Consider the following 56,113-nt stretch of genomic DNA (forward strand, 5'->3'; position numbering starts at 1 on the left):
ACACGATCAGCCGCGGCGAACTGGAAGCCGCGCGCTCCGTCGGCATGGGGACATGGCTACGGTTTCGCCGCATCATTGCCCCGCAGGTGTTGCGCTACGCCATTCCCGGCCTCGGCAACACGTGGCAGCTCGTCTTGAAGGAATCGGCGCTGATCTCCGTCACCGGCCTCGTCGAATTGCTGCGCCAGTCGCAGATCGCGGCCGGCTCCACCCGTCGCCCCTTTGATTTCTACATCACGGCCGCGCTGCTCTATCTCGTGATCACGGCTGTCTCCTCCTACCTCTTCCGCCAGGCAGAAGCCCGCTCGCTGCGCGGCGTCAGGAGGGCGTGATGGATATCGTCTTCCTTTGGGAAACCTTCCTGCAGCTTCTTGCCGGCATACCGCTGACGCTCAATCTTGCGCTCGTTTCCACGGCGCTGGGCGCGGTGCTGGCGGTATTGCTGACGCTGATGCGCATGTCTTCCCTGCGCCCGGTTGGCTGGGTCGCACAATTCTACGTCTTCGTCTTCCGTGGCACGCCACTGCTCGTTCAGATGTTCGTCATCTACTATGGCCTCGGACAGTTCCGGCCGTCCCTGCAATCCATGGGCCTCTGGGTGTTTTTCCGTGAACCCTACTGGTGCGCGATCTTCGCGCTCAGCCTCAACACGGCGGCCTATGGCAGCGAGATCCTGCGCGGCGGGCTGCAGGCTGTGCCCCACCAGCAGGTCGAGGCGGCGCGCGCCAGCGGCATGTGGGGCTTCCTGCTCTATCGCCGCATCATCTTTCCCATCGCCCTTCGCCAGGCTCTGCCGGCCTATGCCAGCGAGGTCATCCTGATGATCAAGGCGACTTCGCTCGCCTCCGTCATCACCATGCTGGAAGTGACAGGTCTTGCCGCCAAGCTGATCTCCCAGTCCTACCGGGCCTTGGAAGTCTTCCTTGTCGCGGGGTTCATCTATCTCGCGCTGAACTTCGCCATCACCCGTCTCGTGGCGTTCATCGAATGGCGGCTGTCGCCGCACCTGCGCCCCGTCCCGACACCCGCCTCTTCCGGAGCTGCGTTGCAACATGCCTGAAACCGCATCCATCACGCCCGCCGTTTCCGTCCGCAACCTGCGCAAGAGTTTTGGCGCGCTGGAAGTGCTGAAGGGTATTTCCTTCGATGCGCGGGAAGGCGAGGTCGTTTCCGTGCTCGGCTCCTCGGGCTCCGGCAAATCCACGATGCTGCGCTGCATCAACATGCTGGAAGTGCCGACCGAGGGTGAAATCCATATCAAGGGCGAGGCGATCCGCCTGAAGAACGGCCGCCATGGCCGCCAGCCCGCCGACCCCCGGCAGCTGAGCCGCCTGTGCACCAATGTCGCCATGGTGTTCCAGAGCTTCAATCTCTGGTCCCACATGACCATCCTCGAAAACCTCATGGAAGCGCCTGTCCATGTGCAGAAGCGGCCGAAGGCGGAATGCCGCGAGGAGGCTTTGGACCTGCTCGCCAAGGTCGGCATCGCCGACAAGCGCGACTATTACCCGGCGCATCTTTCCGGTGGCCAGCAGCAGCGCGCGGCCATTGCAAGGGCGCTCGCCATGCGGCCGAAGGTCATGCTTTTCGACGAGCCGACCTCGGCACTCGACCCGGAACTGGTGGGAGAGGTGCTGCGCGTCATGCGCGCGCTTGCCGACGAAGGGCGCACCATGCTGGTCGTGACCCACGAGATGGCCTTTGCCCGCGATGTCTCAAACCGCGTCATCTTCCTGCACCAGGGGCAGATCGAAGAGGACGGCGCGCCGTCGGAGGTCTTCACCGCGCCGCGCTCGGAGCGCTTCCGCAAGTTCATCTCCTCGCACGGCTAGGACATGGCGATGACGGCGTTATTTCAGGCTGCGGCTGTAGCCGACAAAGCTTTCGTAGAGGCTGGCGACATCATGCAGCCGCTCTTCGACGGCAGGCCCGCAATGGGAGAAGACACTGTTCAGGAGAAGCTGCAACAGCGTCCACATGCCGGAGGTCGCATCCCAGAAGAGGTTGAGGTCGGTCGGCACGGCAAAAACCTCGTCGCCGTAGCTCCCGGCCCAGTCGCAATAGAGGTCGGTGACGATGGTGATGGGTATGCCGCGCTCGGCCGCCTTGGTGGCGAGCAGTTTGGACTGGTGCGAGTAGCGACGGGCGTCGACCAGCACCAGCGTGCAGCCGGCCGGGTTGGTCAGAAGCACCTCGGCGAAGTTACCGCCGGCGACATCCACCAGCGTCACTTCATCGCGCAGGTAGCGCAGCATATGCGCGAAGGCCTCGGCAAGGCCGCGCTCGGTCTGGAAGCCGGCGACGAAAACCCGGTCGGCCCCGGCGATGCGTCGCGCTGCGCGGTCCCAGGCCTCCGTCTGGGCATAGTCGTAGACGCGCACGACCGAGGCAACGGCAAGCTCCAGGCTGCGCGCCAAGGCGGGCTCGGTGGCGCTCTTCTGTTGCAGGTCCTTCAGCCGGTCGCCGAGCAGCCACGGGCTGTCGCTGATATCGTCCTTCAGCCGGTCCTTGAGGTCCTTGAAACCCTCGTAGCCGATCGACCGGCAGAATCGGCCGACCGTCAACTCGCTGACGCCCACCTTGTCCGCGACGCTGCGCGCGGTCTCGAAGGGCAGGTCGCTGATATGGGCCAGCATGAAATTCGCCAGCGCCTTGCCCGAAGCCGTCGCCTCCTTCGAGGCCTTGTCCAGCCGCTGGCGCACCGAACTCTCTTCCACCCAATTGCCGTTCCGCATGTCGCGCCCGCCGTCTTTCCACTTTCGCTCGCTCGCAAACCCTGCGGGAACGCCTTGTCGTAATGTTATATAATTAACGTAACGCAAAATAAAGTCAGAAAACTGCCATCATGCATCAATCATCCGGATCGTCCCCCCATTCAGAGAGCCAGCGTCCCGACGTGGACGTGCTGGTGCTCGGCGCCGGCATCATCGGCGTCTCGGTGGCGCTGCACCTGCAGAAGCGCGGCAAGTCCGTGCTGTTGGTCGACCGCCGCGCGCCCGGCGAGGAGACGAGCTACGGCAATGCCGGGCTCATCGAGCGGGCGAGCGTCATTCCCTACGGATTTCCCCGCGAGATCGCGACGCTCTTCAAATATGCGACGAACCGCTCCGCCGACGTGCGCTTCCACTGGCGGTTTCTACCAAGAGTCCTCCCGTGGCTTGCCCGTTTCTGGCTGGAGTCCTCCAGCCGGCGCCTTCGCCGTGCTGCACTCGACATGCTGCCACTCATCGAAGGATCGCTCATCGAGCATACCGCGCTGATGGCCGAGGCCGGCATTCAGCACCGGGCGCGGCGTACCGGGTGGATAGAGGCCTATCGCAGCGAAGGGGCGTTTTCGGCGGCGAAGCGTGCGGCGCGCGCTCTGGATGAGTTCGGCATTCGCTACGATTTCCTCGACCCGCAGGAGCTTTCCGTCCGCGAGCCGCATCTGACGGGCCAGTTTGCAGGAGCCGTCCATTGGCTCGATCCCGCCACGACCGCCGATCCCGGAGGGCTGGTGGCGGACTACGCCGCGCTCTTCACCCGCCGCGGCGGTGCAGTGGTCCGGGGCGATGCGACGAGCCTTGCCGCATGCGAGGACGGATGGAGTGTCGTTGCGGGCGGTCGCCGCATCACCGCCCGCGAGGCCGTGGTGGCCCTTGGACCATGGTCGGATACGGTCTACAAGCCGCTCGGCTACCGCGTGCCGCTTGCCGTCAAGCGCGGCTATCACGTGCATATCGAGCCGGCTGGCGATGCCGTGCTCAACCATCCGGTTGTCGACGTGGAACGTGGCTATCTGCTCGCGCCCATGGCGCGGGGTATCCGCCTGACCACAGGCATCGAGTTCGCCCACCGCGACGATCCAGCAACGCCTGTCCAGATCAACCAGACCGAACCCCATGCCCGCACGATCTTCCCGCTCGGCCGGCGCATCGAGCCGGAGCCCTGGATGGGTGCACGACCCTGCCTGCCGGACATGCGCCCGATCATCGGTCCGGCGCCGCGCCACAAGGGCCTGTGGTTCGCCTTCGGCCACAATCACCACGGCCTGACGCTCGGCCCCGTCACCGGCCGGCTGCTGGCGGAAATGATGACCGGCGAAACACCCTTCGCCGATCCCGCACCCTACGCCATGAGCCGTTTCGGCTGAATTGCGGACCTTTGGAGAAGCCACCCATGTCGACTGAATTTGTTCTCATCAATGTGCGGCCGAACGGAGCGGCGGCGAAGGACGTGGTGATCCGCGATGGCCGGATCGCCGAAATCCTTCCGTACGGTTCCCGGCCCTTTGCGGCGGAGATCCGCGTCGTCGACGGTGAAGGCCTGCTCATGCTGCCGGGCCTTGTCGATGCCCATACCCATCTCGACAAGACGCTGCTCGGCATGCCCTGGTATCGCAACGATGTCGGTCTGGAACTGATCGACCTCATCGAGAACGAGCGGCGGATGAAGCGCGAACTCGGCATCGATCCCGCGCGCCAGTCGGCCGCGCAGATCGAGCGTTCCGTGGCCAACGGCACCAGCCATATCCGCACCCATGTCGATATCGACACGGAATATGGCCTTGCCGGGCTCGAAGGCGTGCTCGCCTCGCGCTACCGCTACCGCGACATTGTCGATATCGAGATCGTGGCCTTCCCGCAGAGCGGCATGCTGATCCGCCCCGGCACGGTCGACCTGATGGAACAGGCGACGCGTGCGGGCGCCGACGTGGTGGGCGGCCTCGACCCGTCGGGCGTCGACCGCGACCCCAAGGGCCATCTCGACACGATCTTCGCAATGGCCGAGCGCCATGGGAAACCCGTCGATATCCACCTGCACGAACCGGACGCCCTCGGCGTCTTCGCCATCGAACTCATCGTGGAGCGCACGAAGGCGCTCGGCATGGCGGACCGGGTGACGGTCAGCCATGGCTTCTGCCTCGGCATGCTGGCCGACAGGCCGCTGGCGCGGCTCGGCGGCATGATGGCGGAGGCCGGCGTGCACCTGATGACCAAGGGCGGCGCGGCAAGCCCCCGCCCGCCGGTGCTCGACCTCAGCGACATGGGCGTCAAAATCTGCTCGGGCAGTGATGGCGTGCGCGACACCTGGCAGCCCTTCGGCAATGCCGACATGCTCGATCGCGCGGCCATCGTCTCGCAGCGCAACGACTTCATCAACGACGTCCATATCGAACTGGCGCTTAGCCTGTGCACCTATGGCGGCGCGCGCACCATGGCCCTTCAAGGCTACGGCCTGGAGCCCGGCTGCGACGCCACCTTCCTTCTGGTGCGGGCCGAAACGCCGGCCGACGCCGTCGCATCCCGCCCCGCCCGCCGGTCTGTCTACCGCAAGGGTATCCCAGTTGCGAAAGACGGCGCACTCGTCGCCGCCTGAGCGAACACACAACTTCAAACATTGGCAAAGAGGAGTAGCTAATATGTTGAACAGGTTTGGTAAAATAGTCATCACCGCTCTCGGCATCGCGCTTGCGGCATCCGCGGCCGGCGCCGAGGAGCCGACGCGCACGATCACGGTCGCGACGGAAGGTGCCTATGCGCCCTGGAACTTCACGGAAGCCGGCGGCAAGCTGGCCGGCTACGAGATCGACATGCTCGCAGACATCTGCCCGCGCATGAAGGTCAAGTGCGAGGTCATCGTGCAGGACTGGGACGGCCTGATCCCGTCGCTGAACGCCGGTAAGTTCGACGCCATCGTTGCCGGCATGCTGCAGACCGAGGAGCGGGAAAAGGTCATCACCTTCTCGCGCAACTACGGCACCGGCTCGGCCGCCTTCCTCGTACGCAAGGATTCGACGCTCGCCAACATGCCGGTCGGCAAGCAGATCGACATGGGCAAGGACAAGGAAGCGGCGAAGGCCGCCGCCGCCGAGATGCTGCCCTTCATGGACGGCATGGTGATCGGTGCCCAGGGCTCGACGACCGCGGGCCAGATCATGGCCGAACTCTTCCCGACCATCGAGTTCCGCGAGTACAAGACCACCGAGCAGCACGACCTCGACCTGGAAGCCGGCCGCGTCGATGGCGTCATGGCCTCACCCGTCGCACTCGACAAGGCGCTCGAAAAGATCGGCGCCGACCAGGTAGCCTTCGCGGGCACCGAGTTCACCGGCGGCCCGCTCGGCGGCGGTCAGTCCGTCGGCCTGCGCAAGGACGATACCGAGCTGAAGGCACTGTTCGACGATGCGATCAATGCCGCAATCGCCGATGGCACCCTGTCGCGCCTCGCCATCAAGTGGTTCAAGCGGGATATCTCGCCGAAGACGTAAGCCGCGCGAAAGATCGCATGAAAAAGGGGCCGTGTTCACACACGGCCCCTTTTTTGTCATGGATTCAAGGCCGCGAGAGGCCATGGTCTCGCATCAGATCGTCGGGAAATGGCAGGCGACCTTTCGGCCGGCACCGTGAGAGATCAGTTCGGGCCGCTCGGTGCGGCAGCGATCCTTGGCGATCGGACAGCGGGGATGGAAGCGGCAGCCGGAGGGTGGGTTGAGCGGGCTTGGTACATCGCCTGTCAGAAGAATGCGCTTGCGCGTGCCGCCGGGCGTCTTCTCGACGATCGGGACCGCCGAAATGAGCGCCTGACTGTAGGGATGGGCCGGTGCGGCGAAGACCGCTTCGGCTGGCCCTTCCTCAACAATCGAGCCGAGATACATGACGGCGATGCGGGTCGAGACCTGGCGCACCACCGACAGGTCGTGGGCGATGAAGATATAGGTGAGGTTCAGCTTTTCCTGCAAATCGGCGAGCAGATTGACGATCTGCGCCTGCACCGAGACGTCGAGCGCGGAAACGGGTTCATCCAGCACGACGAGATCGGGATTGAGTGCGATGGCCCGCGCAATGCCGACGCGCTGGCGCTGCCCGCCGGAAAATTCGTGCGGATAGCGCCCGACATGGTCGGGCAGCAGGCCAACGATCTCGAACAGTTCCGCGACGCGCCGGTTGATTTCCGCAGCCGAGAGTTTCGTGTGGATGCGCAGCGGCTCGCCCACGAGATCGCCCACGCGACGGCGTGGATTGAGCGAGGCGGACGGGTCCTGGAAGACCATCTGCAGGCGCCGGCGCAGCGGCCGCAGTTCGCGAAGCGGCTTGGAGGTGATGTCTTCATCTTCAAACAACAGCTTGCCGTCGGAGACGTCGTAGAGCCGCACAAGGCAGCGGGCGAGGGTGGACTTGCCGCACCCCGATTCCCCGACGAGGCCGAGGGTTTCCCCGCGCCGCACGGCAATCGAGACGTTGTCGACCGCATGCACAGTCCGCCGGCCTTCCGCGGAAAACCGTGTGCCGATCGAGAAGCGTTTTCCGAGCGCGCGCGTCTCGAGGATCGGCCGGTCGTTGTCTGTCATCGCGTCGCTCATGCTTGCACCTCCCGGAAGCACGCGGCAGCGTGCGGACCATGGGGGAGGGCCGGTTTTTCGGTGAGGCAGGGGGCGTAGCTCAAAGGACATCGCGGGGCGAAGGCGCAGCCCTGCGGCAGGCGCAGCAGCGAGGGCGGCGAGCCGGGAATGGCCGGCAGGCGATGCGGCTTGTCGCCGGTCAGCGGCGGGATCGAGCCGAGCAGCGCGCGCGTATAGGGATGGCGCGGGTCGGAAAACAGCGTCGCACGGCTGCCGCGCTCCACCACGCGGCCGGCATACATGACCATGACCCGGTCGGCGAGTTCGGACACCACGCCCATGTCATGCGTGATGAAGACGACTGCGGAATTGTGGGTGGTGCGCAGCTTGCGCACGAGATCGAGGATGCCGGCCTGCACGGTGACGTCGAGCGCCGTCGTCGGCTCGTCGGCGACAAGCAGTGCCGGATTGCACGACAGTGCCATGGCGATGACCGCGCGCTGGCGCATGCCGCCGGAAAGCTGGTGCGGATAGCGCGACATGGCCTCGCGCGGATTGGGGAAGTTCACCTCCGCCAACAGTTCTTCCACCCGCGTCAGCGCCTTCGCCTTGCTGATCTTCTCATGGGCACGGATCTGTTCGGCGATCTGCCAGCCGATCGTATAGACGGGCGTCAGGGCCGTCATCGGATCCTGGAAGATCATGGCGATCTCGCGGCCACGCAGGCGCCTGAACTCGCGCGCCGGCATGCCGATCAGTTCCTGGCCCTTGTAGCGGATCGAGCCCTCGATCGTGGCGTTGGGATCCGTGATGAGCCCCATGACCGCCAGAAGCGAAACGGTCTTTCCGGAGCCGGATTCGCCGACGACGCCGAGAATTTCGCCCTGGTCGAGATCGAAGGAGACACCATCGATGGCCCGCACCAGGCCGCCTTCGGTACGAAACGTTACCTTGAGGTCGCGCACGGAGAGCATCATGACGTCCTCACACGGGGATCGAGAAGGATATAGACGAAATCGACCACCGCATTGGCGATCACCACGAACATCGAGGCATACATCACGGTCGTCATGATCATCGGCAGGTCGAGGTTCTGCATCGCGTCATAGGTGAGCTTGCCGATACCGTTGAGGCCGAAGACCACCTCGGTCAGGAGGGCCGAGCCGCCCACCAGCGCGCCAAAATCCAGGCCGAACAGGGTGACGAAGGAGATCAGCGAGGTGCGCAGGCCATGGCGCAGCAGGATCCGGCTCTCCGACAGGCCCTTGGCCCGGGCGGTGCGGATGAAATCCTCCTGCATGGATTCGATGATCGCCGCGCGCAGCACGCGCCCGTAGATGCCGATATAGAGCACGGCCAGCGTGATCCACGGAATGACCAGGGTGAGGAACCAGCCCTTCGGGTCGCTCATCAATGGCTTGTAGCCGAGCGGCGGCACCCAGGAGAACAGCCAGCTGTCATGATAGCGGCTCTGGGTGATAAGGTTCATCACCTCGCCGAGCCAGTAGACCGGCATGGAAATGCCGATGAGACCGAGCGCCATCAGCAGCTTGTCCAGCCAGCTGTCGCGCGTCGCTGCCGCGACGATGCCGATGATCACCGACACGACCACCCACAGGATCGCCGCGCCGAAGACGAGCGACAGGGTAACCGGAATGGCGTCGATCACCGCCGGCACCACTTTCCAGCCGCGGTTGACGAAGGACGTAAGATCGCCGGTGATGAAGATCTTCTGCATCATCAGGCCGTATTGTACGTAGAGCGGCCGATCGAAGCCGAAGGAGTGGCGGACTGCCTCCAGCACCTCGGGCGAGGCGTTACGCCCGGCAATGCGCGCGGCGGGATCGGATCCCGGCGTGGCGAAGAAGATCAGGAAGACGATGACGGAAATGCCGAACATCACGAATAGCATCTGACCGAAGCGGCGCAGGATGGCGTAGATCATCAGGTGCGCCCCAGTCGAACTTTCGAGCGCGGATCGAGCGCATCGCGCAGGCCGTCGCCGAAAACGTTGAGAACCATCACGGAGACGGCGATTGCCAGACCCGGCGCGAGCGCCACGAGTGGACGGGTATAAAGCAGCGCCTGGCCATCCTGGATGATGGTGCCCCAGCTCGCCGCCGGCGGCTGCACGCCGATCGACAGGAAGGAGAGGGCCGATTCCGTCAGCATGTTCAGGGCCATCATCAGCGGCACGAAGACGATGAGCGTCGTGGTGATATTCGGCTGGATGTCGCGCCAGAGGATGCGCCAGCCGGGCACGCCGAGATTGATGGCGGCCAGCACGAACTCGCTGCCGCGCAGCGCGAGGACCTGGCCGCGGATGGGACGCGCCACATAGGGAATGTAGACGATGCCGATGATGATGATCGGCAGCCAGAGACTGCCGGATTCGATGAGGATCGGCCCGATCGAGATGCCGGAGGTGATGGTGACGATGGAAAGCGATATCGCCAGCAGGTAGATCGGGAACGCCCAGAGGATATCGAGCAGGCGCGACAGGATGGTGTCGGTAATTCCACCAAAATAGCCGGCGACGAGGCCGGCCGTCGTGCCGACGGTCAGCGTGAAGATCGTGGCGGCTGCCGCAATCATCAGGGAGTTGAGCCCGCCATAGAGAAGGCGGGCCATGACGTCGCGGCCCTGGCTGTCCGCGCCGAGGAAGTAGTTGCCGAGTTCCCAGGTGGGACCGATCGGCGTGTAGCCGAGCCCGAGCCCCTCGGTCGAGGCTTCCATCACCGGAACCTCTACGCCATCGACCGTGATGACGGCGTCAAGGGTCGAGGTGAACGGGTCCACGCCCGCCCAGTGCGCATAGAGCGGCGCGCTGAGACAGGAAAGGACAATGATGAGAAATACCGTCAGGGACACCATGGCGGCCCCGTTGCGCCTCAATCGCACGAAAGCGAGGGCCCATGGCCCTCGCGTCCCGTGCTGCATGGCAACGACTTCATTCGACACGCAGTTTGCCTCCGCCGGGTCTTACTGTACCCAGGACTGGGTGATCATCCAGTCGAACTGGCGGTTGAACTTGAAATTGCCGAGGCGCTTGCTGACGAAGTCGAGCCGCTTCGGCGTGAAGAGGCCAATGGCCGGCGCCTGGTCGGTGACCTGCTTGTCGATCTCGCTCCACAGCACGTCGGCCGCCTTCTGGTCGGTGACACCGAGATCCAGCGCCTTCTGCATCTTGGCATCAATGTCCTTGTCGCAGAAGCCGGCGATGTTGATCGAGGCGTCCGAGCCCTCGCGGAAGGAAGCGCAGCCGAACAGGATGTTCAGGAAGTTCGAAGCCGCCGGGTAATCCTTGTACCACTGGGTCACCGACATCTGCACCTTGTTATTGGTGTTCTGGATATAGGTGAACTGGATGTTGGCCGAGATCGGCTTGACGTCGGCGACGTAGCCGATGCTGGTCAGGACGCTCTGCAGGTAGACGCCGATGGAGCGCGAGACGGCGGTATCCTCGACGATGAGCGTCACCTTCTGGCCCTTGGTGCCCGATTCATCGACCAGTTGCTTGGCCTTCTCGAGATCGGGTGCCGACCACTTGGCGCCGGGATCCTTCGTGTAGGGGCAATAGTCTACATGGCCGGGGAAGTCCGGCGGCAGAATCTGGCAGACCGGGGAGGCGAGCACCTTGCCGCCGAAGAGCTTGACCAGCGCATTGCGATCGATGGCGAAGGCGACGGCCTGGCGTGCCTTCACGTTGTCGAAGGGGGCAAGGCGCGTATTGAGGGGCGCATACCACCAGGCCGAAAGCGGCGCGATGTGCAGCTGCTCCGTATATTTGGTGCCGACTTCGGCGAGACGGTCGCTCGGCAGCGAATCAAACATCCAGTCCGCTTCGCCGTTCTGGATCGCCGTCACTGCCGCCTCTTCGGAGAGGCCGAAGTCGTATTGCACGACATCAGGATAGCCATCGGGCTGGGCGTCTTCGCTCCACTGCTTGAAATGCGGATTGCGCGTGACGGTCATGCCCTTGTTGGGGTCGAAGGCGGAGATCATGTAAGGGCCGGTGCTCGGGATCGGCACGGAGCCCGCGTCCTCGGCCGGCGTATCGGCTGGCAGCGTCACCGCATGGGGCAGGGCGAGCTTGTAGAGGAATTCGGCATCCGGCTTCACGAGATTGATGGTGATCGTGCCGGCGGCCTCGTCGCCCACCACGCCGCCTTCCAGCGTGCAGCTCTTGGTGTCGGCAAGGCATTTGTCGGCGCCGACGATGCCGGCATAGAAGGTGCCGGAGGTCGGGCCGGAGACCTTGAAGATGCGCTGGAACGAGGCAACCACATCCTTCACGCCGACCTCCTGGCCGGTCGAGAACTTGATGCCCTTGCGCAGTTTGAAGGTGAAAGTCTTGCCGTCGCTGCTGACTTCCGGCATCGCCTCGGCGAGGTCGGCCACGACCGTGAAGCCGTCCATGCCCTCGGCCTTGCGGAAGGTGACGAGGCCGTCATAGATCGGCTGGTACATCTGCCAGCCCTGGGACGTGTAGTTGATGTGCGGGTCGAGCGTGCCGGCCGCCGATCGGGCGAGAAGCCGCATGGTGCCGCCGCGATGTTCCTGGAGGTATTCGGCCTGCGCCGGGGCCAGCCAAGTGCCAGCCATGAGAGCGACGGCCGATGCCGTCAGAAGCAGTTTTTTCATGTTCGATCCCCTTTTCTATCTGTTCTATTTGTCGTGCTGATTGAGGAAGTTTCCCACCACCCGCATGCATGCATCCTGTTCTTCGACGTGGGGCATGTGGCTGGAATGCTCGAATATCTCCCAGTGCGCGCCCTTGATGCCGTCCTTGAAGGGCTGCACGGTCGCGGGCGTGGCTTCGTCGTAGCGTCCTGAGATGATCAGCGTCGGCGTGTCGATGGCCGGCAGGCGGTCGATGATGCTCCAGGTCTTCAGGGTGCCGATGACGTGGAACTCGTTCGGCCCGTTCATCAGCGTATAGACGGTGGGATTGCGCGCCGCCTGTTCGAAACTTGCCGTCACCTCGGGCGGGAACGGCACAACGCGACAGACGTGCCGCTCGTAGAAGGCCGTGGTCGCCGCCTGATAGTCGGGATGGTCCGTCGTGCCAGCCACTTCGTGCCGCGTCAACGTGTCCTGCACGTCCTGCGGCAGGTCGGCGCGCAGCCGGTTCGCCTCCGCGACCCACAGCGTCATGGAGGCGGGTGAATTGGCGATGGTCAGCGAGGTGAGCCCTTCCGGCCGCAGCACGGCATATTCCGCGCCCAGCATACCGCCCCAGCTCTGGCCGAGCACATGGAAGCCGCCCCGAATGCCGAGGTGATCGACGAGGTTTTCCAGTTCGGCGATGAAGAGCTGCGGCGTCCAGAAATCCGCGCCTTTTTCCGGGAGCAGGGTCGAGTTGCCGCAGCCCAGCTGGTCGTAGTGGATGACGGCCCGCCCATCGCGGGCGAGCAGCTTGTAGGCGTCGACATAATTGTGCGCGACGCCCGGCCCGCCATGCAGGATCACCACCGGCAGCTTGTCGCCGCCGAGGTCGCCGCTGATGCGGTACCAGGTTTCATATCCCCTGAACGGCGCCCGGCCTTCAGTGCTGTTAATCGTCGACGACATTCAAAATCCTTTCCCAGTCAAAGGCGCTCAAGCGTCCTTGCGGCTGGCCTGTACCCATTCTTCCAGCATCTGCACGCCGAAGGCCGTTGCCCCCTGCCGGCCGAGCGGGCGATCCTCTCCTGCAAGTTCCTTGCCGGCGATGTCGAGATGCACCCAGGGGCGATCTTCGGTGAAATGACGCAGGAAGGCCGCGGCATAGGGGGCGTCGCCGTCTTCCATGTCCTTGGCGTGGTGGCGCAAGTCCGCCAGTGGCGACTTCAGGCCCTCGTCATAGGCGTGGTCGAGCGGCAGGCGCCAGAAACGCTCGCCGACCGTCTCGCCAGCGGCGATCATGCTACCAGCGATCGCATCGTCCGTGCTGAACAGGCCGGCAAAGATCGATCCGAGGCCACGCATCACCGAATAGGTTAGCGTCGCGAGATCCACGATCACGGACGGCTCGAAACGTGTCGCCGCATAGTAGAGACAGTCCGCGAGGATCAGGCGGCCCTCCGCGTCGGTGTCGAAAACTTCCACGCTCTGGCCGGACAGGGTGGAAATGATGTCGCGGGGCTTCAGTGAATGGCCGGACGGCAGGTTCTCGGCAATGCCGAGCACGCCGATGGCATGCACCGGGCTCTTCTGTCTAGCGAGTGCCAGGAGGAGGCCGACGACGGCCGCCGCGCCGGCCATGTCGGCCTTCATGTCGAACATCTGCGCGCCGCCCTTGATGCAGAGCCCGCCGGAATCGAAACAAACGCCCTTGCCAACGAAGGCGAGCGGCTGATCGCTCGAGCCTTCGCCGCGATAGCGCAGGACCGCGAGCCGCGGGGCCCGCACCGAACCGGCACCAACCGCAAGCAGCGCCGTCGCGCCGAGTTCCTTCAGCTGGGCCGCATCGAGCACTTCCACCTCGATGCCAGCGTCCCGCAGCGGCTCCAGATGCGCAGCGAAACTGTCGGGATGGAGATGGTTGGGCGGCAGGTTGACGAGCGTGCGGGCATATTCCACGCCCTCCGCCACGGCATTGACGCGGGCGAGGGCCGCATCCATCGCCGCCGTGTCCGCGCCCACCAGCTGTAGCCGCCAGGCCTTGTCAGCCGCCGCCACCGGTTTTGTGTTGCGCAGGTCGAAACGGTAGCGCCGCAGCCGCAGGCCGAGGGCGACGCGTGCCAGAATGTCCGATGCCGCAAGGTTCGTGCCCTCGATCGGATCGAGAAGAATTGTCGCCTCGTCTTCGCCCTTGTCTTCCAGATGCGCGCCGAGCCCGCCGCCGGCTTGCGCCAGGGCAAATGCTGTCAGGCTGTCCGCCTTGCCGAGCGCAAGCACGACGACGCGTCGCGCCGAAACAGCGCGCGGCGGAACGAGATCGATGCAGGCGCCGCATTCGGAAAGCGCCGCAGGCGCGGAACAGGCACGCGAGACGATACCGCCCATGGCCGCATCCAGCGCCGCAGCGCGCGGACCGAGGGCCTGCCCCTCTGCTTGCAGGATCACGATGACCGGGGCTTCGATGGATACGTCGTCTGCCGCTTTAAAAACCGGCGCTGGCGATTGAGGCATCTGGGCATACTTCCTGTAGCAATGCCGGTGGCCGCCGCAGCACGCACCATCGCCCGGAAACGGCTATTTGCCGATCCGAAACGCGACGGTTGCGCCACAAGCCGACCACCGCAGATAGCGAGATGGTGCCAGAGGCCGAATAACCGTTTCCCCATGGCGACTTAGGGAGCTATCTCAAATGGATATCGTGCAACGTTCAAGCGTCAATTTCATCCACATCGATTGACAAAAACTCAGGTGATAATCCATGCTCTTTTTATGGCAATACCTTCACTCAATGGCATGCGGGCTTTCGAGGCCGCCGCGCGTCTCGGCAGCATCAAGGATGCGGCGGAGGAGCTGCATCTGACGGCGTCTGCCGTCAGTCGACACATCCGCACGCTGGAAAAAACCCTCGGCCAGGAGCTGTTCGAACGGGGCTTCCGGCAGGTGACGCCGACAATGCGGGGGTCCTACTATGCGCGCAGCCTTTCGGAGGCCTTCGAGGCGATCTGGCGGGCGACGGAGGATGTCAGCTTCTACGACGGGCCGCGCAGCAGCAAGTCGCGGCCGGTCAAGCTCATGTGCGAGCCGACTTTCCTCAATCTCTGGCTGGCGGATCGGCTGCCGAGCTTCCGTCGCCAGCACCCGACGGTGGATCTCGAAATCTCCACCTCCGGCAAGCGGACCAATGTCGATTTCGCAATCGTTGACGAGTTTGTCTACAAGGCAGGCCCGGCCTTGACGATGATGGTGCCGCTTCTACTGACGCCGGTCTGCGCGCCCTCCCTGTTGGACGGCCCGATCCCGCTCCGTTCGCCTAACGACCTGTTGCGCCATCACCTGATCCACGAATGCGAGACCACGCGCTGGAAACAATGGCTGGGGCAGGAGGGTGTTTCCGACAACCGCTCGCCGTCGGGCTCCACCCTGCACGACTGCACGCTCATCATGCGCGAGGCGATGAACGGCGCGGGCGTCGCGCTGGCCGATACCATCATGGCGGAGGATCTCCTGCGCCAAGGCAAGCTCGTCGCCCCCTTTGCCGCCCGCCACGCCTATCCCGCCGGCTACTACCTGCAACAGCGCCGCAGCATCGGCAACAAGCCCGGCACCCGGCTGTTTCAGGACTGGCTGCTGGCCGAGGTCGCAGAACACAAACGGGCAATGGATATCACTTAGCGGGAGAGGGCGCGCCCCGCTTGGTTTTCTCACCGCCGATACGCCCGTTCCCGCAGCGCGGCGATGACGCTCATCGCTTCACGATGGCGATCGATCCAGTGTCGAAATCCGCTATGCGGTACGGAGCGCTTTTGCCTCTTTGAGAGACACCAACCGTTGCGATGCTTCGTCCCAGAGGATGAGTTTTACGCAGCTCAGGCTTGTTCTGATCGTTATGCGCCCAAGATCCGCCAGTTCAGGATGATCCCGCAGAACCTCCGGCAGCCTGTAGAAGGGCACGCGGCTCGAAAGGTGATGGATATGGTGCATGCCAATATTGCCGGTTATCCAGCGCAATGGACGGGGTAGGTCGTAGTGCGACGCTCCATGCAGGGCTGCGTGCTGGAATGTCCACTCCGGAGGCTTTGACCAGTGCGTTTCCTCAAACTGATGCTGAACGTAAAACAGCCAGACACCGGCCGATCCCGCAAGAAGCACGATTGGCAGATGGATCAGGAGGAACGGGACCAATCCGACGGCCCATATGAGGAGCGCGGCGAGTGCGACGATCACGGCATTTGTTGCCATAGTCGAAACCCATGGCAGCGCGCCGGACTTCATCATGCCGAACGGCAGCCTCTGCTTGAAGAGAAAGAGCCAGGCAGGGCCGATACCGAACATGACGAGCGGATGCCGGTAGAGGCGGTAACCGAGCCGTCCTCGGCGCGTCAAAGCCGCGTATTCTGCGACGGTGAGCGTCGTTATGTCGCCGACGCCCCGTTCATCCAGATTGCCGGCCGAGGCGTGGTGTTCCGCGTGGGCGCGGCGCCAATAGTCGTAGGGTGTCAGCGTCAGGACGCCGATCACCCGGCCTGTCCAGTCATCGAGGCGACGCCGGCCGAAAAAGGAGCCGTGGCCGCAATCATGTTGCAGCATGAAGAGGCGGAGAAGAAACCCCGCCGCCGGTAGAACGAGGACCAGGCCGAGCCAGTAGCCAAAGTGTATCGAGGCCCATGCGGCGGTCCAGAGGAGGGCAAAGCAAACAAGCGTCACGGCCAGTTCGAACGTGCTTCGGCCGAGATGGGGCTTGCGATAGGCGGACAGGATTTTGAGCCAGGGTTTTTCAAGAGCGACGCCGTTGGGGGGGGTTGCGTTCATCGAGTTCATCAGCGGTCGGCGTCTTTCTGTCCGGTTGGTCAGCTCGCGGTTGAAGGTGATGCGATCTTTAGCGGCATGAAGGCTCGGGAAATCCTGTCGCCATAGGAAAATTATGCTTGGCGCGCTTTCCGATTGGCGTAACGCTGGTCGCGTGCTGCCTTTCGCGCCGCTTCGTCTTCAATCACGCGTGCAACACGTGCTTTTTCGGCGTGCTCGCGCGCATCCGCCTCTGCCTGCGCGGCAGCCTGTGCGGCCGCTTGCAGCGCAGCTGCCTCGGTCTCGGCGCGCGCTTGTTCTTCCAGCTTTACCCGCTCGCGCTCAATGCGACGTTCTTCGCGTGCCGCGGCAATCGATGCGCGCTCCGCCTGGCGTGCCGCCTTGGCTGGCTCGGCGGCGACCTGCGCTGCACGATAGGCATTCAGAAGGGCCGCTTTTGCATCTGCAGCCGCCGTGCGGCGGTCGGAAAGTTGGTTATCTCTAGAGTTCTTCAAGTCGTCGTCCTGACTATAATTGTTCTTGGGGTCTCATCTCGGCTGCGCGCGTTTTGCGATGAGGGCAGATGTTGCCGACGCGCGTTCATCGAGTTCCTTCGCAAGGCGTGCCTCGCGAAGCCGCAGGGTCTTTTCCTCGCGCGATTGGGTGAGGGAGGCAAGTTCCTCCACGGCCTTATCTTTCGCGAAGAATTGCGTTTGAATATTGCTGAAGGCAGCCTCCGCCTTCTGGCGCGAGATGCTGTATTTTTCCGTCATGCGTGTTCCCGTCGTGAGGCTCGACAAGCGAGCAGGAAACAAAAAGGCCAGGCTAACCGCCTGGCCTTGCTTGGATTAACGTGCTTTCGACAGTGCCAGTACATCCGTGGTCAAAGGAAAGCGCCTATCCGTTTAAGCGGCCTGGAGGTTGCAAGCCGACATTTTGCCCGACTTCTTGTCGCGCTCCAGTTCGAAGCTGACCTTCTGGCCTTCGACGAGTTCGCGCATTCCTGCGCGCTCGACGGCCGAGATGTGGACGAATGCATCTGCATCGCCGTTGTCAGGCTGAATGAAGCCGAAGCCCTTGGTGGAATTAAACCATTTAACTGTGCCAGTGGTCATAATGAACCCTTTCATAGCAACATTGAGAAACCGCTACGCCGTGGCGCGACGGATGATGATGACGATTTTGAAAGGAAGGTTCGTTCAGGGCGCGGTGCTAATCGCGCAATAACCAAAGCTCAGCAAGCAAATTCGATATGTCACCCTACCGCAGCGGTACGGACTTGTCTAGCATTAGTTTTCTTTTGCCCCGATGACATCATGAGCACACACCCAGATCCAGGTTCCGCGGGTGGTTTGGGCGCGTGGTCCGGCGTCGGCGGATTTCGATTCCCGTGGTCTCTGTTCAGTCGCTCGAGGCTTTTCTTTTGAATGTCATTTTCAGCACGTAGTTGCCGTTCTGCTTCCACTTGCCTTTCGTGCGGACCTGAACCTCAGGCCCCAAGGCCGCATCAGCCTCGGCGAACGCTCGTCGGAACTCGGCAATGGCGTGGTGATATTCGGTGTTGTCGCGCTTCGGCGCTTCAACCGCCAACTTCATGAGGGCCATTATGCCCTCCTCATCGTCGTCCAACGCTGTGACCCCGTGCTGGCCCGGCTCTGTCGCGTCCGTCGACATCGACAGGCCGGTTACATCCTGTTCAGCCGCGATCCGCCGACTGCTTCATGGTGGCTCGCAAGGTATCGTTGATCCGATCCTGCCAGCCGGGGCCATCCAACTGGAAAAACGCCAACACATCACTATCGACCTTCAAGGACACGAGTTCCTTCGTATTCGGGATCGCAGGGCGTTCGACCGCTGGTGCGGCAACCTTCTTCACCGGCCTGAAAAGCGCCTCGGCAGCATCCTTCGGATTGGTCGGTCGTCGTGGTGTCGTTGCCATGATTGCTTCCTTTTCGTTGCTGATTCGTTTGTGCCATCCTTCTGGAGAGGATGTCGAGCGAAGCGTGTGAGATGCTCGTTCCGGAAAGGGACGAGCATCCGCACTTCAGCGCCGGGATAACGGATGGAAGCTATAGCGCGCGGGCCAAAGGACCGCGCTCCTGCATTCAATCAGCCGCTGTTCAGACACGGGCCTGTGTCGCAGCGTGGGCTGAGCAGGTTGCGTTTTAGGTAAGCGCTGCTTCGACTGCGCAGCGGCGGCCTATGCCGCCTCCAGGCTATGTTGGTTCGCCGTGTTGGTCTCGTTCAGCGTGCGGGCAACAATGTCGTGATTGAGCCACAGAGCGGGACCCGATGGCGCGGATGACGACCGGAAGATCAGTCGCCCGGTCGCCTCTACGACGAGCCGGCTGAGGTGGTCGGAGATGAGGACCTTGCCGTCCTTGTGCATCGCCGTAATCTCGTTCGACGTGCCGATCGTGAGGTCGGACTGGCCCGGGCTGTTGGGCATTGGCCAGGACGAGAAATCGTAGAAGGGTCGCATCACGTCACTCGTCTGCAGATCGCTGATTTTCTGCAGAACGTCTTCGATCGTGAATGGCTCGGCAAGAAGTTCCTGGCACGCCTGCCATTGCGCCGCAGCCCATTCGCTTCCGCCTTCCTTCTTCAAGGCAAGCAGAAGAGGAATGAGGGGCAATTCGATGCCTGCGAAAACGTCGGACGAATTGGTGCGAATTTCAGGGCAGTTGTAGACCGTCGCCTTGATGCCTGCAGCCCATGCCTCTCCCGCAATACGCTCGAGGCGCATCTTGGCGTAGCCTTGGGTGTAGTTCGTGTAGGTCTGCCAGCGGTACTCTTTCCCCACGAGAATGCCCGTCCCGTGGTAGCCGTAGGCCGAATAACGGACCTGACCCCCGGAGGCCTCGACGCGAGCCCGGATGCCTGCGCTCGTATCAATGAGATGGCGGAAAGTGTTTGCCGAGACCTCATCGAAATTCTGGAGAATGAGCTTGCCCATATCGCTATCGAGCAATGTCTGCGACGACATGTGCCGAGCGCCCCGCCCTTTGTAGATGCGATTGGCGATCACCAGGAACACCTTGGCCTTCGGGATCCCGCCGGCCATCGTGTGGGCGAAGAAAACGTTTTTGCCGTCATCAATCATGCCATCGAGAATGGTCATGACCTGCGACAGGGATGTCTTGAACCGTTCGACGCCGGCTTCCCGGCATCTGTCGATATGCGACCAGTCAAGCTTCTCGTCTTCCCACGTCTCAAGCGTCAACGCTCCGAGAAGATCGGTTGGCGTGGCTTCACCGGCGGGGGCATCGAGGTCGAAGCCAGCCATGACCGGCACGTTGATAATCCTGCCGCCCAGCTGGGTTTCTGCCGCTAGCAGCTCTTCATCGTTGAGCGGCCGCAGGGCGTTGTCTTCGCCGCGCCGTCCAACCGTGATTCCGATGATCTCCATGCCAGCCTTTTTGGCCTGGTCAAGCAGGCCGGTGGCATAACCACGCCCGAACAGTTCACCGAACAGAACGAAGACATCGCCTTTGCGGAAGATGTTTTCCTGCGGAATCTGCGTCAAAGGAATCGGATTTTCCATAGTGCCAGTTCTCTCGAATCCTGGTCGCAGAGCAACCAAATAAACAATGTGTAAAAAGCACTGCACATATCTGACCCAAATAGGAACTGACTTTAGGTATCACCGTAATTCAAAGCGTGAATGCGGGGAGGGGTTTTGCGCCGCCATCACCGGCGCCCGCGGAGCATAGAGCAGGCGTTGCAGCCTCTATTTTGATCCGGTGAAAAACGCTTTCTCCCGACACGAGACCCCTGTTGCGCGCGGAAGCCGCGAGAATCATCAAGACCCTGGAAGATGCCGTTTTGGCTTCTAGCCCGCGCGCAGCATCAGGACCTGCCGCAGGCTTTCGCCATGCGGTCGCGAGAATAGCACCTGGGCGAGCGGTATCACGAAAACCAGGGCGACCAAGGCTGTGATGAACAGCATTCCCGGGTGCAGCAGTCTCGATTTCACAAATCACCTCGTACTCGACTGGCCGACATATCGGCCTTGAACCTGACACCGCGCTGAACGCCGGTATGGGGACACGTTCAGCCGGCTGTCAGCTTGCCTCGGCAGGGAAGGGGCAGGGAGCGACGCGCGCTGGCGCGCTTTCGCCCGACGGAACGTGAAAGGATATCCGATGCGCGAAAAAACCGGCCGTGCCGCCCTGTGGCGGCCAGAGTTCGGCAGCATCACCATCAGCATGCTGACGGCACTTTACCTGCTGGCCGTGACGAATGGCAGCTTCTGGTCGAAGGGCTGGCTCTATCTGGATGGCAGGTTGACGACCTTCGCCTCCATCGCCATCGGCGTCGCCTCTCTCTACATCGCGCTCTGCGTTGCCGTTTCTTTGAAATATGTGATGAAGCCGCTCTTCATCCTGCTGATCCTGGCAAGTGCGGCGGCCGCCTGGTTCATGGATCGCTACGGCGTGATCATCGATACCGAGATGATCCGCAACGCCGCCGAGACGAACAGCGCGGAGGCCGGCCACATGATCACGCCTGGCTTCCTGCTCCACATGCTGGTCTATGGCGCGCTGCCCTCGGCGCTCCTCCTCTGGGTCAAGATTCGTCACCGGCCCTTCCTCTGGAAGGTACGCGCCAACCTCACCGTCATCGTGCCGATGGTCGTCATCGCGCTCGTCGCAGGGTTTTCGCACGCCCGCGTCTATGCGGCGACCGTGCGCAACCACCGTGACTGGTTCCAGATGCTGAACCCTGTCGTACCGCTGGCGAACACCGTGAAATTTGCCGCCGGCCAGTCGTCGGAGCGCAATGTGGTGGCCGCGCCGCTGGGTGTCGATGCCCGTGTGGGGGATGCGCCGTTGAACGAGCGCAAGCCGCGGCTGATGATCGTCGTTGCCGGCGAAACGGCGCGGGCTGCGAATTTCTCGCTCGGCGGTTACGGGCGGGAGACCAATCCAGAACTGAAGACGAAGGACATCCGCTATTTCAGCGACACGACGAGCTGCGGCACGGCGACCGCCGTTTCGCTCCCCTGCATGTTCTCCGTCTATCCACGCACCGAATATACCCACCGCAAGGGCCTGGAGACCGAGAACCTGCTTGACGTGCTCTCCCATGCCGGCGTGGACGTGGAATGGTGGGACAACAATACCGGGAGCAAGAAGATTGCCGCGCGCGTCAAGGAGCGCTCGGTCATCGAGGGCGGCAACCCGCAATACTGCAAGGCCGGCGAATGCCAGGACCAGGCGCTGCTCGACAATCTCGACACCTGGATCGGCTCGGTCAAAAAGGACACCGTGCTCGTGCTGCACCAGATCGGCAGCCACGGGCCGGCTTACTCCGAACGTTATCCTGACGCCTTCCGCCGTTTCACGCCGGACTGCCGGAGTGCGGAATTCTCCGAGTGTACGCTGGAGGAGATCGTCAACGCCTATGACAATACGATCGTCTATACCGACCATATTCTCGCCAGCGTGATCGATCGGCTTGTGGCGCAACAGGACCGTCTCGACGTGTCGATGCTCTACATGTCCGACCATGGCGAATCGCTCGGGGAATTCGGCCTCTATCTGCACGGTGCACCCTATATGATCGCCCCCGACGTGCAGACCCATGTGCCGTTCGTGCTGTGGCTCGGCAAGGATGCAAAGGCGGCCTATTCCGGCGCGTGCCTCGATGCGGAAACGAGCAAGCCGCAATCGCATGACAATCTGTTCCATACGGTGCTCGGGATGATGCAGGTGGAGACCAAGGTGCGCGATCCGGCGCTGGATCTCGTGTCCAACTGCCGGCTTGGTGCGTCATCCTGAACGGGAAGGATGGTGGCAACAGCCGCCGTCCCCGTGTAGTCTTTGCACTCGGAAGGTGACGCGGCATGACCTCAAGGGCGCATGCAGGCATAGCCACTGCAATGCGGAGAGCCCGGGGCTTGAGAATTCTGCTGATCGAGGATGATGCCGTTCTGGGCGAGGCGGTGCGGGACTATGTGGCCGGACTTGGCCATGCCGTCGACTGGATGCAGACGCTGGATGACGGCCGGGCGGCGACCGGAACGGTCGATTACCACCTGATCCTGCTCGACCTGCGCCTGCCGGACGGCAGCGGCCTGACCTTGCTAAAGGACCTGCGCCGCGCGGGTGCAGCCACGCCGATCATCATCCTGACGGCCCATGACCAGATTTCCGACCGGATCGAGGGGTTGAACAGCGGAGCCGACGACTATCTCGTCAAGCCGTTCAATCTCGGTGAACTCGGTGCCCGCATGCTCGCCGTTGCAAGGCGTTATGCCGGCGCGTCGCTTCCCGTGCTGGAGGCCGGGCCGCTGACGATCCAGCTCGCCGACCGTCGTGTGGTGCGGGACGGCACGCCGGTCGATCTGTCCAGCCGCGAATGGGCGGTGCTGGCGCGGCTTGCCACGCGGCCGGACGCCATCGTCTCCAAGGGAGAGATCGAGGAGGCGCTTTACGCCTTTGGCTCGGAGATCGAGAGCAACACGGTCGAGGTCTATGTCAGCCGGCTGCGCAAGAAGCTCGGCAAGGATTGCGTCGAGACGCTGCGCGGGATCGGCTACAGGTTGGGACGATGACAGATCAACATCTGGAGACGGAGAAAACCGTGCCCCGTCCGTCGTTGCGCCAGGGGGCCTTCACGCCGAAAAGCCTTGCCGGCCAGCTCATGCTGTGGATCACCGTGATCATCACCGCTCTCTGGCTCGTTGCCGTGGGTTTTGGCGCCCTCGTCATGCGCGACGAGTTCGGCGAAATTTTCGACGGGGCCCTTCAGGAAACGGCGGAGCGCCTGGTGCCCCTCGCGGTCGATGACCTGCGCCACCAGCAGGATCTCGGCACGCGGGAACGAAGCGGCTCGTTTCGCGCGGAACCCGGCGAAGGGAACCTCACCTATCAGGTGCGCGACAAAGCTGGCAGCGTGCTCCTGCATTCCCATGCGACTGTAGGTGAGCCGTTCGATGCGCCGCTGAAGGTCGGCTTTTTCGACGGCGAGGACGGTCGCGTCTATACGGCGTCGACGGGCGACGGGGCGATTTTCGTGCAGGTGACCTATTCCGCGCAGGAGCGGCATGAGGCCGTGGTCGAAGGCTCGCTGGCGCTGCTCCTGCCGGTCCTGCTCATCGTGCCGGTCACGGTTCTTGCCGTGTGGTTCGTCGTGCGCCGCGTGCTGCGGCCGGTCGAAACGCTGCGGGCGGCGATCGGTGAGAAGGACGGCGGCAATCTCGCGGCCATCGAGGAGGTCAGCCTGCCACAGGAGCTGCGGCCGATCTTGCGGTCGGTCAATCTGCTGCTTTCCCGCCTGCGCGACGTGCTGGCCGCCGAGCGGGAATTCACCTCGAACAGCGCGCACGAGCTGCGCACGCCGATTGCCGGCGCGCTGGCGCAGACCCAGCTTCTTCTCTCGGAGCTCAAGGATTCCCCCATAGGTGCGCGCGCCCGACAGATCGAGGCCTCCCTGCAGAAACTCACCAAGCTGACCGAAAAGCTGCTTCAGCTCGCCCGCGCCGAAGCCGGGATCGGCGTGACCGAAACCACCTTCGATGTCGCGGATGTCGTCGGCGTCGTCGTCACCGACTTCCAGCGCGCGTCCGAGGACAGCGACCGTATCCGTTTCACGCGTGATCTTGCGGGGTCGCGAACATGCGAAGGTGCCGCGGACGCCTTTGCCATTGTGCTGCGCAACCTCATCGAAAACGCGCTTCTGCACGGGCGGCCCGACGAGCCGGTCGGCATCCACCTCACGGCGGCCGGCAATGTGCGCATCCGCAATGGCGCGACCCGGATGTCCGATGCCGAACTTGTCGCCGTGCGCAAACGGTTTTCGCGCGGCAGGACATTGGCGTCAGGCTCGGGGCTCGGCCTTTCCATCGCCGACAGGCTGCTTGCGCAGATGCGGGCGGGCCTCATCCTGACCTCGCCCATTCCCGGGCAGGCGGACGGATTTCAGGCCGAGATCGTGTTTTCCGACTCGCGCTGAAGCGGTAGCGCTCGACAGGGGAACAGTCTTACGAAGGTTCCTGGGCACGATCGAAACCCTTCTCCAATCGCTCCCAGCTTTCATCCATGGCATAGGCCGGTGAGACGAATGGAATGCCGATATGCCCGAAACGAAGGGAAAGCTGCCATTCGGCAATCTCCTTGTCGACATTCGCGACCTGGTTGAGATAGATGGCCGAGGCGAGGCCGGTGCGATCGGAGCCGGAGCGGCAGTGAATGAGCAGCGGTTTCGGCGCATCGCGAAGAAGGGTTGCCAGCTGGCGCGCTTCATCGACGCTGAGTTCCCGGTTCGCCGCCATATCGAAATCGATATGGGTCAATCCGAGTGCTCGCGCCGTGGCGATTTCTTCCTGATACCAGGCGGCATTCTTCTTGCTGCCGCGCAGATTGACGATCGTCTTGATGCCGTAGTTTGCGGCATAGCCGGTAATTTGGGCAGGGGTGGGCTGGTTGGAGCGATAAAGCTCGCCAGCCAGAACCGCTGCAAAATTCCCGGTGAGCTGGATTGCGACGAGATAGGCTGCGAGGACAAGGCCGATCAGGCTGGACAAAATTCCAAACCATTTTAACAACGTGTGCATGGAGCGTTACCCAATTTGTATGGGACGCTCTTTGACGGCGTGTCCTGACAGGGCGCTGAACGAACGGCAGGAGTTGACCCGAGCCTCACCTCTCCAGCTTGGGGGGCTGAGCAAATACAGGCTCATCGTTCCGTTTTGAACTACAGGAAGTTTGCTCTAAAGGGTCCCGACCGGACACAGCCTGCGGAAAGAAGAATCTTGAAAGCCACGCGGAAGGCAAAGGGGCGAACGGATAAGCCCAAGACCTTGTTGCAGCAACTCGCTGCAACGCCGGAAAAGCTGTTTTCCGGCGCCTTTCGCCAGCAATATGCGGCCCTTTGTTTCCGTTATTTGCCCGATGGCAGCGGCATTCAAATCCTCGTGGTCACTTCGCGCGACAGCGGCCGCTGGATCATCCCCAAGGGCTGGCCGATGAAGGGCAAGAAACCGCACCAGGCCGCAGTGATTGAGGCCTTTCAAGAGGCTGGCGTGCGCGGAAAGGTCAATAAAGCATCGGTCGGACACTACACCTATCTGAAGGTGCTGGACGATGGTGATGTCGCACCCTGTATCGTGGACATCTACCAGATCGAAGTGACAGAGGTTGCTGACAGGTTCAAGGAGAAGGCCGAGCGGACGCTTGCCTGGGTGAGCCCGGACGAGGCAGCCCGGCGCGTTCGCGAAATCGAACTCAAATCCCTGCTCGTCGAATTCGTGCCGCGCTGAAGATCGCGACCTTCGAAGGCTTCGATCTGACATAGGAACCGCCATCGCGACAAATCCGGTCTGCGGGACAGCCATGGGGCACGCGGCCGGAGAGCGTGCGACGTCAAACCGGAAACCCCAATTCTATCGTCGTTCCCTTTCCCGGCGTGGAGATGATCCGTGCGTCGCCGCCGCTTTGGCGCATGAAGCCATAGACGACGGCGAGGCCGAGACCCGCACCGCCTTCGTCGTCCCGTGTCGTGAAGTATGGCTCGAACGCCCGATCGACCGCCTCCGGCGACATGCCGATGCCGTTGTCGATGACGGACACCGTGACGCCGGCGTCGTTCCCGGCGCAACGAACAAGAATTGTCCCGCCGGCCGGCATGGCCGCTGCCGCGTTGAGGCAGAGATTGAGGATCGATTGCTCGAAGAGCGCCGCGTCGATGAGGACGGTGGGCAGCGCATCGGCGATCTCGAAGGCAAGCCGGCATTTTTCGCCGATGGCGATTTCCAGCACGTCGGCCATGCCGCGCAGCAGGGCGCCGATCTCCACCGCGCCCGGATGGATCGGCTGCTGGCTGCCGATGGAGAGCATGCTGCCGGCGAGCGACCGGCCCCTGTCGGCCGCCTTGCGGATGCGGGCGAGGTGGCGCTTCTGCCGGTCGTTGAAGCCGGTTTCGCGTTCCAGCAAGCCGAGGCTGCCGGTGATGATGCCGATCATGTTGCCGACTTCATGGCTCACCTGGTGGGTCATGCGCATGATGCCATCGAGGCGCTGGATTTTTGCAGCCTCCGCCTCCTGCCGGTCCATGTCGGTAATATCGCGCGCCAACAGCACGATGCCGCCATCCGGCTGGCGCGACAGCGACACTTCCGTCACATGGCCCGCCTCGGAGCGATGGCGCAGCACCGACCGGTCGTCGAGCAGGCCGGCATCGTTTTCCGTCGGAAGCAGCGCTGGATCGATCTCCGGCAGGGGGGTGACGAATTTCCGCAGCGGCAGTTTCCTCGCCGAGCCTGACCAGCCGACCAGCTCGATGACGCGCCGGTTCATGGTGATCGGCCGGCCGCGCGGATCGAACAGCGCAATGCCCTCGTTCATGGTGCGGAAGGTGGAGCGGATGGTGCGGGCCGCCGCCTCCGCCGTGCGCCGCAGTTGCGAGACGCGCTCGACGCTCTCCCGGAAGGCGCGGAAGGCTTCGAGCAGGCGCACCAGCTCCGTTTCCGTGCCGTTATAGGTCGGCGTCTCGACGTCCTTGCGTCCTTCCGCCAGCGCATTCATGCCATTGGACAGCGCGCCGATGCCGCGCGAGACGCGCATGACGGAGCGGATGGAGAAGATTGCCATCACCAGCACGAGCAGCGCGGCGAAGGCGACGATGACGAGCAGGCGGCTCAGCGCATCGGAGGTCGAGACGAGGTCTTCATTGAGCCCGCGGGCGACGGCTTCGCTTTGGGTTTCGGTCGCGTGCGAGAGGTCACGGGAAACGGAATGCAGGCGCCCCACGGCAGCGCGGATGGAGAACATTTCGAGCAGGTAGCGGGTCTGCGCTTCGAAGACGCGCTCGTAGGGCACGAGCTCGCCGGTGGAAACACGCACATCCGGCGCGGCCGCTTCGAGGCGGGACGTGGTTTCCGCGACGTATCGGCGGCGCAGCTCGCCGAGCTGGAAAAGACTGTCGGAATTCGAGGCCGATTGCACGATGCCATTGAGCCGCCGGCGGAAGTCGGTGTCGGTTATGCCGCCGCCGGTGGCGATCTCGCCGAGTGCTGCGGCAGCCTCCGCCTTGTGCTGTTGGGCAGCGTCCGCGTCGCCGGCGAGCGCCGTCGTCTGCGTGCGGATCGTCTCCAGCAAATCGACGATACGGCCACCGGAAAAACCCTTCACGGCTTTCTCGTTGCGCCCTGGCTGCATGGTGCGCAGCAGCGCATCGACCTGCGCGACAACGGCGCGGCTTTCGCTGGAGACCCGGTAGGGTGAGGTTGCGTTCATCAGGAAGGGCGCGCTGGACACGAGGTCGGAGACCTGGCGTGAGACGAGCGAGGCCTTGGCGAGGCTGGAAAACGCCTGCAGTCCATAGGCCGCCATTTCCTCGCGCGCGCGCTGCAGGCCGTAGACCGCGATGGTCGCCAGGCTGAACACGAGCACGCAGATGAAGGCGATGGCGAAGGGCAGCCGGAAGGCGATGGACGAGAGGAAGGGGCGGCTGATCACGGCGAAGGCTCACCCTCGTCCGTGCTCAACATGTAGCCCTTGCCGCGGCGCGTCTGGATGTGGCGCGGCAGGTCCGGGTTGCGCTCGATCTTGCGGCGAAGGCGCAGCACCAGCACATCGACGTTGCGGTCGATATAGCGTTCGCTCTCCGCGCCGAGCCGGTCGAGAATATGGGCGCGGCTGACGGGCAAGTTCGGTGTCTCGGCAAGGATTTCGAGCAGGGCGAACTCGGCGCTGGTAAGCGATTTGGCGGGATCGCTCAGGCAAGCGGCACGGCGTTTTTTGAGATCGACCGACCAGTCGCCGAGTTTCAGCGCTGCCGGTTCATGCTCGCGCTCTATCTCCCGCTCAGGCTTCAGCGACGGGATCGTCCGGCGCAGCACAGCCTTGATGCGCGCGGTCAGTTCGATCGGCTCGAAGGGTTTGACGACATAATCATCCGCCGCCGTCTCCAGCCCCAGCACCCGGTCCGCAGCGCTGCCTGCGGCCGTTACCATGACGATGCCGATATTGGTCTGCGCGCGCAGGCGCTGGGCAAACGTGCGGCCGGAGGTGCCGGGCAGGTTATGGTCCACGAGCACCAGATGCACCGTTTCGCGGGCGAGCACGCCCGTCGCCTCTTCCGCCGAGGGCGCGGTCAAGGGTATCCAGCCCTCCGCCTCCACCAGGTCGGAGATCAGCTCCGCCATATCCGGATCGTCCTCGACGATCAGAATCCGTATCCTGTCATTCAACACATGCACGTCCTCCCGCGCCCATCATAGGCGGGGCTGTCACAATCTTCAAAGCGGCCTCGCATTATGCGCATTGTCACATTTGTAATCTTTGTCATTTTTGCCATGCGGATCCTGTCCGACGCTGTAAGAACAGTAACCATTCTGCGGGTTGCGGCGCGCGGCAGATATGACATCCTGACTGCGGAGATTGGGACGTTCATCGTTCCAAATGGGAGGAACATCGTGAGAGGCATCACCGCATTCGGCGCGGGCGTGGCTTTGTGGCTATGCAGTGCCACAGCCGGCATGACGGCCCCATCGCTCACCGTGCTGTGCGGTGTTGACGAGGCGTGGTGCGCCGCGATGAAGACGGCCTATGAGGCCAAGTCCGGCCTCGACATCGCGATGACCCGCAAGAGCACCGGCGACATCCTCAACCAGATCCGCGCGGAGAAGGCGGCCCCGACCGTCGACGTCTGGTGGGGCGGCACGGGTGACACCCATTTGCAGGGCGGATCCGAAGACCTGCTGGAACCCTACCAGCCGGCGCATGAGCGCGACATGCTGCCCTGGGCGCAGAACTTTTTCGCGATGTCCGGCGGTCGTTCTGCGGGCATCTATGCCGGAGCGCTCGGTTTTGCCTACAATGCCGATCTGCTGCGCGACCTGAAGCTGCCGGCCCCGACCTGCTGGAAGGACCTGACGGACATCGCCTATCGCGGCCGCATCCAGAGCGGCAATCCGAATTCTTCCGGCACCGCGTTTACGACGCTCGCGACACTGGTGCAGCTTTTCGGCGAGGATGAGGCCTTCCGGTTCCTCGCAGCGCTCAACCGCAATATCGACCAGTACACGACAGCCGGTTCCGCGCCGGTCAAGGCTGCAGCGCGCGGCGAAACGCTGATCGGCATTTCCTTTATGCATGACGCCGTCACGCAGAAGCAGGCGGGCTCGCCGCTGGTCATCGTCGCGCCCTGCGAGGGCACCGGCTACGAGATCGGCGCCGTCAGCATCGTCAAGGGCGCGCAGCATCCGGAGGAGGCAAAGCGTTTCGTCGATTTCGCGCTGAGCCCGGAAGGTCAGGGCACCGGGGCGGCGTCCGGCCAGAACCAGGTACCGTCCAATGCGAAATCGGTCCTGCCGCTGGCAGCGCCCGATATCTCGCTGATCAAGATGGTCGATTACGACTTCGCCACCTTCGGCTCGCCGGAAGAACGAAGTCGGCTGCTCGAACGGTTCGATGCGGTGATCAACGCGACGAACTGACCGCTAACACCAACCGAATTCCGAAATCGTGAACGCGCCGCTCGCAAGCAGGCCGATGGCCCCGCCGTGTCTCGTTCGCGCCAAAAATCCAAAACCAGGCAACAGGAGGATGCCCCCAATGAAAAACACCCTTTCCCTCATGCTCTTCGCCGGCACGGCGCTTGCTGCACTGCCGGCACAGGCGGCCGGTGATCTCAATCTCATCTGCTCGGCCGATGTCGTCATCTGCGAGCAGATGAAGGGCGATTTCGAGAAGTCGCATAGCGATATCAAGGTCAACATGGTGCGCCTGTCGTCTGGCGAGACCTATGCCAAGGTTCGCGCGGAAGCCCGCAATCCGAAGACGGACATCTGGTGGGCCGGCACGGGTGATCCCCATCTGCAAGCCGCCTCGGAAGGCCTGACGCTGGAATACAAGTCGCCGAAGCTCGACGAGCTGAACGACTGGGCGAAGAGCCAGGCTGAAAGCTCCGGCTACCGCACGGTCGGCGTCTATGCCGGCGCGCTCGGCTGGGGCTACAACACGGAAATCTTCAAGTCGAAGGGTTTCAAGGAGCCGGTCTGCTGGGCCGACCTGCTGGCGCCGGAACTGAAGGGCGAAATCCAGATCGCCAACCCGAACTCGTCCGGCACCGCCTATACGGCACTCGCCTCCCTCGTGCAGATCATGGGCGAGGACAAGGCTTTCGACTACCTGAAAAAGCTCAACGACAACATCTCGCAATACACCAAGTCTGGCTCGGCACCGGTCAAGGCGGCGGCCCGCGGCGAGACGGCGCTCGGCATCGTCTTCGTGCATGACGCGGTGGCGCAGACGGCGGAAGGTTTCCCGGTCAAGTCGATCACGCCCTGCGAGGGCACCGGCTACGAGATCGGTTCCATGTCGATCGTCAAGGGTGCGCGCAACCTCGACAATGCGAAGATCTGGTACGACTGGGCGCTGACCCCGGAAGTCCAGTCGCGCATGAAGGATGCGAAGTCTTTCCAGCTTCCCTCCAACAAGAGCGCTGAAATCCCCAAGGAAGCGCCACGCTTCGAGAACATCAAGCTGATCGACTACGACTTCAAGACCTATGGCGACCCGGCAAAGCGCAAGGCCCTGCTGGAGCGTTGGGACCATGAGGTTGGCGCCGTCGCCAACTGATGACGTCCTGAGTGGCGGCGCCCGTCTCCCCGGGCGCCGCCTTTCCACAAACAGTAAAAACAGCGAGGTCGGCCATGACGCATGGCAATCGCAGGCTGGACATGGTCCTGATCCTGGGCGCGGTCGCTTTGACCCTTCTGCCCTGGTACCGGATCGAGGGCGGCTTCTACGGGTTCGGCTGGCTCGCCGGTTTCCCGCTTTCTTCCGAGGCGGCGCCCAATCTGGTGCAGGTCGCCATGTACGGCCGGCTGTGGCTTGCCGTCGCCGTGCTGCTCCTCCTCATCGCCGGTGCGGCCCGCGGCATGGCGGACCCGATGCGTCGCGGCACCGTTCTGGCCTGGGTGGGTGCTCTCGGCGTGTTGTTCCTCGCGCTGCAGGGCCTTGCCATCAGCTATACCGGCTGGACGTGGTCGATCGGCGAAACCCTGTTCGGGCCGCTTGCCGACGGTCAGCCGTCGATGGGCGCAGGCGCCGTCCTGTCCACCGTCTCCTTCGTGCTGCTCTTTGCCTTCGGCCTTGCCGAGCGCGGCGTGATGAAGGGGGATGCCTTCGTCGTCAGCGCAATCTCGCTGCTCGTCTTCCTGGTCGTCGTCTTCGTCTTCTATCCGATCGGTAGCATGTTCATCGGTGCGGTGCAGGATTTCGACGGGTCGTTCAACCCGGACAATTTCGTCCGCAACATGCAGGATCCCGGCATCTGGAGCCTCGGTTGCCTCACCGGCGGCGCACGCTGCGGCGTGGCATGGCGCACACTCTGGCTCGCCATCATGACCGGCCTCGGTTCGACGCTGCTCGGCCTTGCCTTCGCGCTGGTCGCCACGCGTACGCGCTTTCCCTATAAAAAGGGCCTGCGCCTGCTCACCATCCTGCCGATCATCACGCCGCCCTTCGTCATCGGTCTTGCGCTCACCCTGCTCTTCGGCCGCGCCGGCGTCATCACGCAGGGCCTTTCCGACCTCTTCGGCATCGAGCCCGGCCGCTGGCTCTATGGCCTCACCGGCATCTGGATCGCGCAGGTGCTGTCCTTCACGCCGATCTCCTTCCTCGTGCTGATCGGCGTCGTCGAAGGCGTCAGCCCGTCGATGGAGGAGGCCTCGCAGACCTTGCGTGCCGACCGCTGGCGCACGTTCTGGCGCGTCTCGCTGCCGCTGATGAAACCCGGCCTCGCCAACGCCTTCCTCATCGGCTTCATTGAAAGCATGGCCGACTTCGGCAACCCGCTGGTGCTCGGCGGCAGCCATGGCGTGCTCTCGACGGAAATCTTCTTCGCCGTCGTCGGTTCGCAGAACGATCCCTCGCGGGCCGCCGTGCTTGCCACCGTGCTCCTGTGCTTCACGCTCTCCGCCTTCCTCGCCCAGCGCTTCTGGCTCTCCGGCAAGAATTTTGCCACGGTGACCGGCAAGGGTGACAGCGGCGCGCACATTGCGCTTCCGCGCGGCGTCTCGATCGGCGTGCACGCCCTCGTCATTCCGTGGGGCCTCTTCACGCTCGTCATCTACGGCATGATCCTCGTCGGCGGCTTCGTAAAAACCTGGGGTCTCGACAATTCGCTGACCCTCGACCACTACGCCAAAGCCTTCTCGATCAGCTTCGACAACGGGATTGCCTGGACGGGCGTCGCCTGGAACTCGTTCTGGACGACGATGGAGATCGCGCTGATTTCCGCGCCGCTGACGGCCGCCGTCGGCCTGCTGACGGCCTACATCATCGTGCGCCAGAAATTCGCCGGCAAGAATGTCTTCGAATTCGCGCTGATGATGAGCTTTGCCATTCCCGGCACGGTCATCGGCGTCAGCTACATCATGGCCTTCAACCTGCCGCCGCTCGAAATGACCGGCTCGGCGCTGATCCTGATTGCCTGCTTCGTCTTCCGCAACATGCCGGTCGGCGTGCGCGGCGGCATCGCGGCGATGAGCCAGCTCGACAAGAGCCTGGACGAGGCCTCGCTGACGCTGCGCGCCAACAGCTTCCGCACGATCCGCAAGGTCATCCTGCCGTTGCTGCGCCCGGCCATCACCGCAGCCCTCGTCTATTCCTTCGTGCGGGCCATCACCTCCATCAGCGCGGTCATCTTCCTGGTCAGCGCCGAATACAACATGGCGACCTCCTACATCGTCGGCCTCGTCGAGAACGGCGAATACGGTGTGGCGATTGCCTATTCCTCCATGCTGATCGTCGTGATGATCACTGTCATCACCGGCTTCCAGCTTCTCGTGGGCGAACGGCGGCTCCGGCGCGAAAACCGCGTCGCCGGTGTCACCCCGTCCGCCACTCTTCGTCAGGAGAAAACCGCATGATCACCCCGAAAGCCGGTTCCGTTGTCTTCCAGAACGTGAGGAAGACATTTGGCGCCTTCACCGCCATTGCAGACCTGTCGCTGACCATCGAGCCCGGCACGCTCGTCACCCTGCTCGGTCCCTCGGGCTGCGGCAAGACGACGACGCTGCGCATGCTGGCGGGCCTCGAACATCCGACGGCAGGAAAAATCCTGATCGGCGGCAAGGATGTCACCATGCTGCCGGCCAACGAGCGCGACGTCTCGATGGTCTTCCAGTCCTACGCGCTCTTCCCGCATATGAGTTCGCTTGAAAACGTCGCCTACGGCCTCGAATCCTCCGGCCTGTCTCGCAAGGAAGCGCGGGAGAAGGCGGAGGAAGGGCTGGCTCTGGTCGGCCTTGCCGGCATGGGGCAGCGCCTGCCGGCCGAACTGTCCGGCGGCCAGCAGCAGCGCGTCGCCGTCGCCCGCGCGCTAGTGCTGGAACCGCAGGTCCTGCTGCTCGACGAGCCGCTCTCCAACCTCGATGCGCGCCTGCGCCGTCGGGTGCGCACGGAAATCCGTGAACTCCAGCAGCGCCTCGGCTTCACCGCCGTCTATGTGACGCATGACCAGGACGAGGCGCTTGCCGTCTCCGATCGCATCATCATCATGAAGGATGGCGAGATTGCCCAGTCGGGCGCCCCGCGCGAGCTTTACGAGCAGCCGGCCTCCTCCTTCATCGCCGATTTCATGGGCGAGGCGAATGTCATCCCGTGCGAGGTTATCGGCATCAATGGCAGCGAGGCTGAGATCCGTATCGGTGGGTTCCAGCATCGCGTGCCGGCGGGCAGGGCTAAGCCGGGTGCGGCGAGCCTTGCCGTGCGCCCCGGTGCCGTCTCGTTGTTCGAAGGGCGCGGGGAGGGGCTTGCCGGTCGCATCCTGCATTCGGCCTATTTGGGCGACCATGTCGAATACGAGGTGGAAACGGAGGTCGGCACGCTCTTCATCGTCGACGATGCCGTCGACCGCATCCTGCCGGCCGCATCCGACGCCACGCTCGGCTTCCGCAGCCGCGGCATAGCGCTCATCAACAGCTAATGACCATGATCACCGCAAGGACCATCAGCATGACGTCACCCGAAGGTGCCCTCGACACCCGCTTCGCCCTCGCCAAAGCCCTTGCCCAGGAAGCGGGCGCCATGGCGCTCGACTATTTCAACCGGCGCGACACGCTGGTGATCGAAACCAAGCGCGACATGCAGGATGTCGTCTCGATCGCCGACCGCAATGTGGAAAAGCTAATCCGCGAACGGGTTGCGGCCCATCTGCCGGAGGACGGTTTCCTTGGCGAGGAATTCGGCCTCACCACGGGCAGTTCCGGCTATACTTGGGTCGTCGATCCGATCGACGGCACCGCGCCCTTCGTCAGCGGCATGCCGAACTGGTGCGTCTCGATTGCGGTGCTGCATGAGGGCGTGCCCGTCGTCGGTGTCATCGGCGCGCCCTGCCACAACGAACTCTATGCTGCGGCTGCCGGCAAGGGGGCAAAGCTCAACGGCAGGGTGCTGACGCTCGACCCGTCCCGCACGATCCGGAATGCCCTGACCGGCATCGGCGCCAACAGCTATGTCGCGCCGGAATTCGTGGCCGACATGGTGAGCCAGTTGCTTCAGGCAGGTGGCAATTTCGTGCGCAACGGCTCCGGCGCGCTGATGCTCGCCTACGTCGCTGCTGGCCGTCTCGTCGGCTACTACGAGCCCTACATGCACGCCTGGGATTGCCTGGCCGGCTATTGCCTCGTGAAGGAGGCTGGAGGTTGGTATCACCCGTTCCCGACGGAGGGCGAGCTGCTGACCAAAGGTGCACCGGTCGTCGCTGGCGGGCCGGGCGCCCGCGCCGATCTCGAAAAACTCGCAGGGATCGCCTGAGAGGCGGAGATTGGTGCAGGCAACCGGTTCGGGTGCCTGCACCGGTTGAAATCAGCCGATCGACATCAGGCTGGCATTGCCGCCGGCGGCGGCGGTGTTGATGGAGGTCGAGACCTCTTCCAGCAGCCAGTTGAGGCAGTAGGCTTCCGGGTCGGTTGCCAGTTCCTCGGTGGTTGCCGCCTGCATCAGCACCAGCGGGCCGGGGAGTGCTGCGATACGCCGGTTGGCGGCGAGCACGACTTCGGCATTGCCCTCCACCAGCGCTCCGGCGAACGGGCCGGCCTTCTCCCAGTCGGACGTCCAAGAGAGACGGGCAGCGACCGAGGTCGGCAGGCCCGCCAGCGTGGACTTCAGGTATGCAACGTCGTTGATGGTGATCTCGTTGCCTGTCGCGAGCGCAGCCGCGACCTGGCGCAGCAGGCCGGTTTCGCTCTCGGGCACCAGGAGAATGCGGCCGCGCGGGTGCAGGGCGTAGAGGTTGCGCTCGCCGACGGGGCCGGCGAGTTCGCGCAGCAGGCCAAGGGCCGAGCGGTTCGCGAAGCCGCGCGCGGTCTCGCCTTCCGCCGTCCTGCCCTTGCGGTCGAGCCAGGTGATGAAGTCGCGCAGCGCCGGATCGGTGTGGACCGAATCCTGCTGCGGCGGCACCGGTGCCTTCTGCACGAGACGACCGATATAGAGCGGGCCGCCAGCCTTCGGGCCGGTGCCGGACAGGCCGCGCCCGCCGAACGGCTGGACCCCGACGACCGCGCCGATGATGTTGCGGTTGACGTAAAGGTTGCCCGCCTTGATGCGGCTCGTCACATGCGCGATCGTCTCGTCGAGGCGCGTGTGCAGGCCGAAAGTCAGGCCGTAGCCCGAGGCATTGATGTCGTCGATCAGCTTGTCGAGATCGGCGCGACGGAAGCGGATGACGTGCAGCACGGGGCCGAAGACCTCGCGCTGGAGATCGGAGAGTTTCTTGATCTCGATGATGGTCGGCGCGACATAGGTGCCGTGTTCGGCAATCGCCGGCAGCGGCAGTTGCTCGACCTTGTTGCCGAGACCGCGCATGCGCTCGATGTGGCTCGCGATGCCGTCGCGGGCTTCGGCAGTGATGACCGGGCCGATATCGACGTTCAGGCTGTCCGTGCGGCCGAGCGTCAGCTGCTGCAGTGCGCCCTTCAGCATGGTGAGCGTGCGGTCGGCGACGTCGTCCTGCAGGCAGAGCACGCGCAGCGCCGAGCAGCGCTGGCCGGCGCTGTCGAAGGCCGACGCGATGACGTCTGCGACCACCTGTTCGGCGAGTGCCGAGGAATCGACGATCATGCCGTTCTGGCCGCCGGTTTCCGCGATCAACGGGATCGGCTTGCCGCCGGCCGACAGCCGCTCGGCAAGCTGCGCCTGGATGAGGCGGGCGACTTCGGTCGAGCCGGTGAACATCACGCCGGCCGTCTTTTGCGCGCCGACCAGGGCGGCACCGAGGCGGCCATCTCCGGGCACGAACTGCAGCGCACCGACCGGCACGCCGGCCTCATGCAGGATCTTTACGCTCTCATGCGCGATGATCGGCGTTTCTTCGGCAGGTTTCGCCAGCACCGGGTTGCCGGCAACGAGGGCGGCTGCGACCTGGCCCGTGAAGATGGCGAGCGGGAAGTTCCAGGGGCTGATGCAGACGATCGGGCCGAGCGGCAGGTGGGATGGGCCGAGCGTGCGGCGGGCCTGTTCGGCGTAGTAGCGCAGGAAATCGACGGCCTCGCGGACCTCGCCGATAGCATTGGCCGCCGACTTGCCGGCCTCACGCATGATGATGCCCATCAACGGCTCGATGCGGCCTTCCATGATGTCCGCTGCGCGGTCGAGGCAGGCGGCACGATCGGCCGGCGAAACGGTGGACCAGACGGTGACATGATCGGCCGCCGCAGCAACGATGGCCTCGGCGTCTTCGACCTTCGCCTGCGTAATGCGGCCGACCACATCGCGGTGGTCCGCCGGGTTCAGCACGTCGAGCGTTTCGCCGCCGGCCTTGCCGTCTGTCAGGAGGGGGGCTGCGTGCCATTGCTTGGCGGCGGTGCCGGCAAGTTCGGCGGACAGGCCGTGAAGCGTCTCTTCGTTGGAAAGGTCGAGACCCTTGGAATTCTCGCGGGACTTGCCGAACAGAGCGTTCGGCAGCGCGATCTGGTCGTGCGGCGCGCCGACCACCGGCATGGCGGCGACGATGTCGACCGGGTCGGCAATCAGCGATTCGACGGAGATCTTCGGGTCCGAGATGCGGTTGACGAAGGAGGAGTTGGCGCCGTTCTCCAGAAGGCGGCGGACGAGATAGGCCAGCAGCGTCTCATGCGTGCCGACCGGCGCATAGATGCGGCAGGGGCGATCGAGCTTGTCCTTGCCGACGACCTCGTCATAGAGCGGCTCGCCCATGCCGTGCAGGCACTGGAACTCGTACTTGCCGACCGCAAAATCCGGGCCGGCGAGCTGGTAGATCGTGGCGAGGCTCTGGGCGTTGTGGGTGGCGAACTGCGGGAAGACCGCATCCGGTGCTGCCAGCAGCTTGCGGGCGCACGCGACATAGGCGACGTCGGTGTGGATTTTTCGCGTGTAGACCGGGAAGTCCGCAAGGCCGTCGAGTTGCGCGCGCTTGATCTCGGCATCCCAATAGGCGCCCTTGACGAGGCGCACCATGACGCGCCGGCCGGAACGGCGGGCGAGGTCAATGATGAAATCGAGCACGAAGGGGCACCGCTTGCCATAGGCTTGCACGACGAAACCGAGGCCGTTCCAGCCCTGCAGGTCGGCGTCGAAGCAGAGGCCTTCGAGCAGATCGAGCGACAGTTCTAGCCGGTCGGCTTCTTCCGCGTCGATGTTGAGGCCGATGTCGTATTTCTTGGCGAGCGCCGCGAGTGCCGTCACTTTGGGCAGCAGCTCGTCCATGACGCGCGCGGCCTGCGAGCGGCTGTAGCGCGGGTGCAGCGCCGAGAGCTTGATGGAGATGCCGGGGCCGTCATAGATGCCGCGGCCGGCGGATGCGGTGCCGATGGCGTGGATCGCCTTCTCGTAGTCGCGGTAGTAGCGCTCGGCATCGGCGCCGGTTGTCGCGGCTTCCCCAAGCATGTCATAGGAATAGCGGAAGCCGCGGGCTTCCAGCGGCTTGGCGCGCTTCAGCGCTTCCTCGATCGTCTCGCCGGTGACGAACTGCTCGCCCATCATGCGCATCGCCATGTCGACGCCGCGGCGGATGACGGGTTCGCCGGCGCGCGCGATCAGGCGGGTCAGGGCGGCGGAAAGACCGCGGTCGTTGACGGTGGAGGTAAGTTTGCCGGTGACGACGAGGCCCCAGGTGGCCGCATTGACGAACAGCGACTTGCCGCCGCCGATATGGGAGGTCCAGTCTCCCTCGGAAATCTTGTCGCGGATCAGCGCATCGCGCGTGTCCGTATCCGGAATGCGCAGCAGCGCTTCGGCAAGGCACATCAGCGCCACGCCTTCCTGGCTCGACAGCGAATATTCCTGCACCAGCCCCTCGACGCCCGTGCCCTTGTGCTTGGCGCGCAGCGCCTCGATGAGCGTGCGGGCGGTGGCGCGGATGTCGTAGCGCTGCGTCTCGGTGACGCCGGCAGCGGCAACCAGCGGCGGCAGGCATTCGGCCTCGGGACGGCGATAGGCGGCCGTGATCGCCCGGCGCAGGTCGCTCTGCGGTCGTACCGGCGGGGCGAAATGCGCGAAGGGGATGAGGGTTTCGTCGGTGGCGGGAAGCGAGGCTGGGTTCTGCATGGAAGGACCTATGAGAAGCGGTTCAGTGGCTTGCGGGGTATCGGATAGGGTCAGCGAACGAAGGCGGTGGCCGGCTCGTCCCGATCGTCCGGGACGTCATGAAACTGCGACGCGTGGCGGACCTGAAGGCTGGGTTCCGCGCGGACGGACCGCTCTGGTTTGATGCTGCAGGCCGCGACGAGAGCCGGAATGGCGAGCGGCTTGTAGTGGCTGATGAGGTCCGGCGGCATGTTATCATCGAAGCTGTTGTCTTGCACCAATATCCCCTGTCGTCTGGCGCCGGAACATTGCCTGCGCCCGGTCACGCCAGAGGCGGTCGGGCATCGTGCAATCGTTCCTGGAAACTGGGCGGAACAATATCACGAGCCCCGAAAGCGAATGGACTTCATATCGTCCCGTGTTAGGCTATATGGGTCTATTTTTGTTCAGATGGAGGGTGATTTGCCCGATACAGTGCAGGTTGATGGGTCATTAGACGCGTTCGATCGAAAAATCCTCGAGGAACTCGCCGAGAACGGCCGCATCTCCGTGGCGGAACTGGCGGAGAAGGTCGGCCTGTCGAAGACGCCGTGCCAGAACCGGTTCAAGCGCTTGATCACGGAGGGCTTCATCCAGGGGTTCAAGGCGATCCTCAATCCGGCCAAAATGAACCTCGACCACATCGCCTTCGCCGAGGTGAAACTCACCAACACGCAGGAAGACGCGCTCAACAGTTTCAACGCGGCGGTGCGGAAGATCAAGGAGGTGGAGGAGTGCCACATGATCGCCGGCCGCTTCGATTATCTCCTGAAGATCCGCACGCGTGACATCAAGAAATACCGGCTGGTGCTCGGAGAGCGGATTTCCAACCTGCCCTATGTCGCCAGCACCTCCACCAATGTGGCGATGGAGACTGTGAAGGAGCGCGGCTGATCGGGCCGGCGCGCACGTCGCCCTCAAGCTCGTCGTTGTCGTCTTCCCGCTTGAAATCGATCTTGTTGAACAATACTAATATTGTCATTCAACAAGTTTGCGTTTGCGCGGAGGGCGATTTCCGGCGGCAGACGGGGAGAAAAAGGGGGAAATGCCATGAAGCCTCGTCCGATAACGACCGCACCGGCTGATGCCGCTGCCCGCAAGGCGATCGCGCCGGTGGTCTGCTACCCGGTCGAAACATTGCCGCGTCCGGATCTTTTGGCTTATCGCGCCTTGCGGGACGATCTTGAACTGGTCGAAACCGTCATCGTGCCACCGCGCGAAGCGGCGACCTGGTCGGTGCCGGCAGGGCATTTCTGCCGCATCGTCTCCACTGAGGGGCCGCAGGTCGGCGATCTCAATCTGTTCAACGCGAACGACCTCAAGGAACGGCTGTTCACGGGCAAGACACGCGCGCTGAACGGCACCCATGTCGGCCTCGGCGACCAGCTGTTTTCCAATTTCCCGTATCTGCGTCCCATCGCCACCATCACACACGACACGCTGGATTGGTATGGTTTCGACGACTTCGGCGGGGCGGTGCATGACGTGATCGGCACGCGGTGCGATCCCTATACGCACAATCTGCTGAGCCACGGCGGACAGTACCACCATTGCTGCCACTCGAACCTGACGCGCGCCTTTGCCGGAAAAACCGGCATGCCGCTGCGCGAGGCGGAGACCTATGTGCATGACGTGCTGAACGTCTTCATGTGCACCGGCTTCACGCGCGATACGGGGCAGTATTTCATGAAGGCGAGCCCGGTGCGGCCGGGCGACTATCTGGAATTCTTCGCCGAGATCGACCTTCTCGGCTGCATGTCGGCCTGCCCGGGCGGGGATTGTTCGGCGCAGCACTCTTCCGATACGGCGAAGTGCTATCCGATGGTCGTCGAAATCTACAAGGCCAAGGGCTTGCCGGAAGGTTGGGCGCCGCCGCCGGTCAACGGCTACGACGGCACCCATGGTCTGTAGCGCTTAACGCGGGCGGCGGACGGCGCGGATTTTTCCGCTGCTGCCGCCGCCGCAGAAGAAGCGATCGGCGCCGTCGGATTCGAGACCGGACACACCCGTTCCTTCGGGCATGACGATGGTGTCGAGCACGGCACCGGTTTCCGGGTCGAGACGGCGAAGGTCGCTTTCCTCGCCTTCCCACGTGCCGTGCCAGAGTTCGCCGTCCACCCAGGTGACCCCCGTTACCATGCGGTTGCTCTGGATGCTGCGGACGACCTTGCCCGTTTCCGGTTCGATCTGGTGGATCTGCTTGCTGCGATATTCGCCGACCCAGAGAAAGCCCTCCGCCCAGGTAAGGCCGGAATCACCGCCGTTGCCGGGAGCGGGAATGGTGGCGAGCACGCTGCCGGAGGCGGGATCGATCTTGCGGATGCGGTCTTCGGCGATCTGGAAGAGGTGGCGGCCGTCATAGGCGGTGCCGGCATGGGCGGCGACGTCGATCGAACGCAGCAATTTGCCATCGTCCGGGTCGACTGCATTGACCTTGTCGCCGGAGGCGAACCAGACGTTCTTGCCGTCATAGGTTACCCCGTGGACGGGTTCGCCACCGGGGAAGGGGCCGTATTCGCGGATGATATCTGCCTGGGACGTCGTCATCGTCATCTCCTTTGGATTGTTGATGACCCGATGTTAACCGCCTGGCAGCGGACCCGGGAGTAACAAGAGTGTCGAGAAAGCACCGGGCGTCGGCGTCAGCCAGCGCTGGATGCGCCCGCGGCCGATCGACTGCACCTTGCCCGCCGCGGAAAGCTGTTCGAGTGCGCGCTGTACCGTGCGGGCACTTGTGCCGAGCGCGATGGCGAGCGCCGAACTGGACCACGCCTCCCCATCGGCAAAGAGCGCCAGCACGTCGGCATGCGGTTCATCGAGCGGAGGCGCGAGCACGGCCACCGGTTGACCATCGCGCGGCGCCAGCAGGAAACCGTCCCTGGTGGCGGTGATGTCTGCCAGCGAGGCCAGCTCGGCGCGCAGCCGGCCCATTTCCACGCGCAGGCGGGCGCGATGCGATTCATCGACATGTCTGGCGCGGAAGGCGCGTAGCAGCAGGGTTTCCCGGCTGGCATCCTGCGGAAAGGCTTCGGCCAGCGTGCGCAGCAGGGAGAAGAGGATGGGGCGCGTTGCCAGCGACAGTTTGGTCTCTCCGCAGCGCAGGACGTGGCGGCAGGCATCGACGACCAGACTGTCCGTGGCCAGTAGCGCCTCGACATCATCCGGAAGCAGCGAGCGTTCCCCACCGTTCGCAATCAGGCGCGCTGCCGGTTTTTGCAGGATCGCGGCGTCGGCCTGCACTTCTTCGATGAGGGCCGGGATGCGTGCCTGCCGGGCAGCCTCGATGGCGCGTTGAAAGGCATCGCGTGCGGTCGCCATGCGCAGCCGGCGGATCGCGATGCCGGCCGCCGCCAATTCATGGGCGGCGCGCAGTGGCGGGGGCAGGGTGGTGGGATCGACGTCAGCGAGCAAGGTTGCGGCATCGTCCAGCCGGCCGATCAAGAGCAGGCGACGAATGGCAAGGGTGCGGGCGTGCGCCGCATTCAGCCAGTCGCCATGCGCCGCCAGCGTCGCGCCGGCTGCGGCAAGTGCCTTCACCGGCCAGGTCAGATCGCGTGAGACGAGGGCAATCTCGGCTTCGGCAACGACGCAGCGCGCCCGCGCCACGGCCTCGCGCGGGCCGAAGGAACTGGCCGCACTTTTCAGCAGGACTTTCGCCCGGTCGAGATCGCCAAGCTGCGCCATCGCGATGCCGCGCAACGCTAGCGCCGGTGCATCGTCGCGCAGCGCCACGCGGTTCAACGCGCCGAGCGGATCGCCGGTGGCAAGGGCGCGGGCAGCGGCGGTGATCATCGAGTCCATGGTTTTCCCGTCACACTTGTAACTCCCACGCTCCCGAACGCGGCGCCTATTCTTGGATCATCGAAACAAGAAAGGATGTTCGTGATGCGCAATCAAGTCGTTTCGCACGAGGACTGGCTGAAGGCCCGCCTTGACCTGCTCGCCGAAGAGAAGGAATTCACCCGAAAGCGCGAGGCGCTGACCCGCCGCCGCATGGCGATGCCCTGGGAACGGGTGGAGAAACACTACGAATTCCAGGGGCCGAACGGCCGGCAATCGCTGGAAGAGCTGTTCGAGGGGCGCTCACAGCTCCTCGTCTATCACTTCATGCTCGGTCCCGACTGGCAGGAGGGCTGCACGCATTGTTCCTTCTGGGCGGACAATTTTAACGGCATCCCGATCCATCTTGCCCAGCGTGACGTGACCTTCAAAGCGATCTCGCGTGCACCATTCGAAAAGATCGAGGCCTATCGGCAACGCATGGGCTGGAGTTTCCCCTGGGTGTCTTCGGGCGGCAGCGATTTCAACTTCGACTATCAGGCTTCCGCCACACCGGAAGAGCTGGCGGCGGGCCGCGCCACCTACAATTTTGAAATTCGTTCGAACACGATGTCGGAATTGGTCGGCGTCAGCGTCTTTTACAGGAGCGGGCCGGACGAGGTGTACCACACCTACTCCTGCTACGCGCGCGGTGTCGAGATGGTGAACGGTGCCTATCACTTCCTCGACCTCGTGCCGAAGGGCCGCGACGAGGACGGCCTTCGCTATCCGATGGAATGGGTGAAGCGGCACGATCAGTATTGATTTTGGGGCGGCCCAGGCCAAAATCGGCCGGCCGCGAAGGAGATGACAATGATCCATACGCATTATCGCTGGGTGATCGTCGCTGCGGGCGGCCTGCTCGGCTGCATCGCCATCGGCGCGATGTTTTCGCTGCCGGTCTTCCTGCTGCCGATCGCCAAGGATACCGGATGGTCGGTGACGGGCGTTTCCACCGCCATGACCATCGGCTTCCTGGCCATGGCCTTTGCCAGCATGTTCTGGGGCGGGCTTTCCGACCGGGTGGGGCCGAGGCCGGTGGTGCTGGCCGGCTCGGTTCTTCTGGCGGCAAGCCTGGGGCTCGCCAGCATCGCGACGTCGCTCGTCGCCTTCCAGTTCGTCTTCGGCCTGCTTGTCGGCGTGGCGGCGGCAGCGGTCTTCGCACCGATGATGGCCTGCGTGACGGGCTGGTTCGATACGCACCGCAGCCTTGCCGTCTCGCTCGTTTCGGCGGGCATGGGCATGGCGCCGATGACCATGTCGCCCTTCGCCGCCTGGCTGGTCTCGATGCACGACTGGCGGGTCTCGATGCAGATCATCGCTGTCGTCGTCGCGGTGGTGATGATCCCGGCCTCGCTGCTCATCAGGCGCCCGCCGGCGCTGGAGGCGGGTGGCGAAAACCTTGCAGCGGTGGATGACGCGCAGGAGGGCATGACGACGCGTGACGTGATGAAATCACCGCAGTTCATCATCCTATGCCTGACGAATTTCTTCTGCTGCGCTACCCATTCGGGGCCGATCTTCCATACGGTTAGCTACGCCATCACCTGCGGCATTCCGATGATCGCGGCGGTGTCGATCTACAGCATCGAGGGTCTTGCCGGCATGGGCGGCCGTATCGCCTTCGGCATCCTGGGCGACCGGTTTGGCGCCAAGCATATCCTTGTGCTCGGGCTGCTCGCGCAGGCTTTCGGCGCGCTCGCCTATGTTTTCGCCGGCGGGCTCGCCTCGTTCTACGTCGTCGCGGCCATCTTCGGTTTCATCTATGCCGGCGTCATGCCGCTCTACGCGGTGATCGCGCGGGAAAACTTTCCGCTACGGCTGATGGGCACGGTTATCGGCGGTACTGCCATGGCGGGAAGCCTCGGCATGGCGCTCGGTCCTGTCGCCGGCGGGCTGATCTACGATACCTTTGCCAGCTACACATGGCTCTATGCCGGCTCCGCGGGCATCGGCATCGGCGCCTTCCTGATCGCCATGACGTTCAAGCCGGTACCGAAGGTGCGGGGAGCGCTTGTGGCGGCTTGAACGGAAGGATGTGACAAAAGACGCATTCACGGCATCGCCGAGCAACCTCTCCTCCGCCATACCGGCCGTGATCCGGGCAAGGCGGGGGAGATGCCGTGCTCAGGCGGCGCCAGCGGGGTCGCCTATCGGCATCAATGCGGGATTCGTTGCCTGCTCCCGCTTGATCTTCTCTTCTTCGCTCAGCGGCTCGTCGTCCTTCGTCTTGCCGGCGTCGCGCGGCTTTTCGCGCGAGCGGGTGGCTTCGGAGGGCTCCTGGCCAGGCGACTGTGCCATTGTGCCGGGGGCACCGGGCTTCGGTTTTTCGATCGTCATGGTCACTCCTCAAAAATTCAAGAACTGCCCGGGATTCCGGCGCGCGTGCATGAGAATGTCCAGCTCGCGTTTGGAGGGGCCGAACTTGTCGAACAGGCGCTTGGCCTCCTTCTGCGGCAGGTCATAGGCCGCGCGGAAGGCTTCCACTGTATAACGTTCCCCCGACAGCCTTCTATGGTCAGGGAAGAGCTTGGATTGGTCCGGCATTTGCGATCACGCCCAATGTCATTGACAGTTCCTCAACCGGCAACGGCGGCGATTGTTCCCAACGATTTTTGGAAAGGTTCGGGCGGGCCGCGCGCGCCCGGCGGCGCGATGTCATCGTTGCCACGCGAATGGTGGCGGAGGCCGCACATGCAAACGTGCGCGGTTTTCTCATGGCTTCTTCCCCCGTCGGATGCGCGCCCTCTTTTGGCGGGGACGGCGATGAAAGACCTTGTCAGGCGTGCAACATGTCGCCTGTCAGCTTGGCGCGACGCGTGAGATAGCCGGCAAGCGGATCGTCGAAGGCGTTTTCCGCTGAGCAGACGGCATCGAGGAACAGGGAGAACAGGGTGGCCTGCGAGGTGACGTCCAGCTTTGCGTAGAGATTGCGACGATGCAGCTTCACGGTTGTCGGTGCGATGCCGAGCTTTGCCGCGATCTCCTTCGCCGAGTGACCGCGCAGGATCAGTTGCACGACCTGACATTCGCGGTTTGTCAGAACGCTGCGGCCGAAATTGCGCACCGCCTGCGCCAGCGCGCTTTGCAGGAGCGCTTCGCCTTCCTGCCCCCCGGGGCGGAGATCACGGTAGTGCCGGACGATGGCCTTTACAAGGAGTGGCGTCGCGGTGCGCAGAAATGCCAGGTCCGGGCTCTTGAAGCCCGGCCGCGCGTTGCGCCGGGCAAGCGAAATGGCGAACTTGGTGTCCGCGTCGAGGCTGACGAGCACGTTGATCTCGTCCTGCATGCCCGAATATTGGTAGAATTCGCGGTAGTAGTCGCTGTCACCGAAGCCGCTGTCGAGCTGGCTCAGCTGGTGCACCCCGTCGATGTCCTCTTCCAGCGTCAGGCGGTAGAAGGGGTCGAGCCGATAATAGCCCTGCAGATATTGCTGGATATTGGAAAGGCCGCGGTCGGTGCGCCAGTCGTTGAACAGGATTTTGGGTGCGATGCCGCGGCGGTAGAGCAGCACGAGGCTGGCGTCGAAGGCGATCTGCTGTTTCAGGGCATTCATGATGCGCTCCTGAAAGTCCAATCGGCCGATGCCGTCCAGCAGCGCCATGGCGAGATCCGCAATCGCCGCGACCTGCTCATCCCCGTTTCGTGTTTCGGCAGTCATGTTTTCTCCGTGGCCGACGGGTTCCATCGTTGGCGCCGTCAGCTTTATGCCCGCAGTTTGCGACTGTCGCGTGCCGCCGAGAAATATGGAAGAGCCATATTTCGTGATCCGAGATCACAATACGGCATCGAATGGCCAACGGGGAAGCTGCCTCCTGACGGCATTCGCTCGGGCCGAAGGTCTCGACGGAACCGTCGGGATTGGCGAGCGCGACCTTACCCGAAACGATGGCGTCATAGTCGGTGCCGGGTGGTTGGGTGCTCTCACGCTCTTGCCGGTGGCGTGCGGACAGCGAAAAACGGAACCGAGCCAAGCGACTTGCCCTCCGAGACGCCAGCTGAGTGTCAGACGTAAATCGCATACGAGCAGTTGAAAATGCTGTGTTTTGTCGAACAGAACCTGCGTTCAGCGGACATTTACAGCGCCGGTATGCCGCGAGGAGGCTGGTTGATGCCTGCCCAACATAGGCTCATGCCCATTGCACATCGGAGTTTTTGATGGATTGTCGACATTGTATATCATGAACTGTTGATGATCTAATTTTTACATTGTACACAATTATTGCGGTCTGAAAGATCGCACTGAGGTGGCGGCTGCTGGAGGGCGGCATGTCGTCTGCATCCAACAACACCCATGGGAGGGGAAGAATGAAACAGGCACTTCTTTCGATCTGCGCAGCCGCACTGGGCTTGACGATGGCCAGCCAGGCCTCGGCAGCGAGCACGCTGGAAACCGTCAAGGCGCGCGGCAAGCTGGTCTGCGGCGTTTCGCTCGCGACGCCGGGTTTTGCAGCACCCGACGACAAGGGCCGCATGCAGGGCTTTGACGCCGATATCTGCCGTTCGATCGCCGCTGCCGTCTTTGGTGACGGTGACAAGGTCGAGTTCGTCCCGACCAACATCAACACGCGCTTCCAGGCGCTGCAGTCCGGCGAGATCGACGTTCTGTCGCGCCAGACGACCCACACCTTCTCGCGCGATGCATCGCTCGGTCTCGATTTTGGCCCGACGGTGTTTTATGACGGTCAGGGCCTGATGGTGCCGAAGTCGCTCGGCGTTTCCAGCGCCAAGGAACTGACGGAAGCCGCGATCTGCACCCTGCCGGGCACCACGACGGCGCAGAACATTTCCGACTTCTTCCGCGCCATCAACGGCAAGTTCGAACTCGTCGTCTTCGAAAGCCCGGACGAAAACCGCGCGGCCTTCTATTCCGGCCGTTGCGAGGCGATCACCTCGGACCGTTCGGACCTCGCCTCGATCCGCGCCGTCGCCAACAATCCGGACGACTATATCGTGCTGCCGGAGACGATCTCCAAGGAGCCGCTCGCACCGGCCTTCCGCCAGAACGATTCCCATTGGGGCGATATCGTCTCCTGGTCCGTCTGGCTGCTGATGGCCGCCGAGGAGAAGGGCATCACCCAGGCGAATGTCGACGAGAAGCTGAAGAGCGAAGATCCCGACGTGCAGCGCATGCTGGGCGCCACGGAAGAGCTTGGCAAGATGCTCGGCCTCGACAACAAGTGGGGCTACAACGTCATCAAGAGCGTCGGCAATTACGGCGAAGTGTTCGAGCGCAACGTGGGCGAGGGCACCAAGCTCGGCCTGACGCGCGGCCCGAATTCGCTGTGGAATGCAGGCGGCATGATCTACTCGCCGCCGATCCGTTGATCGCTTTCTCCTTTTAGCGATCACCCCGGGCGCGCGCATGGCGGTGCGCGCGCCCATTTCTTTCCCAAGTCTGGCGGCGAGGATTCATGGCTTTCCTGCATGACATGCGCTTTCGCGCCTATTTTTATCAGGTCGTCGCGGTCGGCTTCGTGGCACTCGTCGGCTGGACGATGTTTGCGACGGCGAGCGGCAACCTTGCCAAGCAGAACATCGCGACCGGATTCGACTTTCTGACGCGACCTGCCGGCTTCGTCATCACCGAGTCGGCCATCGCCTTTGAGGCGACCGATACGGTCGGCCGGGCGATCCTCGTCGGCATCGCCAATACGGTGAAGGTGTCGCTGCTCGCCGCCATCTTCGGCACGTTGCTTGGCCTCGCGGTGGGCATTGCCCGCATGTCGCGCAACCCGCTGCTCGCCCGCCTCGCGCTCGTCTATGTCGAGCTTTTGCGCAACGTGCCGCTGCTGCTCTATCTCTTCCTCTGGTATTCGCTGATCATCCTGATCCTGCCGCCGGTCAAGCAGGCGCTGAATCTTCTTCCGGGCGTCTACCTCTCCAACAGCGGTCTCGTCGTGCCGGCGGCCGTCGTGCAGAGCGGTGGCGCTGCGCTGTTCGCCTGCCTTGTCGGCGGTGCAGCCGCGGCACTTTTCATCCGCACGATGGCGACACGCAAGCGTATTGCGACGGGGCAGTCGAACCATGGCGGCCTGATCGCGATTGCCGTGCTTCTTGCACCCGTACTCCTGCTCTGGTTCACCGGTGGCTTCGCTGCCGACTGGGATTTCCCGACCGCCGGCAAATTCCGCCTGACGGGCGGGCTGCATGTGCGGCCGGAATTCGTGGCGCTGCTTTTCGGCCTGGCGCTCAGCGTTTCTGCCAATGTCGCGGAAATCGTGCGCGCCGGCATCCAGGCGGTCGACAAGGGACAGTGGGAAGCGTCTGCCGCACTCGGGCTTGCGCGTGGAAAAACCATGCGCCTCGTCGTGTTGCCGCAGGCGCTGCGCATCATCATCCCGCCGCTCACCAACACCTATCTCACCGTCTTCAAGAACAGTTCCCTGGCGATTGCCATCGGCTATCCGGACCTCGTCATGGTCTCCAACACCGTGATGAACCAGACCGGCCAGGCGATCGAGACCATCGCGATCTTCATGGGCGTCTATCTGGCGCTGTCGATCACCATCTCGCTCGTGATGAACTGGTACAATGCGCATGTCGCGCTGAAGGAGCGCTGATATGGCCGACGTCCAAATGCTTGCTCTGGCCCCGCCGCAGCCGGCGCCGACTGCCCAGCGTTTCGGCAAACTCTCCGCCTATTTCGGCACGCCCGGCAATACAATCGTCAGTCTCCTGTCGATTGTCGGCATCCTTTTCATCGCCAAGCTGGCCTTCGGCTGGCTGGTTGTCGACGCTGTGTTTTCCGGTGCGGGCGAGGCCTGCAAGGCGGCAAGCGGCGCGTGCTGGCCCTTCGTGGCGCAAAAGCTGCGCTACATGGTCTTCGGCTTCTACCCCTATGAGGAGCAATGGCGACCACTGCTGGCGCTTCTGCTGCTCTTTGGCGCCTGCGGTGTTTCGATGATGCCGCGCTTCTGGAGCCGGAACCTACTTTTCGTCTGGCTCATTGCCATCGTGCCGGTGCTCTACATTCTCATGGCGGGCGGCATTTTCGGCCTCACGCCGGTGGCGACGACGAGCTGGGGCGGCCTGCCGCTGTCCTTCCTGCTCTCGTTCATCGGGTTGACCCTCGCCATGCCGCTCGGCATCGTGCTGGCCTTGGCGCGTGCCTCCAACCTGCCGGCGATCCGGGTTCTGGCCGTCGGCTTCATCGAGATCGTGCGCGGCGTGCCGTTGATCAGCATTCTCTTCATGGCGACGGTCATGCTGCCGCTGTTCATGCCGGATGGCGTGACCATCGACAAATTGATCCGCGCGCAGGTGGCGATCATCCTCTTCGCCTCCGCCTATATCGCCGAAATCGTGCGCGGCGGCCTGCAGGACGTGCCGGCCGGCCAATATGAGGCCGGCAAGTCGCTCGGGCTGCACTACTGGCAGGTGATGCGCAAGATCGTGCTGCCGCAGGCGCTGAAGAAGGTCATTCCGCCGATGGTCGGCCTGTTCATCGGCTTCTTCCAGGATACGACGCTCGTCACCATCGTCGGTCTCGTCGATTTCCTCGACACCGTGCGGTCCGCCATTCGCGATCCGGAATGGCAGGGCATCGCCGTGCTCGAAGGTTACCTCGTCGCCGCCGCCGTCTACTTCACCTTCAGTGCCCTGATGGGCGCCTACAGCCGCTTCCTCGAACGATATTTCAGGACGACCCATGCCTGACATCAGCGTCATCCGAAACGCCCAGACCGTCGTCGCCTATGACGCGGCGAGCGGCGGCCATGCCTATCTCAACGATGCCGACGTCGCCTTCGATGAAAGCGGTTTCCTGCACGTCGGCGGCCGCTATGACGGCCCGTTCGCGCAGGAAACCTCCGGCCGCGACCGCATGGTCCTGCCGGGCTTCGTCAACGTGCATTGCCATTCCGGCGAGGAGCCAATCTCGAAAAGCCTGTTCGAGGACCAGGGCACCGCCGCCCTCTGGGGCCAGGCGATGTACGAGTATTCCACGCTCGTCGAGATCAGCGACGACGCGGTGAAGGCGGCCCTTACCGTCATGCTCGGCGATCTGCTGCGCAGCGGCGTCACCACTTTCGTCGACATTGCCGGCACGCACGAATGCTGGCTGCCGACGCTGGCGCAAAGCGGTGCGCGCGCCTATGTCGCTCCCGGTTTCCGCGAGGCTGCCTGGCATGTCGAGAACAGCCACCGGCTCGATTTCCGCTGGAACGAAGCGCGCGGCCGCGAGGCTTTTGCACGCGCGCTGGAAACGGTCGATGCCGCCGAAGCGCATCCCTGCGGCCGGCTCGGCGGCATCGTCGCCCCGGCGCAGGTCGAGACCTGCTCGCCGGAGCTGTTGCAGGCGGCGGCGGAAGCCGCGCGCGGCCGCAAGGTGCCGATCACCATTCATGCTGCCCAGACCATGGCCGAGCATGAGGAGCTGTTGTGCCGCCACGGGCTCACCGCCGTGCAATATCTCGAAAAACTCGGGCTCCTCGGTCCGGACCTCATCCTCGGCCATTGCATCTTCATCGACAGCCACAGCTGGACGCGCCAACGCACGGCTGACGATCTTGACCGTCTTGCCGCCAGCCGGACGAGCGTTGCCCATTGCCCCGTCACTTTCGCGCGGAGCGGCATGGTGCTGCAATCGGTCGGCCACTATCGCCGCAGCGGCGTGAACGTGGCGCTTGGCACCGACAGTTACCCCTTCAATATGCTGGAGGAGATGCGGACGGCCCTGATCAATGCCCGCATTGCCGGTGGCACGGTGTTCGACGTCTCGACGGCCGATATCTTCGAGGTGGCGACACTCGCCGGGGCAAAGGCGCTCGGCCGCAGCGACATTGGCCGCATAACTAAGGGCGCCAAGGCGGATTTTTCGCTTATCGACTTGAAGCATCCCGGCATGCAGCCGGTTTACGATCCCTTGCGCAACCTGTTGCACTGCGCCGCCGAGCGCGCGGTCGCGGCCGTCTATGTCGATGGCACCTGCGTCATGGAAAACGACCGGCCGACCCGCGTCGACTATGACGGAGCGCTGGCGGAATTGCAGGCGGTGCAGGACTTTACGGTGCGTCGCCTGCAGGCGAACGATCCGCGTGGGCGATCGGCATCCGAGCTGGCGCCGCTCTCCTTGCCCGTGCTGCCGCATCCGTGATGCTGCGGATCGCCAAGGGGTTGGGGAAGTCCTATGATGCTCACCCCGACCCTCGACCCGGCTTCACCTTCGATGCATCGACGCCTGACCTTTCTTCGCTCCCCAGCCGCTCTTGCCGGCGGCTGGCTGCTGCTGCTTATAGCCTTCGGTCTTTATTCGGCGGCAAGCCACCGGCAGGTGCTCGAGCAGGAAGTGTCGGAAAGCGGTCGGTCGTTGCAACGCGCGATTTCCCAGCGTGTCGCCCAGCATGATGCGCATCTGACGAGCCTGAGCGCCCTTGGCCTCGCGCAGGCGCAGCCGTCGCAGGATTTCGATCTCGTCGCGCGATCGATCCTGCGGTTCTATCCGCGCATCGTCGCCATCGATCTTATCCGCCTGTCGCCGGGTGGGGAGGCGAGCGTGGTGAGTTCGGCGACGTCCGCCGACGGTTCGACGGTGGATCCGGCGGAGGTTGCTCGTGCCGTGGAGGGGCTTGCATCCGGCAAGGCGGCCTATGGTCCGGATGGCAAGCCCGGCCATTATCGGCTCATGAAACGCATGAACGATACGATGGCGGTCAGCCTCGACATCGACGGCGCAAAACTCGTCGAGGGTGAAGAATTGCCGCGCTGGGCCGCGCTGGCGCTTTCGACGGCAAAGGGATTGTTGCTGGAGGTCGGTGCAAGACAGCCGGCGGCATCCTCATTTCTCGCCCGCACCGTTCGTTTCGAAGCGCCGGTCGCAAGCGCCACGCAGCCATTGCGGCTTTCCGTGCAGCGGCAGGTCACCTTGCCGCAGCTTCTTCCTCCGCTGCCTTTCGCCCTGTTCGCAGCGATCTCGCTTGCCGGCCTCGTGCTCGTGCGTTCGCTGCTGCGACACAGGCAGGATGCGGCCCTTGCCCGCGAGGTGGCGGAGGCCGCGTCCCGGCGGGAGGCGCTGCGCCAGCACGAAACGAAGCTTGCCCATGCGCTGCGCATCAACAGCATGGGCGAAATGGCCTCCGGCATCGCCCATGAACTGACCCAGCCGCTGACGGCACTGCTGAGCCAGAGCCAGGCGGGACGGCGCATCGCGGCGGCAAGCGGCTTGCAGGATACACCGATCGATAGCGTGCTCGCCGCCAATGTGCTCCAGGCCAAGCGCGCGGCCGATATTCTCGTGCGGCTGCGTGCCTATGTCGGAAAGAGCGCCCTGGAGGCGGGGGTGCACGACCTGGGTCGCCACGTCGCCGATATTGTGGCACTGTCGCGTATCGACCTCGATCGGCGTGGCATCGTGCTTGACGTCGAACTGCCCGAGGCGCCGGCCCTGGCACGGATTGATCCGGTGGAGATCGAGCAGGTGATCCACAATCTCATCCGCAACGCTGCCGATGCGGTGGAGCAGGCCGGTAGGGCAGATGGCCGGGTTCTGGTCTCATTGAGACCGGGCTCGGCAGACAGTTTCGAGATCGTTGTCTCCGACAATGGAACCGGCATTCCCTTCGATATCCTGCCGCGGCTGTTCGAGCCGTTCTTCTCCAGCAAGCCGGACGGCATGGGGCTGGGGTTGAGCCTGTGCGAAAGCATCGTCGAACGCTTCGACGGCAGCATTGCAGGGGAGAACGGGGCGGCCGGCGGCGCGGTCTTTACCGTGCGGCTTCCGGCGGCGCGGGAAACGGAAAGACGAGAGGAAGCAGCGGAATGACGATGGCGCCGGTCTATCTGGTCGATGACGACGAGGGGGTGCGCAACGCATTGTCGCTGCTCCTCGGCACCTACGGCATCCGCATCGAAACGTTCGGCGATCCGACCGCCTTCCTGGCGCGGGCGCCGAAACTCAAGCCGGGGGTGCTGTTGCTCGATCTGCGTATGCCGGCGATCACCGGCTTGCAATTGCATGAAAAGCTCGGTGCGATCGGCTGCGACTGGCCGACGATCATCTGCACTGGCCATGGCGACGTGCATGCCTGTCGCCGGGCCTTCAAAGCAGGCGTCGTCGATTTCCTGACGAAGCCGATCGACGAGCAGGTGCTGATCGAGGCGCTGCAGCAGGCCTCTAGCGCGCTGGATCAGCAGGCGGAGCGGGCGGAGGCGGCGCAGCTCGTCGCCCAGCTCACCGATCGTGAGCGCGAGGTGCTGGACATGGTCGGCCGCGGCTGGTCCACGCGGGAAATTGCAGAAACACTGCGACTGTCGCCCCGCACGGTGGATACGCACCGGGCGAACATCGCCCAGAAACTCGGCACGACCTCGGTGGCGGAGTTTGCGCGGCTCGCGCTGATCGGGCAGGCTCCGTAGCCCTACGGACCATACTCCGTCAGTCCACCGATACCGCGGCGGGCGAGAATCTCCGAAAAGAGGGCCGTCGCCGCCAACGAGACCGAGCGGCCCCAGATGGAGATAGACATGAAGACGTTCGTTGCCACCGCCTTTGCCGCTCTGACCCTCGTCGGCGCTGCTCATGCCGAAGTCCTCACCGAGCGTAACATGCCGCTCGACATCGCGGTCGAAGCTGCGGATGCTGCCGTCAAGGCCTGCGCTGCCAAGAAGTTCAACGTGACGGTCGCCGTCGTCGACCGTGCCGGCATCACCCGCGCCGTCCTGCGCGCTGACCGCGCCGGCCCGCACACGCTCGACAGCGCGGTGCGCAAGGCGTTCACGGCTGCTTCCATGCGCATGCCGACCCAGAAGATCGCTGAAAACGTCGGCAAGAACCCGGCTGCAGCACAGCTCGTTTCGATCCAAGGCCTGCTCGTGCTGGCCGGCGGCGTTCCGGTGAAGGTCGGTGAAGAAACCATCGGTGCCATCGGCGTCGGTGGTGCACCGAGCGGCGACATTGACGACGAATGCGCCCGCGCCGGCATCGACGCTGTCAGCGCCAAGCTGAAGTAAGCCAAGCTTCGTCCAGAATGAAAGAAGCCCCGGCGTCGTGCTGACGCCGGGGCTTTTTGCGTGGCTTTCTGCCGGTTGGCGTGGAGGCCGCGCCTCCACGCTTGGTATCTAGAGAATGAAATCGCCCTTCACGAACTCGATCGTATTGTCGAGGCGGATGGCGAGGTCGAACTTCCCGTCACCGTTGACGTCCCCATAGAGGAAGGTGTCGCCGTTCTTGTTGTCGTAGCGCAGTTCGCCAGCCTTGTTGCTGAAGGCTTTTTCACCGATGAAATTGAAAGCTTGGTTGCCCGATTGCGTGCTGCGTGCATCGATGGTGGAAAGGTCGATCTTGTCGCCCTGGCTTTGCGAGAAGTCGTAGATCACATCCCGTGCGGTGATGATGCTGTCCTTGTAGCTCTTGAACAGGAAGGTATCCGCACCAGAGCCACCGTAGAGCTCGTCGGCACCAGCGCCGCCATAGAGCTTGTCATTGCCGGCAGCGCCGCTCAGCCGGTTTGCGCCGCTGTCGCCCGACAGGATGTCGGCATGCGCCGAGCCTGTGAGCCCCTCGATCGACGAATACGTGTCGCCTTTCGCTTCACCACTGTTGAGCGACGGGTTCGCCAGGCTGGCCACGACGCCGGACGTCGCATCCTTATAGGAGGCCACGTCGGTGCCGCTTCCACCCTCAAGCTTGTCGGCTCCAATGCCACCGACCAGCACGTCATTGCCGCCTCCGCCGCTCAGCCTGTCGTTTCCGGCATAGCCGAAGATCGTCGTGTTGTTGTCGCCACCCGTGATGCCGTCGGCACCCGACGTGCCTTTGAGCGATGATTCATTGGATATGGCGGAAAGGAAGAAGTTGCCCTTGACGGAGGAAGAGTAGCCCGCGACATCAAGGAAGATCTTGCCGGAATTGCTTGCCGTGAACTCGATGACGGCGGACGTGTCGGCGTCCGAGGAGATCACATTGCCGTTCGCATCACGCAGGACCAGCTTGACGCCGCTTGCGGGCGTGCTGCCGTTGCCGCCTGCCGTGAACTTGTAGGTGACGCCGGCCTTGACGGTGAAGCCGTACCAGTCGCTGTCCGCCTGGACATCGATCTTGCCG

The 56,113-nt window shown here is 63.7% G+C and carries 54 protein-coding genes (2 of these 54 cut by a window edge); 27 read left to right on the forward strand and 27 right to left on the reverse strand.

Features of this window, described 5'->3' with window-relative positions:
* The 3 genes in view from ACT6VE_RS01825 to ACT6VE_RS01835 are tightly spaced (each overlapping or abutting the next) and all read left to right on the forward strand, a layout consistent with a single transcriptional unit that may run on beyond the window.
* Positions 1-332: the 3' end of an ABC transporter permease gene (locus ACT6VE_RS01825; RefSeq protein WP_444796912.1), read on the forward strand. The gene continues 388 nt to the left of window position 1, outside the view; the window shows 332 of its 720 coding nt (coding positions 389-720); its start codon lies off the left edge, out of view; it ends in the stop codon at positions 330-332.
* Complete coding sequence (locus ACT6VE_RS01830) at positions 332-1,060, forward strand: ABC transporter permease (protein ID WP_069058164.1); 729 nt, start codon at positions 332-334, stop codon at positions 1,058-1,060. Before ACT6VE_RS01825 ends, ACT6VE_RS01830 begins: the two co-directional genes overlap by 1 nt.
* The gene (locus ACT6VE_RS01835; protein ID WP_444796913.1) at positions 1,053-1,832 is read left to right on the forward strand and encodes an ABC transporter ATP-binding protein; all 780 of its coding nucleotides are present in this window, start codon (positions 1,053-1,055) and stop codon (positions 1,830-1,832) included. Before ACT6VE_RS01830 ends, ACT6VE_RS01835 begins: the two co-directional genes overlap by 8 nt.
* An 18-nt stretch (positions 1,833-1,850) precedes the next feature.
* On the opposite strand, the gene ACT6VE_RS01840 is transcribed toward ACT6VE_RS01835, so the two are convergent.
* A complete protein-coding gene (locus tag ACT6VE_RS01840) occupies positions 1,851-2,735 on the reverse strand; it encodes a MurR/RpiR family transcriptional regulator (RefSeq protein ID WP_444796914.1) in 885 nt (294 codons plus the stop codon).
* 110 nt (positions 2,736-2,845) lie between these two features.
* Between ACT6VE_RS01840 and ACT6VE_RS01845 the strand changes: the two genes are divergently transcribed.
* The 3 genes from ACT6VE_RS01845 to ACT6VE_RS01855 are packed head-to-tail and all read left to right on the forward strand — an operon-like array spanning position 2,846 to position 6,250.
* A complete protein-coding gene (locus tag ACT6VE_RS01845; protein WP_444796915.1) occupies positions 2,846-4,132 on the forward strand; it encodes an NAD(P)/FAD-dependent oxidoreductase in 1,287 nt (428 codons plus the stop codon).
* 26 nt (positions 4,133-4,158) lie between these two features.
* On the forward strand, positions 4,159-5,358 hold the full coding sequence (locus ACT6VE_RS01850; RefSeq protein ID WP_444796916.1) for an amidohydrolase family protein: 1,200 nt from the start codon (positions 4,159-4,161) through the stop codon (positions 5,356-5,358).
* A 43-nt stretch (positions 5,359-5,401) separates the two neighbouring features.
* Positions 5,402-6,250 carry a transporter substrate-binding domain-containing protein gene (locus ACT6VE_RS01855; protein WP_444796917.1) on the forward strand — a complete coding sequence of 283 codons (849 nt, stop codon included), beginning with the start codon at positions 5,402-5,404 and terminating at the stop codon, positions 6,248-6,250.
* Between the two features lie 93 nt (positions 6,251-6,343).
* Here the strand turns inward: ACT6VE_RS01855 and ACT6VE_RS01860 are convergent, their stop codons facing one another.
* Genes ACT6VE_RS01860 through ACT6VE_RS01890 form a run of 7 tightly spaced genes read right to left on the reverse strand, consistent with a single transcriptional unit; the run spans position 6,344 to position 14,437 of the window.
* Positions 6,344-7,342: an ABC transporter ATP-binding protein gene (locus ACT6VE_RS01860; protein WP_444796918.1), complete on the reverse strand. Its 999-nt coding sequence runs from the start codon at positions 7,340-7,342 to the stop codon at positions 6,344-6,346.
* Positions 7,339-8,298 carry an ABC transporter ATP-binding protein gene (locus ACT6VE_RS01865; RefSeq protein WP_444796919.1) on the reverse strand — a complete coding sequence of 320 codons (960 nt, stop codon included), beginning with the start codon at positions 8,296-8,298 and terminating at the stop codon, positions 7,339-7,341. The genes ACT6VE_RS01860 and ACT6VE_RS01865 overlap by 4 nt, the downstream gene beginning before the upstream one ends.
* Positions 8,295-9,266, reverse strand: a complete 972-nt coding sequence (locus tag ACT6VE_RS01870) for an ABC transporter permease (RefSeq protein ID WP_444796920.1) — start codon at positions 9,264-9,266, stop codon at positions 8,295-8,297. The genes ACT6VE_RS01865 and ACT6VE_RS01870 overlap by 4 nt, the downstream gene beginning before the upstream one ends.
* Entirely contained in the window at positions 9,266-10,261 is a 996-nt protein-coding gene (locus ACT6VE_RS01875; RefSeq protein WP_444797435.1) for an ABC transporter permease, read from the reverse strand. Before ACT6VE_RS01875 ends, ACT6VE_RS01870 begins: the two co-directional genes overlap by 1 nt.
* A 42-nt stretch (positions 10,262-10,303) precedes the next feature.
* Positions 10,304-11,965, reverse strand: a complete 1,662-nt coding sequence (locus ACT6VE_RS01880; RefSeq protein WP_444796921.1) for an ABC transporter substrate-binding protein — start codon at positions 11,963-11,965, stop codon at positions 10,304-10,306.
* Between the two features lie 24 nt (positions 11,966-11,989).
* Positions 11,990-12,895 carry a proline iminopeptidase-family hydrolase gene (locus tag ACT6VE_RS01885; RefSeq protein ID WP_444796922.1) on the reverse strand — a complete coding sequence of 302 codons (906 nt, stop codon included), beginning with the start codon at positions 12,893-12,895 and terminating at the stop codon, positions 11,990-11,992.
* Positions 12,896-12,922: 27 nt separating this feature from the next.
* Positions 12,923-14,437, reverse strand: a complete 1,515-nt coding sequence (locus ACT6VE_RS01890) for a leucyl aminopeptidase (protein WP_444796923.1) — start codon at positions 14,435-14,437, stop codon at positions 12,923-12,925.
* Positions 14,438-14,695: 258 nt separating this feature from the next.
* On the opposite strand from ACT6VE_RS01890, the gene ACT6VE_RS01895 reads away from it, so the two are divergent.
* Complete coding sequence (locus ACT6VE_RS01895; protein ID WP_444796924.1) at positions 14,696-15,598, forward strand: LysR family transcriptional regulator; 903 nt, start codon at positions 14,696-14,698, stop codon at positions 15,596-15,598.
* A 111-nt stretch (positions 15,599-15,709) separates the two neighbouring features.
* Here ACT6VE_RS01895 and ACT6VE_RS01900 read toward each other — a convergent pair whose 3' ends face one another.
* From ACT6VE_RS01900 to ACT6VE_RS01935, 8 genes are all read right to left on the reverse strand, one after another.
* Positions 15,710-16,735 (reverse strand): fatty acid desaturase, encoded by a 1,026-nt coding sequence (locus ACT6VE_RS01900; RefSeq protein WP_444796925.1) that lies wholly within the window; start codon positions 16,733-16,735, stop codon positions 15,710-15,712.
* 110 nt (positions 16,736-16,845) lie between these two features.
* On the reverse strand, positions 16,846-17,226 hold the full coding sequence (locus ACT6VE_RS01905) for a DUF6481 family protein (protein WP_444796926.1): 381 nt from the start codon (positions 17,224-17,226) through the stop codon (positions 16,846-16,848).
* A 33-nt stretch (positions 17,227-17,259) separates the two neighbouring features.
* On the reverse strand, positions 17,260-17,484 hold the full coding sequence (locus ACT6VE_RS01910; RefSeq protein ID WP_444796927.1) for a hypothetical protein: 225 nt from the start codon (positions 17,482-17,484) through the stop codon (positions 17,260-17,262).
* A gap of 132 nt (positions 17,485-17,616) precedes the next feature.
* Positions 17,617-17,826 carry a cold-shock protein gene (locus ACT6VE_RS01915; RefSeq protein ID WP_069058179.1) on the reverse strand — a complete coding sequence of 70 codons (210 nt, stop codon included), beginning with the start codon at positions 17,824-17,826 and terminating at the stop codon, positions 17,617-17,619.
* Positions 17,827-18,112: 286 nt separating this feature from the next.
* Positions 18,113-18,316, reverse strand: coding sequence for a hypothetical protein (locus ACT6VE_RS01920; RefSeq protein WP_444796928.1), 204 nt, complete (start codon positions 18,314-18,316; stop codon positions 18,113-18,115).
* Positions 18,317-18,407: 91 nt separating this feature from the next.
* The gene (locus tag ACT6VE_RS01925) at positions 18,408-18,650 is read right to left on the reverse strand and encodes a BrnA antitoxin family protein (RefSeq protein WP_444796929.1); all 243 of its coding nucleotides are present in this window, start codon (positions 18,648-18,650) and stop codon (positions 18,408-18,410) included.
* A gap of 261 nt (positions 18,651-18,911) precedes the next feature.
* The gene (locus ACT6VE_RS01930; protein ID WP_444797436.1) at positions 18,912-20,255 is read right to left on the reverse strand and encodes an enoyl ACP reductase FabMG family protein; all 1,344 of its coding nucleotides are present in this window, start codon (positions 20,253-20,255) and stop codon (positions 18,912-18,914) included.
* 288 nt (positions 20,256-20,543) lie between these two features.
* Complete coding sequence (locus ACT6VE_RS01935) at positions 20,544-20,687, reverse strand: hypothetical protein (protein WP_444796930.1); 144 nt, start codon at positions 20,685-20,687, stop codon at positions 20,544-20,546.
* A 169-nt stretch (positions 20,688-20,856) separates the two neighbouring features.
* On the opposite strand from ACT6VE_RS01935, the gene ACT6VE_RS01940 reads away from it, so the two are divergent.
* From ACT6VE_RS01940 to ACT6VE_RS01950, 3 genes are all read left to right on the forward strand, one after another.
* A complete protein-coding gene (locus tag ACT6VE_RS01940; protein ID WP_444796931.1) occupies positions 20,857-22,494 on the forward strand; it encodes a phosphoethanolamine transferase in 1,638 nt (545 codons plus the stop codon).
* A 119-nt stretch (positions 22,495-22,613) separates the two neighbouring features.
* Positions 22,614-23,270, forward strand: coding sequence for a response regulator transcription factor (locus tag ACT6VE_RS01945; protein WP_444796932.1), 657 nt, complete (start codon positions 22,614-22,616; stop codon positions 23,268-23,270).
* Entirely contained in the window at positions 23,267-24,670 is a 1,404-nt protein-coding gene (locus tag ACT6VE_RS01950; protein ID WP_444796933.1) for a sensor histidine kinase, read from the forward strand. The genes ACT6VE_RS01945 and ACT6VE_RS01950 overlap by 4 nt, the downstream gene beginning before the upstream one ends.
* A 28-nt stretch (positions 24,671-24,698) precedes the next feature.
* Here the strand turns inward: ACT6VE_RS01950 and ACT6VE_RS01955 are convergent, their stop codons facing one another.
* Positions 24,699-25,271 (reverse strand): dual specificity protein phosphatase family protein, encoded by a 573-nt coding sequence (locus ACT6VE_RS01955; protein WP_444796934.1) that lies wholly within the window; start codon positions 25,269-25,271, stop codon positions 24,699-24,701.
* Positions 25,272-25,469: 198 nt separating this feature from the next.
* Here ACT6VE_RS01955 and ACT6VE_RS01960 point away from each other — a divergent pair, with 198 nt between their 5' ends.
* Positions 25,470-25,976 carry an NUDIX hydrolase gene (locus ACT6VE_RS01960; protein ID WP_444796935.1) on the forward strand — a complete coding sequence of 169 codons (507 nt, stop codon included), beginning with the start codon at positions 25,470-25,472 and terminating at the stop codon, positions 25,974-25,976.
* 103 nt (positions 25,977-26,079) lie between these two features.
* Here ACT6VE_RS01960 and ACT6VE_RS01965 read toward each other — a convergent pair whose 3' ends face one another.
* Both ACT6VE_RS01965 and ACT6VE_RS01970 read right to left on the reverse strand, forming a co-directional pair.
* A complete protein-coding gene (locus ACT6VE_RS01965; protein WP_444796936.1) occupies positions 26,080-28,173 on the reverse strand; it encodes a sensor histidine kinase in 2,094 nt (697 codons plus the stop codon).
* Entirely contained in the window at positions 28,170-28,910 is a 741-nt protein-coding gene (locus tag ACT6VE_RS01970) for a response regulator (RefSeq protein ID WP_444796937.1), read from the reverse strand. The genes ACT6VE_RS01965 and ACT6VE_RS01970 overlap by 4 nt, the downstream gene beginning before the upstream one ends.
* A gap of 222 nt (positions 28,911-29,132) precedes the next feature.
* On the opposite strand from ACT6VE_RS01970, the gene ACT6VE_RS01975 reads away from it, so the two are divergent.
* The 5 genes from ACT6VE_RS01975 to ACT6VE_RS01995 all read left to right on the forward strand — a co-directional run bounded on the left by ACT6VE_RS01975 (position 29,133) and on the right by ACT6VE_RS01995 (position 35,484).
* A complete protein-coding gene (locus ACT6VE_RS01975) occupies positions 29,133-30,155 on the forward strand; it encodes an ABC transporter substrate-binding protein (protein WP_444796938.1) in 1,023 nt (340 codons plus the stop codon).
* A 118-nt stretch (positions 30,156-30,273) separates the two neighbouring features.
* A complete protein-coding gene (locus ACT6VE_RS01980; RefSeq protein ID WP_444796939.1) occupies positions 30,274-31,299 on the forward strand; it encodes an ABC transporter substrate-binding protein in 1,026 nt (341 codons plus the stop codon).
* Positions 31,300-31,373: 74 nt separating this feature from the next.
* A complete protein-coding gene (locus tag ACT6VE_RS01985) occupies positions 31,374-33,596 on the forward strand; it encodes an ABC transporter permease (RefSeq protein ID WP_444796940.1) in 2,223 nt (740 codons plus the stop codon).
* On the forward strand, positions 33,593-34,654 hold the full coding sequence (locus tag ACT6VE_RS01990; protein WP_444796941.1) for an ABC transporter ATP-binding protein: 1,062 nt from the start codon (positions 33,593-33,595) through the stop codon (positions 34,652-34,654). Before ACT6VE_RS01985 ends, ACT6VE_RS01990 begins: the two co-directional genes overlap by 4 nt.
* Before the next feature lie 29 nt (positions 34,655-34,683).
* On the forward strand, positions 34,684-35,484 hold the full coding sequence (locus ACT6VE_RS01995; RefSeq protein ID WP_444796942.1) for an inositol monophosphatase family protein: 801 nt from the start codon (positions 34,684-34,686) through the stop codon (positions 35,482-35,484).
* Between the two features lie 51 nt (positions 35,485-35,535).
* Here the strand turns inward: ACT6VE_RS01995 and putA are convergent, their stop codons facing one another.
* Together putA and ACT6VE_RS02005 are read right to left on the reverse strand one after the other, a co-directional pair.
* Complete coding sequence (putA, locus tag ACT6VE_RS02000) at positions 35,536-39,234, reverse strand: trifunctional transcriptional regulator/proline dehydrogenase/L-glutamate gamma-semialdehyde dehydrogenase (RefSeq protein ID WP_444796943.1); 3,699 nt, start codon at positions 39,232-39,234, stop codon at positions 35,536-35,538.
* Between the two features lie 50 nt (positions 39,235-39,284).
* The gene (locus ACT6VE_RS02005) at positions 39,285-39,491 is read right to left on the reverse strand and encodes a hypothetical protein (protein WP_444796944.1); all 207 of its coding nucleotides are present in this window, start codon (positions 39,489-39,491) and stop codon (positions 39,285-39,287) included.
* Positions 39,492-39,675: 184 nt separating this feature from the next.
* Between ACT6VE_RS02005 and ACT6VE_RS02010 the strand changes: the two genes are divergently transcribed.
* Together ACT6VE_RS02010 and ACT6VE_RS02015 are read left to right on the forward strand one after the other, a co-directional pair.
* Entirely contained in the window at positions 39,676-40,146 is a 471-nt protein-coding gene (locus ACT6VE_RS02010; RefSeq protein ID WP_444796945.1) for an Lrp/AsnC family transcriptional regulator, read from the forward strand.
* A 156-nt stretch (positions 40,147-40,302) separates the two neighbouring features.
* Positions 40,303-41,163 (forward strand): urea carboxylase-associated family protein, encoded by an 861-nt coding sequence (locus ACT6VE_RS02015; RefSeq protein WP_444796946.1) that lies wholly within the window; start codon positions 40,303-40,305, stop codon positions 41,161-41,163.
* Between the two features lie 3 nt (positions 41,164-41,166).
* Here ACT6VE_RS02015 and ACT6VE_RS02020 read toward each other — a convergent pair whose 3' ends face one another.
* Positions 41,167-41,799 (reverse strand): Vgb family protein, encoded by a 633-nt coding sequence (locus ACT6VE_RS02020; protein WP_069058194.1) that lies wholly within the window; start codon positions 41,797-41,799, stop codon positions 41,167-41,169.
* A 33-nt stretch (positions 41,800-41,832) separates the two neighbouring features.
* Positions 41,833-43,053 carry a helix-turn-helix domain-containing protein gene (locus tag ACT6VE_RS02025; protein WP_444796947.1) on the reverse strand — a complete coding sequence of 407 codons (1,221 nt, stop codon included), beginning with the start codon at positions 43,051-43,053 and terminating at the stop codon, positions 41,833-41,835.
* A gap of 84 nt (positions 43,054-43,137) precedes the next feature.
* Between ACT6VE_RS02025 and ACT6VE_RS02030 the strand changes: the two genes are divergently transcribed.
* Positions 43,138-43,836 carry a DUF899 domain-containing protein gene (locus ACT6VE_RS02030; protein WP_444796948.1) on the forward strand — a complete coding sequence of 233 codons (699 nt, stop codon included), beginning with the start codon at positions 43,138-43,140 and terminating at the stop codon, positions 43,834-43,836.
* A gap of 48 nt (positions 43,837-43,884) precedes the next feature.
* Positions 43,885-45,099, forward strand: coding sequence for an MFS transporter (locus tag ACT6VE_RS02035; RefSeq protein ID WP_444796949.1), 1,215 nt, complete (start codon positions 43,885-43,887; stop codon positions 45,097-45,099).
* Positions 45,100-45,198: 99 nt separating this feature from the next.
* Here ACT6VE_RS02035 and ACT6VE_RS02040 read toward each other — a convergent pair whose 3' ends face one another.
* The 3 genes from ACT6VE_RS02040 to ACT6VE_RS02050 form a co-directional block, all read right to left on the reverse strand.
* Complete coding sequence (locus tag ACT6VE_RS02040; RefSeq protein ID WP_444796950.1) at positions 45,199-45,411, reverse strand: hypothetical protein; 213 nt, start codon at positions 45,409-45,411, stop codon at positions 45,199-45,201.
* Positions 45,412-45,420: 9 nt separating this feature from the next.
* Positions 45,421-45,618 (reverse strand): hypothetical protein, encoded by a 198-nt coding sequence (locus tag ACT6VE_RS02045; RefSeq protein ID WP_444796951.1) that lies wholly within the window; start codon positions 45,616-45,618, stop codon positions 45,421-45,423.
* Positions 45,619-45,850: 232 nt separating this feature from the next.
* Positions 45,851-46,732, reverse strand: coding sequence for a helix-turn-helix transcriptional regulator (locus ACT6VE_RS02050; protein WP_444796952.1), 882 nt, complete (start codon positions 46,730-46,732; stop codon positions 45,851-45,853).
* Positions 46,733-47,379: 647 nt separating this feature from the next.
* On the opposite strand from ACT6VE_RS02050, the gene ACT6VE_RS02055 reads away from it, so the two are divergent.
* The 7 genes from ACT6VE_RS02055 to ACT6VE_RS02085 all read left to right on the forward strand — a co-directional run bounded on the left by ACT6VE_RS02055 (position 47,380) and on the right by ACT6VE_RS02085 (position 55,020).
* The gene (locus ACT6VE_RS02055; protein ID WP_444796953.1) at positions 47,380-48,399 is read left to right on the forward strand and encodes an amino acid ABC transporter substrate-binding protein; all 1,020 of its coding nucleotides are present in this window, start codon (positions 47,380-47,382) and stop codon (positions 48,397-48,399) included.
* Between the two features lie 86 nt (positions 48,400-48,485).
* Positions 48,486-49,634: an amino acid ABC transporter permease gene (locus ACT6VE_RS02060; RefSeq protein WP_444796954.1), complete on the forward strand. Its 1,149-nt coding sequence runs from the start codon at positions 48,486-48,488 to the stop codon at positions 49,632-49,634.
* Position 49,635: 1 nt separating this feature from the next.
* Entirely contained in the window at positions 49,636-50,730 is a 1,095-nt protein-coding gene (locus ACT6VE_RS02065; protein ID WP_444796955.1) for an amino acid ABC transporter permease, read from the forward strand.
* Positions 50,723-52,168 (forward strand): amidohydrolase family protein, encoded by a 1,446-nt coding sequence (locus ACT6VE_RS02070; protein WP_444796956.1) that lies wholly within the window; start codon positions 50,723-50,725, stop codon positions 52,166-52,168. The genes ACT6VE_RS02065 and ACT6VE_RS02070 overlap by 8 nt, the downstream gene beginning before the upstream one ends.
* A gap of 36 nt (positions 52,169-52,204) precedes the next feature.
* A complete protein-coding gene (locus tag ACT6VE_RS02075) occupies positions 52,205-53,833 on the forward strand; it encodes a sensor histidine kinase (protein ID WP_444796957.1) in 1,629 nt (542 codons plus the stop codon).
* On the forward strand, positions 53,830-54,426 hold the full coding sequence (locus tag ACT6VE_RS02080; RefSeq protein ID WP_444796958.1) for a response regulator transcription factor: 597 nt from the start codon (positions 53,830-53,832) through the stop codon (positions 54,424-54,426). Before ACT6VE_RS02075 ends, ACT6VE_RS02080 begins: the two co-directional genes overlap by 4 nt.
* 108 nt (positions 54,427-54,534) lie before the next feature.
* Positions 54,535-55,020 carry a GlcG/HbpS family heme-binding protein gene (locus ACT6VE_RS02085; protein WP_444796959.1) on the forward strand — a complete coding sequence of 162 codons (486 nt, stop codon included), beginning with the start codon at positions 54,535-54,537 and terminating at the stop codon, positions 55,018-55,020.
* 108 nt (positions 55,021-55,128) lie between these two features.
* On the opposite strand, the gene ACT6VE_RS02090 is transcribed toward ACT6VE_RS02085, so the two are convergent.
* Positions 55,129-56,113 carry the 3' end of a pre-peptidase C-terminal domain-containing protein gene (locus ACT6VE_RS02090; RefSeq protein WP_444796960.1) on the reverse strand. 1,082 nt of this gene lie beyond the right edge of the window, so the window shows 985 of its 2,067 coding nt (coding positions 1,083-2,067); its start codon lies off the right edge, out of view; the stop codon is at positions 55,129-55,131.

Origin of the sequence: Shinella sp. (assembly GCF_052438155.1) — a bacterium.
Lineage (GTDB): Bacteria > Pseudomonadota > Alphaproteobacteria > Rhizobiales > Rhizobiaceae > Shinella.

Bases quoted from the DNA above. Each gene is read 5' to 3' on its own strand.
- ACT6VE_RS02055 (WP_444796953.1), top strand. From the start codon at position 47,380: ATGAAACAGGCACTTCTTTCGATCTGCGCAGCCGCACTGGGCTTGACG.
- ACT6VE_RS01865 (WP_444796919.1), bottom strand. From the start codon at position 8,298: ATGATGCTCTCCGTGCGCGACCTCAAGGTAACGTTTCGTACCGAAGGC.
- ACT6VE_RS02045 (WP_444796951.1), bottom strand. From the start codon at position 45,618: ATGCCGGACCAATCCAAGCTCTTCCCTGACCATAGAAGGCTGTCGGGG.
- ACT6VE_RS01855 (WP_444796917.1), top strand. From the start codon at position 5,402: ATGTTGAACAGGTTTGGTAAAATAGTCATCACCGCTCTCGGCATCGCG.
- ACT6VE_RS01875 (WP_444797435.1), bottom strand. From the start codon at position 10,261: ATGCAGCACGGGACGCGAGGGCCATGGGCCCTCGCTTTCGTGCGATTG.
- ACT6VE_RS02080 (WP_444796958.1), top strand. From the start codon at position 53,830: ATGACGATGGCGCCGGTCTATCTGGTCGATGACGACGAGGGGGTGCGC.
- ACT6VE_RS02025 (WP_444796947.1), bottom strand. From the start codon at position 43,053: ATGGACTCGATGATCACCGCCGCTGCCCGCGCCCTTGCCACCGGCGAT.
- ACT6VE_RS02085 (WP_444796959.1), top strand. From the start codon at position 54,535: ATGAAGACGTTCGTTGCCACCGCCTTTGCCGCTCTGACCCTCGTCGGC.
- ACT6VE_RS02030 (WP_444796948.1), top strand. From the start codon at position 43,138: ATGCGCAATCAAGTCGTTTCGCACGAGGACTGGCTGAAGGCCCGCCTT.
- ACT6VE_RS01845 (WP_444796915.1), top strand. From the start codon at position 2,846: ATGCATCAATCATCCGGATCGTCCCCCCATTCAGAGAGCCAGCGTCCC.
- ACT6VE_RS01980 (WP_444796939.1), top strand. From the start codon at position 30,274: ATGAAAAACACCCTTTCCCTCATGCTCTTCGCCGGCACGGCGCTTGCT.
- ACT6VE_RS01880 (WP_444796921.1), bottom strand. From the start codon at position 11,965: ATGAAAAAACTGCTTCTGACGGCATCGGCCGTCGCTCTCATGGCTGGC.
- ACT6VE_RS01895 (WP_444796924.1), top strand. From the start codon at position 14,696: ATGGCAATACCTTCACTCAATGGCATGCGGGCTTTCGAGGCCGCCGCG.
- ACT6VE_RS01900 (WP_444796925.1), bottom strand. From the start codon at position 16,735: ATGAACGCAACCCCCCCCAACGGCGTCGCTCTTGAAAAACCCTGGCTC.
- ACT6VE_RS02015 (WP_444796946.1), top strand. From the start codon at position 40,303: ATGAAGCCTCGTCCGATAACGACCGCACCGGCTGATGCCGCTGCCCGC.
- ACT6VE_RS01835 (WP_444796913.1), top strand. From the start codon at position 1,053: ATGCCTGAAACCGCATCCATCACGCCCGCCGTTTCCGTCCGCAACCTG.
- ACT6VE_RS01915 (WP_069058179.1), bottom strand. From the start codon at position 17,826: ATGACCACTGGCACAGTTAAATGGTTTAATTCCACCAAGGGCTTCGGC.
- ACT6VE_RS01840 (WP_444796914.1), bottom strand. From the start codon at position 2,735: ATGCGGAACGGCAATTGGGTGGAAGAGAGTTCGGTGCGCCAGCGGCTG.
- ACT6VE_RS01925 (WP_444796929.1), bottom strand. From the start codon at position 18,650: ATGGCAACGACACCACGACGACCGACCAATCCGAAGGATGCTGCCGAG.
- ACT6VE_RS01920 (WP_444796928.1), bottom strand. From the start codon at position 18,316: ATGGCCCTCATGAAGTTGGCGGTTGAAGCGCCGAAGCGCGACAACACC.
- ACT6VE_RS01850 (WP_444796916.1), top strand. From the start codon at position 4,159: ATGTCGACTGAATTTGTTCTCATCAATGTGCGGCCGAACGGAGCGGCG.
- ACT6VE_RS01910 (WP_444796927.1), bottom strand. From the start codon at position 17,484: ATGACGGAAAAATACAGCATCTCGCGCCAGAAGGCGGAGGCTGCCTTC.
- ACT6VE_RS01885 (WP_444796922.1), bottom strand. From the start codon at position 12,895: ATGTCGTCGACGATTAACAGCACTGAAGGCCGGGCGCCGTTCAGGGGA.
- ACT6VE_RS01940 (WP_444796931.1), top strand. From the start codon at position 20,857: ATGCGCGAAAAAACCGGCCGTGCCGCCCTGTGGCGGCCAGAGTTCGGC.
- ACT6VE_RS01995 (WP_444796942.1), top strand. From the start codon at position 34,684: ATGACGTCACCCGAAGGTGCCCTCGACACCCGCTTCGCCCTCGCCAAA.
- ACT6VE_RS01955 (WP_444796934.1), bottom strand. From the start codon at position 25,271: ATGCACACGTTGTTAAAATGGTTTGGAATTTTGTCCAGCCTGATCGGC.
- ACT6VE_RS02020 (WP_069058194.1), bottom strand. From the start codon at position 41,799: ATGACGACGTCCCAGGCAGATATCATCCGCGAATACGGCCCCTTCCCC.
- ACT6VE_RS01870 (WP_444796920.1), bottom strand. From the start codon at position 9,266: ATGATCTACGCCATCCTGCGCCGCTTCGGTCAGATGCTATTCGTGATG.
- ACT6VE_RS01930 (WP_444797436.1), bottom strand. From the start codon at position 20,255: ATGGAAAATCCGATTCCTTTGACGCAGATTCCGCAGGAAAACATCTTC.
- ACT6VE_RS02070 (WP_444796956.1), top strand. From the start codon at position 50,723: ATGCCTGACATCAGCGTCATCCGAAACGCCCAGACCGTCGTCGCCTAT.
- ACT6VE_RS02050 (WP_444796952.1), bottom strand. From the start codon at position 46,732: ATGACTGCCGAAACACGAAACGGGGATGAGCAGGTCGCGGCGATTGCG.
- ACT6VE_RS01830 (WP_069058164.1), top strand. From the start codon at position 332: ATGGATATCGTCTTCCTTTGGGAAACCTTCCTGCAGCTTCTTGCCGGC.
- ACT6VE_RS01890 (WP_444796923.1), bottom strand. From the start codon at position 14,437: ATGCCTCAATCGCCAGCGCCGGTTTTTAAAGCGGCAGACGACGTATCC.
- ACT6VE_RS01985 (WP_444796940.1), top strand. From the start codon at position 31,374: ATGACGCATGGCAATCGCAGGCTGGACATGGTCCTGATCCTGGGCGCG.
- ACT6VE_RS02065 (WP_444796955.1), top strand. From the start codon at position 49,636: ATGGCCGACGTCCAAATGCTTGCTCTGGCCCCGCCGCAGCCGGCGCCG.
- ACT6VE_RS01990 (WP_444796941.1), top strand. From the start codon at position 33,593: ATGATCACCCCGAAAGCCGGTTCCGTTGTCTTCCAGAACGTGAGGAAG.
- ACT6VE_RS02040 (WP_444796950.1), bottom strand. From the start codon at position 45,411: ATGACGATCGAAAAACCGAAGCCCGGTGCCCCCGGCACAATGGCACAG.
- ACT6VE_RS02035 (WP_444796949.1), top strand. From the start codon at position 43,885: ATGATCCATACGCATTATCGCTGGGTGATCGTCGCTGCGGGCGGCCTG.
- ACT6VE_RS01860 (WP_444796918.1), bottom strand. From the start codon at position 7,342: ATGAGCGACGCGATGACAGACAACGACCGGCCGATCCTCGAGACGCGC.
- putA (WP_444796943.1), bottom strand. From the start codon at position 39,234: ATGCAGAACCCAGCCTCGCTTCCCGCCACCGACGAAACCCTCATCCCC.
- ACT6VE_RS01950 (WP_444796933.1), top strand. From the start codon at position 23,267: ATGACAGATCAACATCTGGAGACGGAGAAAACCGTGCCCCGTCCGTCG.
- ACT6VE_RS02075 (WP_444796957.1), top strand. From the start codon at position 52,205: ATGCTCACCCCGACCCTCGACCCGGCTTCACCTTCGATGCATCGACGC.
- ACT6VE_RS02060 (WP_444796954.1), top strand. From the start codon at position 48,486: ATGGCTTTCCTGCATGACATGCGCTTTCGCGCCTATTTTTATCAGGTC.